Source organism: Bartonella bilalgolemi, assembly GCF_023500045.1.
GTDB classification, from domain to species: Bacteria; Pseudomonadota; Alphaproteobacteria; order Rhizobiales; family Rhizobiaceae; genus Bartonella; species Bartonella bilalgolemii.
Genome location: NZ_JAMCOF010000010.1, coordinates 1 through 57,671 on the forward strand (window position 1 = coordinate 1; position 57,671 = coordinate 57,671).

Genomic DNA, 57,671 nt, shown 5'->3' on the forward strand with positions numbered 1-57,671 from the left:
ATACTGTTGAAACTTTCTCTTGAGAATTAGGAGAAAAGCAGAGATGCATAAAAAATTTATAGGATATAAAAACAATAAGGATTGGGTGAATGCGATTTAAACCGATTATTATTGTCTACATTGTTTGATATGAATTTGAAACATAATTAGCATACAGATCATTTAAATTAATTATAAGCATTAGCTTATGTAATGGACTAGATATTGTATTTTAAATACTATTATTACTATGATGACGGATATGACAATACAGCTTTTTGCAACTATATGTGTTTCTGTTGGGGTTATTGGCTGGATGTTTGGTATTATTGATTACAGTGTAAAATATAAGTATATCAAGAAAATAAGCTGATCTATTTTCATCGTTCCAGATTAAAATAGCAAAAAATTTAAGATATTGAGACCTAGAAAAATAATGTAAGCATAAACGTAGAAATATTTTTAGTGTTTTTTATTTTTTATAATTTTCTCTTAGAGAGCTATCTTGTATTCTTTTTTCGTCATTTTATTGACTGCATATATTTCTTCACGTAACGTAAATCATCAAGGATAAATCTTGGCGCTTTTGATTTTTTAAACGGGTCTTTGGTAATGACTAATCTCATACAACTTGAAGAAATTATTGAAAAAGCTTTTAATAATCGAGATTTCATCAATTCTAATACAAAGGGTGAAATTCGTGAGAGTGTTGAGTACATATTGAATCTTCTCGATAAAGGTGAGATTCGTGTAGCTCAACGTCAAGATAATGGTCAATGGTATGTTCATCAATGGTTAAAAAAGGCTGTTCTTTTGTCTTTTCGACTTCATTCTATGTGTATCATTTCTGGTGGTGCAAATGAATCACATTGGTGGGATAAAATACCTTCAAAATTTTCTGGTTGGCAAGAAGTTGATTTTAAAGAAGCAAATTTTCGCTCAGTTCCAGGAGCAATTGTACGTCATTCCGCTTATATTGCTCCTCGTGTGATATTAATGCCTTCTTTTGTTAATATTGGTGCCTATGTGGGAGAAGGGACGATGGTTGATACATGGGCATCTGTTGGTTCATGCGCACAAATTGGTCAATATGTCCATCTGTCTGGTGGTGTAGGTATCGGAGGCGTTTTAGAACCACTACAAGAAGGTCCGACAATTATTGAAGATCATTGTTTTATTGGTGCACGCTCTGAAATTGTTGAGGGGTGTATTATACGTGAAGGTGCTGTTTTAGGCATGGGAGTTTTTATTGGAAAGTCCACTAAAATTATTGATCGTACAACAGGTGAAGTTTTTATCGGTGAAGTCCCTGCTTACTCAGTTGTTGTTCCAGGTTCGTATTGTGGGAAACCACTGCCAAATGGTGAAATGGGCCCCAATCTTTATTGTGCCGTAATCATTAAACGCGTTGATAAAAAAACACGAGAAAAAACATCAATTAATAATTTATTGCGTGATTAAAAGCATTTCTCAAAAATTATTTATTGATAATGAAATCAATAAAAAGAAAAAACAGAGTTATTTACTCATTTTAAGTGCTTGAATAAAGGCTGATTGGGGAATTTCTACTTTTCCAAATTGACGCATCCGTTTTTTACCTGCTTTTTGTTTTTCAAGCAGTTTACGTTTACGGGTAATATCACCACCATAACACTTCGCTGTGACGTCTTTTCGTAAAGCGCGAATTGTTTCACGAGCAATAATTTTCCCGCCAATTGCTGCTTGAATTGGAATCTGAAACATATGTTGAGGAATTAGATCTTTAAGTTTTTCACACATAGAACGCCCACGTTTTTCAGCTATGCTACGGTGCACAAGCATCGATAAGGCGTCAATAGATTCTCCATTGACCAAAATGGACATTTTAACCAAATCACCTTCAGAATAATCAGTTACTTGATAATCAAAAGAGGCATATCCTTTTGAGATGGATTTCAAACGATCATAAAAATCAAAAATCACTTCATTCAAAGGTAAATCATAAGTTACCATAGACCGTGTACCAACATAAGATAAACCCGTTTGCACTCCACGCCGTTCTTGACAAAGTTCTAAAATAGCTCCAAGATAATTATCAGGCGTCATGATTGTTGCCCGAATCCATGGTTCTTCAATAGAAATAACTTTAATAATGTCAGGCATATCCGCTGGATTATGTAATTCCTTAACAGAACCGTCAGTCATATTCATGCGATAAATAACAGAAGGTGCAGTTGCGATTAAATCTAAATTAAATTCGCGTTCTAGCCTTTCTTGAATAATTTCAAGATGCAGAAGTCCTAAAAAGCCACAACGAAAGCCAAAGCCTAAAGCAGCTGATGTTTCCATCTCAAAAGAAAAGCTTGCGTCATTTAAACGTAATTTACTCATAGCTGTGCGTAAATTTTCAAAATCGGCTGCATCAACTGGAAAAATACCACAAAAAACAACTGGTTGAGCAGGCTTAAAACCAGGCAGTACCTCTTCACAAGGTCGGCGATCTTCAGTAATAGTATCCCCTACTCGTGTATCCGCAACCTCTTTTATAGAAGCTGTTATAAAGCCAATTTCCCCTGGGCCTAACTCGTCAACTGGGACCATTTTGGGAGTAAACACTCCAACTCGTTCAACGGGATATTTTGCTCCTGTTCCCATCATACGAATGGTCTGACCTTTTTTTAAAACACCATCAATCACTCTCACCAGAACGATAACACCAAGATAAGCATCGTACCAACTGTCAACCAGCATTACTTTTAAAGGATCTATAACATTACCAGTATGTGGTGGTGGTAATTGCGTAATAATTTTTTCCAAAACGTCAGAAATGCCTAAACCTGTTTTCGCTGATATTTCCACTGCCATAGACGTATCAATACCAATCACATCTTCAATTTGCTCTTTCACACGTTCAGGCTCTGCGGCTGGAAGATCTACTTTATTAAGCACTACAACTAATTCATGAGAATTATCAATAGCTTGGTAAACATTTGCTAATGTTTGTGCTTCTACTCCTTGACTCGCATCTACCACTAAGAGCGATCCTTCACAAGCTGCCAATGAACGCGATACTTCGTAAGCAAAATCAACATGGCCAGGTGTATCAATAAGATTTAAAATATAAGTTTCACCATTTTTTGCTTTATAGCATAGACGTACCGTTTGAGCTTTAATAGTGATTCCACGTTCGCGCTCAATATCCATAGAATCAAGCACTTGTTCTTTCATTTCCCTTGTTTCAAGGCCACCTGTCATTTGGATTAAACGATCAGCCAAAGTCGATTTTCCGTGGTCGATATGAGCTACAATGGAGAAATTACGAATATAATTGCGATCTATTGTCATACAAGGCGATTTAGCAAAGAATAATACAAAACGCAAAGACCAATTACAGACTTTCAAAAACCTTTTAAAAAGATAAATAAAAATACTACTGGAGAAAAATGTTAGTTTTTTAAATTATGAATTTTCTTTTTATTATAATGTGATGGTTTCTCAACTCGTTACCTGATCTTCATTGATAACAATCTCTAAATTTTTTTATGAAGTTTCTAATTGTTAAGAATATTTTGTGAAAACAATTTTAACAGAGCAACTAATAGTCAACTTTTATCAGATAAAGGCCTGAGGGGGGTGCTACTACACCACAACGGGCGCGATTTTTCGCATGAAGAGCTGCTTCGAGATCTTCAGCTGTCCAGCGTCCAATACCAACTTCCATCAGGCTTCCTGCAAATGAACGGATTTGATGATGAAGAAAAGAACGAGCTTGTGCATAAAGGAAAATTTCTTCTCCTTCTCTTTGGATATCCAAGCGCTCAAGGGTACGGACAGGACTTTTGGCTTGGCAATGAGCCGATCGGAAAGTTGTAAAATCATGTTGTCCTACAAGTTTTTGAGCTGCTTTATGCATAGCATCAGCGTCTAGTGGTTTTGGCAACCACCAAACACGCTTAGCATTGAGAGCTGGTGGTGAACGGCGATTGAGAATTTTAAAAAGATAGTGCCGTTTAGTGGCACAAAATCGCGCATCAAAGTTATCAGGAACATTCTGAACATTTAGAACAACAATATCTTCGCCTTGTTTCCGCAAATGAGCATTGAGTGCATCACGTACAATATGCGTATTCCAATGTTTCTCAAAATCAATATGAGCAACTTGTCCCATAGCATGGACTCCAGCATCCGTTCTTCCAGCTGTAGTGATGGTTAGTTTTTGTCCGCTAAAGTGAAAAATAGCTTTTTCAATGGAACCTTGTATTGTGCGAAGACTTTTCTGGCGTTGCCAGCCAGCATAATTAGAGCCATCATATTCAAGAGTAAGTTTAAAACGTGGCATATTAGAAAACTGCAGAAATATTAGCTCCTCGCAAAAATGTTGCGCGATCAAGAAGTTTTCCACCGGATCTTTGGAGATGAGTTATTTCTATACATCCTTGTCCACAATGAACAATTAATTGCTCTGGTTCGATTCGCCTAATTTCTAGGGAACTCTTTTCTATTAAGTGACTTCCAAGAATTTTTACTCGTTCTTGTTTGCCATTGATATTCATGTTGCACCAACAACCAGGAGTAGGAGAAAGAGCGCAGATGTGTTTATGAATGGATTTGGCAGACTTCGTCCAATCAATTTGAGTTTCTTCTTTTCTGATTTTAACAGCATAGGTCGCTCCTTTTGACGATTGTGGAATAAGTTTCAGTTGATTTTTTTCGAGAGCTGATAAAGTTTCTACGATAAGTTTTGCTCCTACATGTGATAGTTTTTCTGAAAGTTCATAAGCTGTCATGTTATCAGTGATAGCAACTGAATGTGATAAGGCAATAGGTCCTGTGTCTAATCCTTCATCCATTTTCATAATCACTATTCCTGTTTCTTGGTCATCAGCCATAATTGCACGTTGAATAGGTGCAGCGCCACGCCAGCGTGGTAACAGTGAAGCATGAACATTAAAACAACCAAAGCGTGGTGATTCAAGAATGGGTTTGGGCAATAATAATCCATAAGCAACAACAACAGCAACATCAACAGAAAGTTCCGCAAATTGGATTTGCTCTTCAGCTGTTTTGAGAGTTTGAGGAGTAAAAACAGGAATCGATTTATTTTGTGCTGCAATTTGAACAGGAGAAGGGGACAATTTGAGACCACGCCGTCCTGCTGGACGAGGAGGTTGGCTATAAACTGCTACAATATCATGACCAGCTTCTAATAAAGCATGCAAGATGGGTACAGAAAAATTCGGTGTTCCCATAAAACTTAATCGTAATGCCATTATGAAGCTGCTTTCTATCTACTTTGCTTTTTTGCACGTTTTTTGAATTTTCGTATTACCATATTACGTTTGGTTTTTGAAATGTGGTCAATAAAAAGATAACCATTCAAGTGATCAATTTCATGTTGCAAGCAAGTAGCTAAAAGATCATTTGCTTCGATTTCTGTTTGTTCTCCTTCACGATTTTTATAGCAAATACGGAGGCATTTGGGACGTTCAACTTCTGCAAAATATTCAGGAATAGAAAGGCAACCTTCTTGATAAACGCTACGTTCATCTGATATCCATAAAATTTCTGGATTAATAACAACAAGCGGATTTTTAGAAGCATTTTTGGGGGAGATATCTACAACTAACATCCGCAATGGTATACCAACTTGAACAGCTGCAAGTCCAATACCTTGAGCATTATACATAGTTTCTAGCATATCATCAGCTAATTTTTGAATAATTGGATCAATATGTTCAACTGGTTTTGAAACTTCACGTAAAATAGGATCAGGTAAAATAACTAAAGGCTTTATTGACATAACGAATAGTTTTGTAAATCGATGCTTAATTTATAAAGGCAAGTATTGAAACTGAATAAGTGCATGTATTTTTTTGCGATAAAAACATTATATTATCCTTATGTTCGATTCGCTTTTTTTAATAATGCCCTTTGGTAGGCACTATAGTCAACTAGTGGTTTTCTTTGTTCTAGTTTGTGTAGTGCTTTTAATCATTATGCATAATAACCGGAAAAGAGCCATTTTGGAACGTGAAGTAGTTGAACGTGCTCGCGAGGCACAAATGCAGATGGCTACATTGTTGCAAACACAAGTTGAAATGCAAGGACGTATGCAAACAATGGCAGAAATTTTTGGTCAAAGGCAATTTGAATTGAATCAATCTATTTGTGAACAACTTAATGGGATGAGAACCAATTTAGGACAAACTCTTCAGGTGCAGACTAAGTCTACTTATGAAAACTTGACTCGTTTACAAGAGCGTTTGGCAGTGATAGATGCAGCACAAAATAATATTCAATCGCTTACTGGACAGGTTGTTCAATTACAAGCTATTTTAAACAATAAGCAAACACGAGGTATTTTTGGACAGGGACGGATGGAAGCAATTATTTCTGATGCTTTACCATCTAATGCTTACGTTTTTCAAGCTATTCTTTCAAATGGAAAACGACCAGATTGTATTATTTATATGCCTAATAAGGCACCATCTCTTGTTATTGATGCTAAATTTCCTTTAGAGGCTTGGAATGCAATGCGTGAGGCATCATCATCTAGAGAACGTCAGGAAGCTGAACGCCAATTTCATCATGATATGGATGTTCATATTCGCGATATTACGAAAAAATATTTAATTCCTGGAGAAACACATGATACAGCTTTTCTTTTTGTGCCATCAGAATCGATTTTTGCCACAATCTATGAGGAATTTGAGTCATTAGTGCAAAAAGCTAATCGAGCGCATGTGATTATTGTATCACCTTCTTTATTAATGTTATCTGTTCAAGTTGTGCAAACTATTATGAAAGACGCAAGGATGCGTGAACAAGCGCATTTAATCCAATCAGAAGTAGTAAAATTAATGGAAGATTTTGAACGAATGGATATACGTGTTCGCGCTTTACAGAAACATTTTTATAAAACGAGTGAAGATATCGAAGCAATTTTGACATCATCTTCTAAAATTATGAAGCGAGCTAATCGCATTGAAGCTTTTGAATTAAAAGAAAACGATTCTATATCGGAGCCAACAGCAATACATGCTCAGTCACAAACTCCGCCCCTAGATGATAAGGAGTAAAAGAAAGGTATCAAAATACCATATTGATTTTTTTTATTTATAAATTAATAAAAGTTTTTAATAATGTTCCATTTAATTTTTAGAGTTAGGAAGAACAAGTGATATGGCGCTTTTTTTTGTTAGGTGGGTGTGTATTTCTATTAGGAAGTTGTTCTACAAAACCTCCTGCGCATATTAATAACGCTTGTGCTATTTTAGCTCAAAAAGATAGTTTTTTTAATAATTGGAGAAAGGCTGCTAAAAATGCGGAATTACTTCACGGAATTCCTATGCCTATTATTCTTGCAACTATTCATGTAGAATCAGGTTTTCGTCATAATGCACGTCCTCCACGTAAAAAACTTCTCGGCTTTATTCCATGGAAGCGTCGTTCGACGGCCTATGGTTATTCTCAAGCGATTGATAGCACATGGGACAATTATGTTCGTTCTACAGGAAAAATTTTTGCGTGGCGTACCAATTTTGCGGATGCAGCGGATTTTATTGCTTGGTATCATCGTCAAAGTGTTCGACGTAATAGCGTTAGTCCAAATGATGCATATAATCTCTATTTAAATTACCATATGGGACATGGTGCTTATGCGCGTCACCAAGGTCCTTCGTCTGCTGATATTGCAAAAAAAGCACAACATGTGGAAGCGCTATCTAGACTTTATAATCAGCAATTAAAAGCATGCAGGCGGCGCTAAAAGCGCTATGAGATTCTGTTTATCAAACCTATTGTAGTAATTGGCTGAGAGTGTGGATATAAATTGCTTCTAATCCCTATTTCTAAGTTTTAGAATAATATTTCTTTGCTGTGTTTGCTTATATAAAATATATAGCACAATTTTACCAAATTTCGGCCTGTTTTTTAGGAATTATTCAGGATTTTTAACCGGTCTATTGAAGTGTCACAATTTGTAGTTCATGCTCATTAGCGCCTGCAAGGGCTATAGAACGTTCATCAGATAAAATAATTGGGTGACCTGTTTCTCCGAAGAGAGCCCATATTGTAATACCCGGGATCATGGGGGGAAGATCTGGAAAATTTTTGGCTAGATCATCCGTACAAACTTCTTTTAAATAGGCAATTTGTCGCGCATCAGGAAAGACCGTATTTTGTAACGATAAGATTTGTTTACGCTCTTTCATGGTATTGATCCTTTATTCGTTACCTTCTATTACTTTGATTACTATTGGTGTTGGTTTTAATTGCGATTGTTAAAGATTAATAGATAAAAGACAATTTTTCAACTCAGCATTTGTTATATGGATTATTCTTAGCTAAAAGAAGATATATTGAAATTGGACTAGAGACCATACTATAACATAAATACTGATATTTTTAATTCTTTTCGTATTTCACTGAGCGATCAGCTGATTGCCTTTAATTGAGATCACTGATCTTAAATTTAATAACAGACAAAAGACATGAAGCAGTGCAACCTCTATACAATTTTAAACTACTTTAATGAAAACAATCAACTTTACGGATATATTGTAATGTTTTTTTGATTATCTCAAATTTAAAAAGAAAAGAATATAATATATAATATATATCATTTTGGTAATTTTACAAAGTAGCCATTTAGCGAAATTAAACAAAAACTTCGAAAAAGAAGATCTAACAGAGTATAATGACTGAAAAAGTGATTAAATCATTAAAGGTGTGCAAAGATACCAAGATAATTTATGGAGTGGATGAAATTGCAGAAATATTTCGTCGTTTTTCCATTCAGCGTCCTACACCTAAGAGTGATCTTAATTATACCAATGTTTTCACTCTTTTGGTTGCGGTTGTTCTTTCTGCTCAAACTACGGATGCCAGCGTTAACAAAGTTACAAAAAAATTGTTTTGCCTTGCTGATCGACCAGAAAAAATGATTATATTAGGAAAAGAAGGAATTGCACATCATATCCGTGCGATTGGTCTTTGGCGTGCAAAAGCGCATAATGTTTATGCGCTTTGTTGTCGTTTGATTGATCAATATGGTGGACAAGTTCCTGATAGTCGTGAAGAACTTATGACGCTCCCTGGTGTAGGACGTAAAACTGCTAATGTTATTTTGAACATTGCTTTTGGACAGCCTACTATGGCAGTGGATACACATATTTTTCGTCTTGGAAATCGTCTTGGTTTCGCATCAGGAAAAACACCGGGAGAGGTCGAAGAAAAATTAGTAAAAATTATTCCAGATTGTTATCTACAGTATGCACATCATTGGCTTATTTTACATGGACGTTATATTTGCAAAGCGCGTAAAGTAGAATGCGTACAGTGTATCATTGCAGATCTCTGCAAAGCAACAATCAAAACGAATGCGGTTCCAGCGCCTTTAGTTGAAGTTAAAGGCAATGGGGCTCCAGTTTTTTTTTAACACGGACTTGCTATTTTATGTATACTGGCTTATGAAAATGTAATGTGAACTGCCCGGCAGGGCATGCCGTGGCTGTTCAAATGTTTACTCGAGCTTTGGTCAGCTTGATCGAATTTAACGTATAACGTATGGAGTAGCGAAATGCCCAAAATGAAGACAAAATCATCTGCTAAAAAGCGATTTAAAGTCACTGCAACAGGTAAAGTTAAAGCAGCTGCTGCAGGTAAACGGCATGGTATGATTAAACGTTCTAATAAGTTTATTCGTGATGCACGTGGAATGATGGTGTTAGCTGAACCAGATGCTAAAAAAGTTATTCAGTGTTATTTACCAAATGGCCTTTGAGCTTTGCTTTGATTTTGTAGGAGATTATTCATGGCACGTGTAAAAAGAGGTGTTGTAGCTCATGCTAAGCACAAGAAAGTTCTCAAACAGGCTGAAGGTTTTTATGGTCGTCGTAAAAATACTATTCGTGCAGCTAAAGCAGCAGTTGACCGTTCGAAGCAATATGCTTATCGTGATCGTAAAAACAGAAAACGTACTTTTCGTGCTTTGTGGATTCAAAGAATTAATGCTGCTGTTCGTATAGAGGGCTTGACTTATGGGCGTTTTATTGATGGTCTATCAAAGGCTGGTATTGAGATAGATCGTAAGATTCTCTCTGATATAGCTATTTATGATCCAGCAGTATTTACTTCTTTGGTGGCCTCTGCAAAGAAATCTTTAGAATATTTGAAAGATACAACACCTAATGCTTTTGAAAGAGCTGTCAAGTAGCCATCTACGTTCTCTTTAGGTATTCATTATTCGGGGTTCCGCGCTGGTTATTACTGGTGCGGTTTTTTTTATTGAAAAATAGGCAGAGATTATGAACAATAACGATATTGAGCATTTAGAACAAGAAATTTGTTTTGCTTTGAAAACAGCGAATGATGAACAAGCACTTGAGGCAGTGCGTATTGGGGCATTAGGGAAGAAGGGAAGCATTTCTGAAAAATTAAAAGCATTAGGCAAGATGAGTGCTGATGAACGGCGTAAAGTAGGTCCAGTACTTAATGGGTTAAAAAAACGCGTTTTAGAGTTATGGATGCAAAGACGTGATGCTCTCAAGCATCAAGCAATGACTATACGCCTGTCTAACGAAACCGTTGATGTAACTTTACCTGTTCGTTCATCACCCATAGAGCGGGGTCGTATTCATCCTATCTCGCAGGTGATTGATGAAATCGTAGCTATTTATATGGGTATGGGTTTTTCTATTGCAGAAGGGCCAGATATTGAAACCGATTATTATAATTTTACTGCGTTAAATTTTCCTGAAGGTCATCCAGCGCGTGAAATGCATGATACTTTCTTTTTTGATGTTGATGAAATGGGAAATCGAAAATTGTTACGCACACATACATCGCCGGTACAAATTCGTGTGATGGAAAAGAAACAAGCTCCGATACGTATCATTATTCCTGGAAAAACTTATCGTATGGATTCTGATGCAACTCACTCACCAATGTTTCATCAGGTGGAAGGATTAGTGATTGATAAAGTTTCTAATATTGCACATATGATGTGGCTTCATGAAACTTTTTGTAAATCTTTTTTTGAAGTACCTTCGGTAAAGATGCGTTTTCGTCCTTCTTTCTTTCCTTTTACTGAGCCTTCTATGGAAGTGGATATTCAGTGTGATCGTTCTGGTTTGGAAGTAAAATTTGGTGAGGGTCGTGATTGGTTAGAAATTTTAGGATGTGGAATGGTGCATCCTCATGTTTTGAAGAATGCTGGTTTTGATCCTGATGAATATCAAGGCTTTGCATGGGGAATGGGCATTGATCGTATTGCTATGTTAAAATATGGTATGCCTGATTTGCGAGCTTTTTTTGATGCTGATATTCGTTGGTTAAATCATTACGGTTTTCGCTGTTTTGACATTTCTCTTTTATTTTCTGGTTTGAACAATGTGTGATCTTATAACAGTTGTCATGTGAGGTTTGAAAATGAAATTTACGTTGTCCTGGTTAAAGGATCACTTAGAAACAAATGCGTCTTTGGATGAAATTTGTGATAAACTGACAGCTATTGGCCTTGAGGTTGATCATGTTGAAGATCGTTCTTGTTTAACTGGTTTTGTAATTGCAAAAATTTTAACCGCTATTAAACATCCTGATGCGGATAAATTACAGGTTTTGTCAGTAGATATAGGATCTGGTCCGCATATTCAGGTTGTCTGTGGTGCATCAAATGCACGTCCTGGACTTGTTGGTGTTCTTGCGTTGCCAGGCACTTATGTTCCTGGACTTGATGTGACGTTATCTGTAGGAAAAATTCGTGGTGTTGAAAGTTTTGGTATGATGTGCTCACAAGCAGAGCTTGGCTTATCCAATGAGGATTGTGGGATTATTGAACTTTCCAAAGATGCACCCATTGGAATGTCATTTGTAACTTATGCAGGATTAGATGATCCAGTGATTGATATTGGTTTAACACCTAATCGTTCTGATTGTACAGGTGTTAGAGGAATTGCACGTGATTTAGCTGCAACTGGAATTGGAAAATTAAAAAAATTATCTTTGCCACAATTATCTTCTTCTTTTGAAACGTTAGTCCAAGTTTCTTTGGATTATCCGCAGGACTTATCATTGTGCCTAGGTTTTTCTTGGTGTGAAGTTCGCAATGTACAAAATGGTATGTCGCCACAATGGATGCAACAGCGTTTGAATGCTATTGGTTTGCGATCAATGAATGTTCTGGTTGATGTAACAAATTATATTAGTTTTGATCTTGGTCGTCCCCTTCATGCTTTTGACGCGGATAAGGTGAAAGGGACATTGGTTGTACGTCGTGGTCGTGAGGGTGAACAATTTCAAGCATTAAATGGTAAAGTTTACAGTTTAGGTTTTGAAAATTGTGTTATTGCAGATGAAGAGGGTGTTATTGCCATCGCTGGTATTATGGGTGGAGAAAGAACAAGCTGTGATGAAAAGACACGTCGTGTTATTATTGAATCAGCGCTTTGGGATTCAAAGAATATTGCGCAAACTGGGCGTTCATTGGGACTTATTAGTGATGCACGTTACCGGTTTGAGCGGGGTGTTGATCCGGCTTTTATGGAATCAGGTCTTGAGATTGCTATAGAATTAGTTTTGCGTCTTTGTGGTGGTGAAGCATCAACGACACAAGTCATAGGATATAAAAAGCCAGAAATCAAAGAGATCGTTTTTCCATTTTCGGAAATTAAACGTTTAACCAATTTGGAGATAGAACCAGAGCAAGCTTTTACTCTTTTGATACAGCTTGGATTTGTCATTGAAGGACAAGAGAATGTAGTTACGGTTAAAGTACCAACCTGGCGCCCTGATATTGTTGGTAAGGCTGATTTAGTAGAAGAAATTATGCGGATTTATGGATTAGATAAGATTCAGCCTATACCGTTGGAAAATTTTGCTGAGGTTAAGCGGAAAACGTTTACATTTTTGCAGATTTGTTCATACGCTGCTCGTAGGATTTTAGCGTATCGAGGTATGATGGAAGCTGTAACTTGGTCATTTATTTCTGAAAATCAAGCATTAGCTTTTGGGGGTGGCCAGGAACAGCTTAAATTAGTGAATCCTATTGCTTCTGATATGTCAGTAATGCGTCCTTCTCTTTTACCCGGTTTACTTGTTGCTGCACAGCGAAATATTGATCGTGGTTTTTTAGATTTTGCTTTGTTTGAAGTTTCTAATATTTATCAAGGTGACACACCTGATAAGCAACAGAATGTTGCTAGTGGTATTCGTTGTGGTACGGAAAAATTTGAAGGAGCTGGACGCTTCTGGGCTGGAAATGCAAAGGCAGTGGATGTTTTTGATGCTAAAGCAGATGCATTCTCTGTTTTAGAAGCATGTGGTATGGATAACAGTAAAGTGCAAATTGAAGTTGGAGCACCTAATTGGTATCACCCTGGTTGTTCAGGTGTTATCAAACTTGGATCGAAGGTTATTCTTGGTTTTTTTGGTATTTTTCATCCTAGTACTTTGGAAAAGTTAGGTGTGAGTGGTCCTATATGTGGTTTTGAAATTTTCCTTGATCGAATTCCAGAACCCAAAAAAAAGACCACGAAGATCCGCCTTCCTTTAAATTTGTCACCTTTTCAAATAGTGCGACGTGATTTCGCATTTGTTGTTGATAAAGAAGTTGCATCTTCTCTTATTGTTCGTGCTGCGAGTGGAGCGGATAAAAAATTTATTTATTCAGTACAGGTTTTTGATCTTTTTGAAGATCCAAGTCTTGGTCAAGATAAAAAATCTGTTGCAATTGAAGTTGCTATTCAGCCTATTGAACGAACTTTGACTGATGAGGATCTTGAGAAATTAGCTTTAAAAATAATTGAGAATGTCACTAAAACAACCGGTGCATATTTGCGTTATTAATTATTATATTGTGCAAAGGTGGTTTTTGTTTTCTTGGATATGAAAAATATTTCAATATTTCCTTTCTTAAAGATATCTGGAAAAGTTGTTGTTTTAAAATTATTGCAAAGTTAGGAATTAACTGTTATGTTTATATGATAATGCAAATCATTAGCAATAGAGAGAAAATCAATGCAACTGAGAGCGTTTTTTATCACATGTTTTTTTGGTATAATTCTTTTCATTCCCGGTACAGTTTTGAGTGCTGGTAAATTTAAAGCTGTCACAACTTTCACTATCATTGCTGATATGGCTCGTAATGTTGCTGGTGATGTTGCCGATGTTGAATCAATTACCAAACCAGGTGCTGAAATTCATGAATATCAGCCTACACCACGCGATCTTATGCGTGCTCAAGGCGCTAATCTTATATTGTGGAATGGTTTGGGGTTAGAGCTTTGGTTTGAAAAATTTTTTCAAAATCTCAAAGATGTTCCAAGTGCAATCGTTTCAGAAGGTATTGTGACTATTAAAATTGGAGAGGGGCCTTTTAGTGGTAAACCGAATCCTCATGCGTGGATGTCGCCAATCTCGGCCTTGATTTATGTTGATAATATTCGTGATGCTTTTGTAAAATATGATCCTGAAAATACCGCTATTTATAATAAAAACGCTGAAGTTTATAAACAAAAGATTCGTTTGAGCATTGACCCAATTAAAGCTGAGTTGCAAACAATACCAGAAGATAAACGCTGGCTTGTAACAAGTGAAGGTGCATTTAGTTATTTAGCGCGTGATTTCGGTTTGAAAGAACTTTATTTGTGGCCTATTAATGCTGACCAGCAAGGGACACCACAGCAGATTAAGCATATCATCGATATGGTTCGGAAATATAATATTCCAGTTGTTTTTTCTGAAAGCACTGTTTCTGCTGCGCCTGCTAAGCAGGTAGCAAAGGAAACAGGTGCTAAATATGGGGGTGTGCTTTATGTAGATTCACTAAGTGATAAAGATGGTGAGGTTCCTACTTATATTGATTTATTACGTATTACAAGTGCCCGTATTACTAAAGCTTTGTCAGATGAGGTAAGGAGCTGATGATTGGGTGTGGAATATCTGCCCAAGATGTAACTGTGACTTATCGTAATGGTTATACAGCTTTGCGAGAAGTGAGTTTTGAAAGTCCTGTAGGTTCTATTTCGGCATTGATTGGGATTAACGGATCAGGAAAGTCTACATTATTTAAAGCTATTATGGGATTTGTAAAAACTTCAAAGGGCAAAATTTGCATTTTGGGTTTATCAGTTAAAAAGGCTTTAAAACAAAACCTTATTGCGTATGTTCCCCAAAATGAGGATGTTGATTGGAATTTTCCTGTTCTCGTTGAAGATGTTGTTTTGATGGGACGGTATGGTCATATGAATTTTTTTCGTTATGCTAGAGAGCAAGATCATGAAGCTGTTCGTGCTGCATTAGAACGCGTTGATATGTTGCCGTTTGCTAAACGCCAGATTGGTGAACTGTCTGGTGGACAAAAAAAACGCGTTTTTTTGGCACGTGCTCTTGCACAGAAAGCAAAAGTTATTTTACTAGACGAGCCCTTTACAGGAGTTGATGTCAAGACAGAAGATAAAATTACCGCTTTGTTGCAAGATCTGCGTAAAGAAGGCGCTGTCATATTAGTCTCTACTCACAATTTAAATTCCGTTGCTGAATTTTGTGATCGTACGATTTTAATCAAGGGAACAGTTGTCGCTTCTGGATTAACAGAAGTGGTGTTTACACAAAAAAATCTTGAACAAATTTTTGGTGGTTCTCTACGACATCATTATGTTGGTTTTCAATATGCAAAAAAAAATGATATTTTCACAGATGATGATGAGGCTTTATTTCATGATTGCAACTAGAAACTGGAGCATATTTTATGATTGCTTGGTTGCTTGAGCCTTTTACCTACCAATATATGATTAATGCAATGTGGGTTTCAGGGTTAGTTGGCTGTGTTTGTGCCTTTCTCTCTGCTTTTTTAATGTTAAAAGGTTGGTCATTGATTGGTGATGCGCTTTCCCATTCGATTGTACCTGGAGTTGCTGGGGCTTATCTTTTGGGATTACCTTTTTCATTTGGAGCTTTTTTTTCTGGTGGGCTTGCTGCTGCAGCAATGTTATTTTTAAATAATAGAACAAAACTAAAAGAAGATACAATCATTGGTTTAATTTTTTCTTCCTTTTTTGCCTTTGGATTATTTCTGAAATCGCTGAGGCCAATGTCTGTTAATATTGATACAATTGTTCTGGGAAATATTTTAGCAGTTAGTTCATCAGATATTATGCAGTTAGCTTGTATTGGTTTTGTTTCCCTTTTTATATTGTGTATGAAATGGAAAGATTTATTGGTTTTTTTATTTGATGAGAGTCATGCGCGCGCTATTGGATTAAATGTTACGCTATTAAAAATTCTCTTTTTTACACTTCTTGCTGCTTGTACTGTTGCGGCTATGCAGACAGTAGGAGCTTTTTTAGTGATTTGTCTTGTGATTACACCGGGAGCAACAGCTTATCTTTTAAGTGATCGTTTTGTAAATCTTTTAATTATTGCAGTTATGATTGGAACCCTTACAAGTATCTTGGGTGTTTATATGAGTTATTTTTTGAATGCACAAACCGGTGGTGTTGTTGTGCTTTTTCAAACGTTTTTATTTATAGTCGCCTTTATTTTTGCCCCTAAATACGGTTACATCGCTACACGCTTACGTGTGAGAGCAGCAAAAAGGTGTGGTGATATATGATTGATCAATTGCTGCTTCCTTTTCAGTTCTCTTTTATGATTAAAGGTATGATCATTACCATTATTTTGGCTGTTCCAATGGCTTTGCTTTCTTGTTTTCTTATTTTAAAGGGATGGGCCCTTTTAGGAGATGCAATTTCTCACGCAGTTTTTCCTGGGGTAGTTGTTGGATATATGGCGACCCCATGGGTGATAACATTTTTGTCTTCTATGCCGTTTCTTTGGTTTCATGATATACGTCCTGCTAATGTCACAATGACTTTGATTACTTGTGGTGCTTTTTTAGCAGGTATGATTTGTGCCATTGTAACAGGTTTCTTAGGGAATAACAGTCGCATTAAACAGGATACTGTTATGGGTGTTGTTTTTTCATCTATGTTTGGTTTAGGGCTTGTTTTAGCAACAGCAATATATAGTGATTTGGATTTAAATCATATTTTATTTGGTAATCTTTTAGGTGTTAATTGGCTTGATATTACACAAACAACAATAATTTCTGTTATTGTTACAACAATTTTGGGTATAAAATGGCGTGATTTTATGTTGTACATTTTTGATTCAATTCAAGGATGTGCAATAGGATTACAAATAGCGGTGCTCCATTATACTTTTTTAACAATGATTTCTCTGACAATTGTTTCTGCTTTGCAGGCAGTTGGAATTATCTTAGTTATTTCTCTGTTAATCGCACCAGGTGCTATTGCTTATCTTATCACTAAGCATTTTTTTTATATGCTGTTAATTGCTGTATTTATTGCAGTATGTTCGAGCTTTTTTGGAATTTATCTCAGCTTATTTATTGGTTCTGATTCTGCGGCTACAATTGTATTAATTTTAACACTCATTTTTATTGTTGTTTTTATATCAAATTCCTTTCGTCAGAGTACAGTTCAAGAAATGTAATGGAGCTCACGCATAGCAGCTATGCATTTTTGTATATTGTTTCTAAAGTGTGTTTTCATTAAATAAGAAGAAGCTAGGTCATTTTCCTCCTAATGTCTAGTGAATGAGTGCAGTATTCCTCCTCCCAACACTGCATTCGTAATTATAAGGCTGCATTGATTTATCATGCAGCCTTTTCATTTTGGAATTCTCTAAAAGAATTAATTTTTATTGTTTGAAAACTTTAAAATTGTCATCATATTGTATAGATTGTTCTTTGTTTTGGAAAACAATTACTACTAAGAATGTGTTGACTGATTTATTGTGTAGAGAAATGATAATGTATTAAATTTTCATAGTAACAATATTTTGCATAATAGTTATCTGAGCAAGAAAAAACAGCGACAAATAATGAAGAAAAATTTTAAGGTATCTCGTCCTCTCCGTATTTGCTATTCTATATTAGGATGGGTAATGATTGTATTAGGTTTTATTGGTATCATTCTACCTATTATGCCTACAGTGCCCTTTTTATTAGTCGCTTCATGGTGTTTTACGCGTTCATCACCACGTTTTCACCATTGGTTGTGTAATCACAGAATTTTTGGTTCTCCTATTAAACAATGGGAGGAAAAAAAAGCTATTCCAACATCTATCAAGATTTTTGCAGTGATAAGTATGCTGGGTGGTTTTTTATCATTTTTGGTGATGATCCATCCAGCTTTATGGCTTATTTTATTAGTTGCGGTTATTTTATTGCTGATTGCTCTTTATATTATAACACGTCCATCTTCTTAAATATGATCGAAATGAAAAATTTTACTGACAAGAAGTGTTTTTACTTTGAGTTATTTTATAAAAGTTCAGTATTTATGAATATCAAAATAGTACTTCACTTTATAAGATTTTTCAGAATATTATAAGACTGCTACGTTCATTAAAGATATTACTGTATCAGGGAGTGTGATTCCAATTAGGCAAGACTGGATCATGAAGATTATGATCTTATTTTATATTTAAAAAGCAATATTTTATTGGTTAAGTTTATTGTTCAGAAGTTATTTTTATACAAATGAGTTAATGGTTAAATTTTTACAGGTTTAGCAATGCGTTGTTCATTCCCAAAAAAATTTAAGTAACGTTGTATTTCTTTTGGATCGCCAATAGCTTTTTCGGGATTATCCGAAAGTTTTACAGCTGGTCGGCCATTAGCATGGGTGACTTTACAAACAAGAGAAATGGCTTCAAGGTTTGGAATATTTTTAGGCGCACAATTTTCAAAATCATTAGTAAGATTAGTTCCCCATCCAAAGTACATACGGACTTTGCCATGAAAGTGGTGATAAGTTTTTTCAATCGTGTCTATATCTAAAGCATCAGAAAAAATTAATAATTTTTCACGTGGGTTTTTTCCTTTTTCTTGCCACCATTTAATGATTCGCTCACCTCCTTCGATAGATGGAGCACTGTCGGGCCTGAAACCTGTCCAGTCTGCTACCCATTCTGGGGCATTTCGTAAAAAAGCTTCTGTGCCAAAAGCATCAGGCAATACAATTAAAAGGTTACCGCCATAATAACGATTCCAGTCTTGTAAGACTTTATAAGACGCTTTACGTAAATCATCGTCATTATTGCTAAGGGCAGAAATAACCATTGGTAATTCATGGGCATTGGTACCAAGAGCTTCTAAATCTGTATCCATGGCTAGAAGGACGTTAGAAGTACCTGTAAAAGAATTACCAATTCCTTCTTTTAAAGCTTCAACACACCAGCGTTGCCATAAAAATGAGTGCCGACGTCTAGTCCCAAAGTCAGATATTTTAATATCGGGCAGTTTTTTTAGTCGTTCAATTTTGCTCCACATTTTTGCTTTGGCACGAGCATAAAGCACATCAAGTGCAAAAAGACCAAGATTTTTCATAGCAGCACGTGAACGTAATTCACTAATGATAGCAAGAGCAGGAATTTCCCACATAGAACTATAAGCCCATGGTCCATCAAAACGGAGAATATATTGACCATCTTTGCGAGTTAATTCATATTCTGGAAGCTGAAATTTTTCAAGCCACTGTAGAAACTCTGGTTCAAAGATTCGTTTACGTCCATAAAATGTATTACCAGCAAGCCAAATCATTTCTTTTTTGGTAAAGCGCAAGCCAAGAGCATGATCAAGTTGAGCGCGCAACTCACTTTCATCAATATCATTAGCAAGGCGAATTGTTTTTGTGCGGTTTATGAGAGAGAAAGTGACATTAACATCTGGATACAATCCCCAGATCATCTGCACCATAAGAAGTTTATAAAAATCTGTATCAAGAAGAGAACGGATGATTGGATCAAGTTTCCACGTATGATTATAGACACGTCTAGCAATATCTGTACAATTCATGATCTTTTCTCTTATTTGTGGAGTAAAATTTAAAACTGTTGTCCATTCTGCACCATTACAAGAAATGCATAAACTATAACAATTTTATAGTTTTGAGCAATATAAAAAGCTTTTCATTTATTTATGATTCTAGAGTATATATAATTTCATGCTTGCCTATTTTTTTTAATTTTATGCCTTTATCAATTTTATTGTATTCTTTCCCGTTAATACTAATCATGCTTTTATTTGCTCGTCTAATTTTAATTTTATAAACAGCACTGTGAAATTTCATTTTTGCTTCATACTCAGGCCAGAAGGAGGGTAAATGTGGGCGTAAAAATAACTTTCCGGCTTGCAAGTGAAGTCCAAGAATAGTTTGTGTTGCTGCACGATAAAGCCATCCTGCTGAGCCTGTGTACCATGTCCAGCCACCTTGTCCAAGATATGGCTCAACGGTGTAAATATCTGCAGCCATGACATAAGGTTCAACACGATAAACTTCTGGATTTTGACCATGATTGATAGGATTTATCCTTGAAAACAGCGTGTAAGCTTTGTCTTCCTCTCCTATTTCAGCAAGTGCTAAAATACTCCAAATGGCACCGTGAGTATATTGTCCACCATTTTCTCGAACTCCTGGAGGATACCCTTTAATATAACCTGGTTCGAGAGCACTTTCGTTGAAAGGTGGCCAGAAAAGGCGTATGAGTCCAGTTTTTTCATCATAGAGGTGATCAAGCAGTGATGTCATTGCTTGTTTTTGACGGTTAGAAGCTGCCATTTTGGAAATTACAGCCCAAGATTGAGCAATAGCATCAATTTGACATTCATCATTTATTTTAGATCCAAAAGGAGTTGCATCATCAAAATAACCACGTCGATACCAAGCACCATCCCAACCCTTTTCTTCTAGAGCTTTAATGAGACGTTTTAAATATGCGCTCCAGGCTTTTGCACGGCTATGATCACTACGGTTTTTAGCAAGAGGAATGAATGCTTGTAAAGCAGTTCCAAGAAACCATCCCAGCCAGATACTTTCACCTTTTCCTTCAATACCCACCAAGTTCATACCGTCATTCCAATCACCACCTAGAATAAGAGGTAAATTATGTGGTCCACAGCGTTTGATGGCGAGATCTAAAGCTAAAGCACAATGTTCATAAAGTGTTGTAATGTTAGAGGATTGTGTAGGTTGGAAATAAGCATCTTGTTGCTCTGTGGTTAAGGGGGGGCCTTCGATGAAAGGAACTAGAGTATCAAGAAATTCAGTCTCGCCAGTGGTTTTAACATATAAGGCTGTTCCATAAGCAAGCCAAACGATGTCATCAGAAATAAGTGTGCGGACACCAGCATTTGTATTAGGAAGCCACCAATGCTGTACATCTCCTTCAGGAAATTGGTGTGCTGCTGCATTTAATAAATGCTCACGTGCTAATTGTGGTTCAAGTAATAATAAAGATAAACTATCTTGCAGTTGATCACGGAAACCAAATGCTCCACTAGATTGATAAAAAGCTGAACGTGCCATCAAGCGGCATGCATAAACTTGATAGGGTAACCAATGATTAACCATAATATCAAAAGAGGGATCAGGGGTTTTTACTTGTAGTGGAGAAACAAAATCATTCCATTTTTGTTTTTGTTGCGCAAGGAGAATCTTAAAATCATTTTTATGCACTTGGTCTAGTAGTTTTTTAGCTTTTTGAATATTTTCAGCATTGCCAAGATAGAAGATAATTTCTTTTGTTTGTCCTGGTTGTAAATCAATCTCATAGGCGAGTGCTGAACAAGGATCACGACCTGGTTCTACTGTATTTGAAAGTGCTTTAGCTTCACGGATAGCTTGTGGATGTTGAATTGTTCCTGTTATGCCGATAAACTCAGTACGATCAGTAGTAAAACTGGTTGGCATTTCGGATGCTGATAAGAAAGTAACTTGTTGAGATTTTTCAATATGATAAGGATTCTGGATAAAATGTGCACCACGTTTAGGATCGTAATGGGGAATAATAAAGGGTGCATATTGTGTACGAATGTTTCCTAAAACCCATTCAGCATAATTATAAAGACGTAAGCTACGTGGTTTTTTTCCTTCATTTTTAATGATGAGACGAGAAAAACGAATTGGCTTTTCTCCATTAAGAGTGTGGGTAAGTTCTAATGCAATATCTGAATGTGTAGACTTAAAAGTTGAAAATCCAAAGCCATGGCAAGCTTCATAAATGACATTGTCATCACATTCGACAGCAGAAACTGGAGAAAAACATTTTAAAGACAGACGGTCAACAAGATAGAGTGCTTCTCCTGGACGATTGGTAACGGGATCATTGCTCCAAGGCGTTAATTGGTAGTCACGGCTGTTATTAGCCCAGGTAAAGAGTGCTCCTTCAGCGGATACATGAAAGCCAAAACTATGGTTTGCAATTATGTTAATCCATGGATGTGGTGTTGTTTGACATCCATTTAAACGCACTACGTAATGGTTATCCTGATTAAAACCACCATAACCATTCCAATAGCGCAGATCTTCGCTTGGTATGGGAAAAGAAGAAGTTTTTTGTTGATCAATGAGAGCAATGGAAGCAAATAGGTTTGGTTTGGTTTGTGGTTTTTTTTGTGTTCTTTTATTATATTTTTTGTAGTTTAATTTATGATTAGATTCTTGACTATGATTGTGTATCACTAAATCGGAATCAATATTTTCTATACGTTTCAATTGTTCAGATAAAGATCCATTTTGGGCATGTAAGATAATACGGGCTGATGCGAGAAGTGTTTTAAAACTTTGTTCACTCATTTGATCGCGTTGGAGGGTGAAAATATGATGCTGTCCATTCATTTCTTTTGTACGGTGACGGTAAGATTCACATGTCCATTCAATGGCACGTTGTGTATCTTGTAGATAAGAAAATGTCTGTTCATTTAGAATAACTATATCAGCGATGAGACCTCGCATACGCCAATACTCATATGCTTTAAGAAGTTCGCTCAGTACAGTGATATCCGTTTCATTATCAATTCTGAGGAGGAAAATAGGATAATTTCCTGAAATAGACATTGGCCATAAATCAGATTGTTTTCCAAGAGTTTTTACTAATATTTCAGGAGGAAGACGCCATATTCGATCAGGATAGATAAGTGGTGTTATATATTTTTGATAAGTAATAGCTTCTTTAGGGCTGATATTGTTTTGATACAGTGAAACTTGTGAATGTATCCATGCCTTTGATAATTCTTGCTGGAACATATGAGGTTGTCGATAATGCTCAATATAGTTTTGTAGTGTTTTTTTTGAATCGGCAGCAAAAGTCCAAAAAATAAGTTCTGTTTTTTTATATGCTGGAATTTTTACACGACAACGGATTGAAATAATCGGATCAAGAACACACCCTTGACTACCCTTGAAACGAGTATTTTGGTCAAAGGCAATTGGGTGATGAATAGATCGACCACGGCCAATAAAAATGCGACGATCAGTTTCTGCTTCTGCTTCCGGAATAATTCCTGATGGATCAGTAACAAAATGGGCGACATGAATATTAGCATCATGAGGAGAACGTTTGCGTCTTTTAGCTAAAATTGTCCCACCTGAATCAAGAATTTCTGTTTCTATGAACATCCGCGAAAAAACAGGATGAGCATGATAATCGTCCATTGTTGCGAGTGCTAACTCACCATAAGAAGTGATTTCAATTATTCGGTCTTTGTTAGTTGTATTCATTAATTGTATACGTCGACCTTCACCATCACCTTCAGAAGCAACAAGGCATTCAAGTATTGATTTCAGGCCATCAACTGTTTTTGTATATTCAGCTTTTTCATCTGTAAAAATACTAACCGCTTCTTCTTCGGCTATACGTGTTGGTTCACTAGTGACAGACCACCAGGATTTATTATACGTATCTTGGACAAAGAACAAAGTTCCTTGTTGATCTTCTGATGCATCAGGAATAAAACGCGTGATAGCATAATTATGCCAACGGCTATAACCAGAACCATTTGCTGTCGTCATTATTGAATAACAACCATTCGATAAAAGTAAAGTTGCTCTAGGTTTAAAAAGAGGATTTGTAATAATGCTCACAGGGGTATTATCAAAACCTCTAGAGCTATTGTGTATAGGATTGTTTATTTTAGTATGAATGACAGGAATTTGCCGTGGCGCTCTTTCCTGTAATAAGAGCTGTACAGCTTTTATAATTGGATCACGATGAAAGCGATTGCGCATACGCCCTTCAAAAATGATATTATTAATGGCAAGAATTGACATGCCATGGTGATGTGCATAATAGTTACGCACGATAGCATATTTTTCTCCTTTTTGTAGACGTGAAGGAGTAAAATCAATGGCATCGTAATAACCGTATGTTCCTAAAGCACCAAGATTACGCAGGTGTTTTAGATTAGCGGTAGATTGAGTTGGCATATATTGTGCAGCTAAAATACTGGCATAAGGGGCAATGACAGCATTGCGTGATAAGCCACGTTGAAGCCCAAGATTTGGAACACCAAAATTAGAATATTGATAATTCATTAAGTGGTCACGAGTATTAAATGCGGCTTCTGAAATACCCCATGGTAATCCTCGTTTGCGCGCATATTGTATTTGATGGCGAATAATGAGCCGATTTGTTTGATCAAGTATAGATCCTAAGGGTTCACGCATAACGAGGGAAGGCATGAGATATTCAAACATGGATCCTGACCATGATAATAGAGCACTTTTCCAACCAATTGGGATAAGTAATCGGCCAAGACGAAACCAATGTTTGAATTTAATATCGCCCTTAGCGATAGCAAAGAAGCTTGAGAGACGTGCTTCTGAAGCTAGAAGATCATAGCAGCTTTCGTCAAGTTTATTTTCCTGTACGCGATAGCCAATAGATAAAAGTTGGCGTTCAGTCTGTTCTAAAAAATCAAATTTCATATCGAAAGCTATTTGTCGCGCTTTTTCAGATAAAGTATTTAATTCTTTGCATAATTCTTTAATATCATAGTTATTGGTAATATCATGGTTATGTGCTTCACAAGTTTCTACTAGGAGTTGAGCCCAAGATAGTATATGAGCAGATTCTTTTGTTTGGATTATTTTATCCAATCCATTGATTAAATGGACAATGTTACGAGCAGTAATCGAAAGACGAGAGATATTTATAACGGCTTCTGGTTTTGCTTTGAGTTCGCTAACAGAGTGATGAAAATTAGCAATATGCTCTTTGATTTGTTGGCGAAATGGATGAGGAAACTTGAGATTGTCAGGAATTTCTTTTAAGATTTCTTCAATAATATTACTGATATCGAATAAACCATCTAGATCGCTTTGTAAAAAAGTATCAGGTATTTCAGCCCATTCGCTTAAAGCAGAAGACAGAGTTATTAAATGGCCAGCAAGATTGCCTGAATCAACTGTTGAAATATAAGTTGGTAGAAGAGGCTTGAGTGTATCTGTTTCATACCAATTATAAAGATGACCTCGAAACTTTTCCATTTTTTCAAGGGTACTTAATGTGCACTTAATTCGCGTAATAGCATCTTCAAAGCTAATCCAACCAAAATCACGTGCAGCAATAACAGAAAGTAGGTACACTCCAATATTGGTAGGTGATGTGCGCTGTGCAACAAGAGGTTCAGGTTCTTCTTGAAAATTATCAGGTGGCAAATAATTATTTTGCGCATTAACAAAGGTTGTATAATAAAGCCATGTCCGTCGTGCAATGCACCTTAGTATTTTTTTATCTGTGGAGGATATATCAAGAACATCTTGAAATGTTGTTGGTTTGCTGACAATCCATGCAATAAGTGGTGAGAAAAACCATAGAAGCCCAAAGGGTAAAGCAATCAATATTGTTGAATTATGAAAAGATAGAGGTAATCCTATAGCAATAATACCAATGAATACTGCTGGCCACATAGTGATAATATAGAAGCTTAAACTGCTAGGAATTAATTTCGTTGCAGCTGAAGTTTTCCATTCAAGAAGATACCGTTTTGAGATCATCATGCGATAGAGTGCGCGGATGATTGCATCAGTCATAAAATAAGCTGAATGAGCTATAAATGTAATTTTAAGAAATATTTCTAATATCGTAGAGGAAATACTACTTGAAATTAATTGCAACTGTCCGCGTAAAGAATAATCATTATTGAAGGGAATAAACGTACGAAAGACACCTAAAATTTGCGCAATGAAAGGACTGAAAAGCAGAAATATTTGCCAAACAATTGCTATCTTTAACGGTAAAAAAGACCATCCTACTATTGCTGCAATAAGCCACATGAGTGGTGTGAGTGAACGACGCAAATTGTCTTGTATTTTCCAGCGCGTTGTGAGACTTATGGTATGGTGGTTTAAAAGATAAGGCAATAACTGCCAGTCACCACGGATCCAACGGTGATGGCGAGCGACATCAACGTTGTAGGCTGTTGGATAATCTTCAATAATTTCTACATCGCTTACAAGCGCGGTGCGTGCATAACTTCCTTCCAAAAGATCATGACTGAGGACAGTATTTTCTTTGATTTTGTTCTTCAGTGCTTGTTCAAAGGCATCGATATTATACAGCCCTTTTCCGGTAAAAGTTCCTTCTCCCAAAAGATCTTGATAGGTGTCAGATACAGCAAAGACATAAGGGTCAATTCCACGATTGGTAGAGAAAATTCGTTGCAAAATTGATGTTTCTTCTTCTGCTGTGAGAGGAGGTGTAATACGGGGTTGTAAAATACTGTAGCCTTTTACAACCATTCCATTTTTTTCAGAAAAAATGGGGCAATTAAGTGGATGGTTGAGCTTACCAACAAGTTTAGTAACACTTTCAGGAGTTAGACGTGTGTCTGAATCTAAAGTCATAACAAAACGACAATCCATAGGAAGGTGCGGATCTGGAGTATAAAAACTTGTATTTTCATTTCCTCGGAGTAAGAGATTAAGTTCATGAAGTTTCCCACGCTTGCGCTCCCATCCCATCCAGCATTTTTCATGAGTGTTATAAAGACGTTGACGGTGAAGAAGAAAAAATAGGGGGATGCTATCACACTGATAGCGTTGGTTCAGCTGAGCAATACTCTTTTGTGCATAGTGTAACAGATCAAGGTCATTTTGTGTTTCTTCAAATGGAGCATCTGCCCAGTCTGTGATAAGAGCAAAATGAATAGCACCTTGAGGATTAGAAAGGTAGTGCACTTCAAGATTACGTATTTGTTCATCGATATCACGATGTGATGTGATTAAAGTGGGGACAACAACCATCGTGCGCGCGTCTTCGGGAATGCCTTCTTTATATTCATAACCAATGAGCTGTTTTGATGGAGCAAACCATGAAACAACAGTGTTAAAAAAAGCAAAAGCAGCGTCCATAGTAGGAAAAAGTGCCAATGCAGTGAAAAGGAGTGTCATTAATGGTGTCAGACCAGATGTTTGTAATGAAGTGTAGATCGCGAACAAAAGAATGAGCATTAAAAGAGAGACAGGGATGGCAATGGTTCCTATTTTTAAACGGTAATAGGTTTGTATCCATTTTGTCAGAAATGATGATTTGTATCCGCAAGCTTCTTCAAAAATAGAACGTCCATCATCAACAAGGTACCATCCAACAGAAAAATTATTTTTACAAGCAATATCTTGAGAGCGAGTTTGTGCCATCTCTACAGCTTTACATGCAATTTCTAATTCACTAAGAGGTGAGCAATGGGCAATTTTTTCGATGACTTGTCGATAAGCATTACGTGAACGAGAATCAATTTCAGAAAAATCACTATTTTCACGCAGGATCGAGTCTACACAACTTACTGTTTCAAACCATTCCGTCCAATCAATATCATCGATAGTTTTGAGAGCACGAATAATATTGCTCATGGTTATACCATCTGTTGTTTGACGAGTATGTTCATCAGCTGTTATCATTTCTGGACTACTGCCATGAAGATACAACTGTTCTTGAAGCCAAGTTAATGCTATTGTTGAATCAACAGATGCACCTCGCAAACGGTAAAATAAATGAGCTGAAAAAATCGAATGAGAGGTTAGTTTTTCATAAAGGATGAGAATATTTAATTGAGCGTCATTTTTTGCAAGGGCAATTTTATCGGCTACTTGATTAGCAAGAGAACGCATATACCTTGCTTGTTCGATACGCAATGAAAGACGGCAGATATTTTCAATTAATATCATACGAACAACAAAAGGAAGAGCCCACAATTCACTAATTTTTAGAGTACAAACTTTTTGAAAACCATTAACCATTGCTGTCAGGGTTTCTTGTGAAAACCTGCTATCTGTATGGGCAACATAAAGCCAGGCTAAAGCAAAAATACGTGGAATTTCTTTTTTTTGTTCGTAAAGGGGGAGTTGCTTGATGAAAGATTTAGAAAAATTGCATCGTAGCTGCTGTATAGTTTTATCAATGGTATAATGATTATCAATAAGCCACTGAGCGGATGGTGCAATTGTTTCGTTATTACGTGCGGCAACATCGTTGATGTGAAAGACATGGAGAATGAGTTTAGCATTTTCAATTAATCGTTTGCGAAAATCATTTTCTTCTTTATATTCAGGAAGCAAGATTTCTTGGCCAGAGGCTATATTATAGCCTAACTTATAAAGCTCTTCTTGTGATTTATTAGTTGAGCGAATAGGGGAATTAGTTTCATCGAGATAGTGAATTTTTGTCTTTTGGGAAGAAAACCACTTCATGCGATGTAATCCGGTTACCATAGTGTTCTATTGCCATTCGATGATGTGTTATTTACTCAATAGACTATTGGTATTTTATCTCAATAAGTGAACACTTCATTTCATTACAAATAAGTTTTTAAATTTTTTGTAAAAAAAAATTAAAGGGTTAAGAGAGAACTCCTAATGGAGAATAAAAGACCACTATACAATTAGTGGCCTTTTGTTTTGTGATTAATCTTGTTCTTGCTTTTTTAAAGCTGCACCAAGAATATCACCAAGAGAAGCTCCTGAATCTGTAGAGCCATATTGAGCAACAGCTTCTTTTTCTTCTGCGATTTCTAAGGCTTTGATCGATACTGAAAGCTTACGGGTTTTTTTATCAAATGCGGTCACTTGAGCATCAACTTTTTGTCCAATAGCAAAACGCTCAGGACGTTGCTCATCACGATCACGTGCCAAATCAGTACGGCGGATGGTGATTTCAAGATCGTGTTCAATAAGTTTCACATCAATGCCATTTTCATTGATTCCTATTACTTCACATGTAACAATGGCACCTTTACGTAATTCGCCAGATGCTACTGCTTCTCTCATTTTGTCATTGGAAAGTTGTTTAATTCCTAAAGAAATGCGCTCTTTTTCAACATCGACATCAAGAACAACAGCTTGAACAGTATCACCTTTATTATAAATATCAATAACTTGTTCACCAGGACGATTCCAATCAAGATCAGAAAGATGAACCATACCATCGACATCACCTTCAAGACCAATGAAAAGACCAAATTCTGTTTTATTTTTAACTTCACCTGTAATTTGTGAATTCACAGGGAATTTATTCGCAAAAGCTACCCATGGATTTTCAGATGTTTGCTTTAAACCAAGAGAAATACGGCGTTTAGAAGAATCAATTTCAAGAATAACAACTTCTACTTCTTGTGATATAGAAAGAAGTTTTCCGGGATGTATATTCTTTTTTGTCCAACTCATTTCAGAAACATGGATTAACCCTTCAATTCCTGGTTCAATTTCAACAAAACCACCGTAATCAGTGATGTTTGTAACAGCGCCAGTAATTTTTTTACCGACTGGATATTTAATATTAATATTATCCCATGGATCGTTTTCAAGTTGTTTCATTCCAAGTGAAATACGATGCGTGTCTTGATTTATACGAATGATCTGGACTTTAATAGTCTGACCAATTGTTAAAATTTCAGATGGATGGTTAATACGTCGCCATGCAATATCAGTAACGTGTAAAAGGCCATCAATACCACCAAGATCAACAAAAGCTCCATAATCTGTTATATTTTTTACGATACCTTCAACAATTTGGTTTTCTTCAAGATTTTGAACAATTTCTGAACGCTGTTCAGCACGACTTTCTTCTAAGACAGCGCGACGTGAGACAACAATATTACCACGACGACGATCCATTTTTAAAATTTCAAAAAGTTGTGAATTGTGCATTAAAGGTGCAATATCGCGAATAGGCCGAATATCGACTTGACTGCGAGGCAAGAAAGCAACAGCACCGTCGAGATCGACCGTAAAACCACCTTTGACTTGACTAAAGATAATGCCTTCTACTCGTGTCCCAGCATTGAATTTTTCTTCAAGACGAATCCAGCTTTCTTCACGACGTGCTTTTTCGCGTGATAACACAATTTCACCTAGCGCATTTTCAATACGTTCAATGTAAACTTCAACTTCATCACCGATTTGCAAGGAACTGTCTTTACCTTTGCTACCAAATTCCTTAAGTGGAATACGTCCTTCTACTTTAAGACCAGCATCAATAATGGCCATATCTTTTTCGATTGCAATGATGCGGCCTTTAACAACAGATCCTTCATTAAGGTCATTCGTTTGAAATGATTCCATTAAAAGGGTTTCAAAATCTGCTGTTGTGGGATTGTATTGTGACATGAGAACTCCTGATATATACCTTATGTTGCATGTTGCCAAAGGTATAAGCGCTGGGTTAGTGTTGATATGAGGTAACTCCATACCTTCTCTCTTTTAATAAAAGAAAGATAAGCGCTAGGTTGGAAATCACCTTGATGATTTTATTTAACTGCATGGTTTTTTATAAGAGGATCAATAAAGGCGCAAGCAGCTTTCAATGCTTCTTTTATACTTAATTCTGATGTATCAAGCAAGTGGGCGTTTTTAGCTGGTTTTAAAGGATTATATTTTCGAGTCATATCACGTCTGTCACGTTGTTCAAGATTGGCCAAAATTTCATGATAACTTGCTTGTCCTCCTTTTTTTAGAATTTCTTGGCATCGGCGTTTTGCACGTGTTTGAGCATTTGCTAGGATATAAAATTTTATATCTGCATGAGGACAGACAACAGTACCAATATCACGGCCATCGAGCACACTCCCCGGTAATCTTTTAGAAAAATTACGTTGTTTAGCAACAAGAATTTCACGTACAGCTGGTATAGTCGCTATTTTTGATGCGGCTTCACTAATATCAAGCGAACTGAGAAGGATTGGATCTAATGCATTAAGATCAAGTTCTTTAGCATATGCAACAGCATTTATGTGATCATCTAGGGGCAAATTTCGTTTTAAAAGGGAATAACCGACACTGCGATAAGTTAGACCAGTATCCAGATGGTGAAGATGATAATAGGCAGCAATTTGGTTCGCTAAAGTTCCTTTTCCGGATGCTGCAGGGCCATCAATTGCAATAATAAAAGGTTTCAATAGATTCGACCTCCAAGTTGATGCATTAAGGGAATAAATTCTGGACAACTGGTAGCAATTATCCGTTTATTATCAATAATAACAGGTTTTTCTGAGATTAGTCCAAAAATAAGAAAACACATTGCAATTCGATGATCAAAGTATGTGGTAACGTGTCCACCTCCTGAACCTTTGATAGAATTTTTTCCATGAATAATAAGAAAATCCTTACCACTTTCACAATGAATATGATTGATTTTTAATCCTTCGGCAAGTGCAGAAAGCCGATTTAATGTTTTAAAACATGGTTCTTCAATTCCTGATATAATTGTTTTACCTTTCGCAAAGGCTGCTGCTATTGCTAAAGCAGGATATTCATCAATTATTGACGAGACTCGTTCTTTTGGTACAGTCACACCTTTTAACTCTGATGATTTAATTCGTATATCGACGATGTTTTCTAAACCTATTTTGCGTTGGTTTAAAAGTTCAATTTTAGCACCCATTTCCCATAATGTTTGGATGAATCCCATTCTAGAGTCGTTGATGAGAACATTTTCAAGTGTGATATCAGAATTTTCTACAAGAAGAGCTGCGATAATTGGAAAAGCTGCCAAGGATAGGTCACCTGGAACATTAATGATTTGTCCAATCAGATGTGGTTGACCCTTGAGAGAGGTGGAACGCACGCCTGTTTTATCTATTTTTATATCAAGTTCAGCACCAAATGCTTGTAGCATTTTTTCTGTATGATCTCGTGTAAGAGTTGGCTCAATAACAGTTGTAGTACCGGCAGTATTAAGACCGGCAAAAAGGATTGCTGATTTCACTTGAGTGGAAGCCAGAGGTATATGGTACCGAATCGGGTTAGCCATTTTGGGACCGTAAAGCGTTAAAGGTAAATGATTACCAAGAGTTGGTTTAGTTTCAACTCCCATTAAACGCAATGGATTAAGGATATGCTCCATTGGACATTTAGACAGTGAGGCATTGCCGAGAAAAGTCGTTTTTATATGATAAGAACTAACCAGTCCCATGATCAAGTGAGCACTTGTTCTAGAATTGCCGAAATTTAAAGGTGTTTGTGCTTGTAGTAAACAACCATTACCGGTTCCACGAATAATCCAAAGGTTATTTTTTTTGTAACATTGCGCTCCCATAGCTTGCATGATGGTGGCTGTACGCAAGACATTATCACTTTCAAGAAGTCCATGAATATGTGATTCTCCATGTGCTACTCCTCCTAATATAAGTGCTTTGTGGGAGATTGATTTGTCTCCTGGCATTTTGATTGTACCAGAAAGATTGGTTGATTTTTTAGCAGTTGCTGGTATTGCTTTATACATCGAATCTTTATTTAATGAGACATGAATTTTAAAAAATTAAATGCCCTTTATCATATGTTTTGATAAGCGTCATAAGAAAATTCGTGTGGAATTATGTATTTGCCTTTGACAAGTGCGTTGTTTTTCGCTTAAGCACCATGGGATTCGTTTTAATGCAACTTAACTAACCAAAGAGGCACGGTCTATGACAAAGCCAGAACTTGGAACCAAACGTGTTGACCCGGAAACGGGAAAGAAATTTTATGATCTTAATCGTGATCCTATCGTATCACCTTACACAGGGCTTTCTTATCCGCGTTCTTATTTTGAGGTTGCAGCGGCTGAAGCAAGTAATGAAGAAGAGGTTGATACTGAAGAACTTGATACGGCACTTGAGAAGTCTGCCTTTATGTTACTTGAAGAAGATGTCGATGTATCTAAAGATGATGAGCTTCCTGAATTGGATGATGATGTAGATCTTGTTGATGATGATACATTTTTGTCTCATGACGAAGGTGATGAAGATGATGATGTTACTGATATCCTTGGCAATGGGGTTTCTAACGATGATGATGTTTAAGAGAAGCGAGAAGAGATTATGTTCTATTTATTAATATAGATTTTTCTTGATCTTTAGTTTGTCTCGTTCTAAAAACTTTGTGGAGATTATTTATTGTCTTTTGTGGGGCTATAGCTCAGCTGGGAGAGCGCTTGCATGGCATGCAAGAGGTCAGCGGTTCGATCCCGCTTAGCTCCACCAAAAAGATTAAATATTTTTCTTAGTAAAATGAGATATTCAAATATAGAGTTTGTGTATTCATCGAAAAATGAGGCATGTGATCGTATTTTCTTTGTTGTCTCTATAAAAATCATTTCATTATTATTTGATACTCAAGAAGCTTTATGAAAGTAATCATGAAGTTTTGCTGTTATTTATAATGGGGAGGTATAATGCTAATAAGCTGAGAACTCTTTCATAAAAGGTATATTTACGATTGTAATATTCTATTTTTATATTTGAAATTGATAGAGAAAGAGTGTGGGTATTTCTTATGAAAATGCTTTATTGTCTTTAAACTATAGTTGTTGAGTGAGCTTTATTGTCATTTGTATTTTTTATAATGTTAGTGATTATGCTATTGTTCTTCAAGTTGTTTGAGACGGTAGAGCTCTTCTAAAGCAGCTTTAGGGGATAATTCATCAGGATGGATATTTTTTAAAGCATCTTTAATCGCGCAACATTTCTCATGTTTTTCATTTGTAAAAGGTGTTGCTTTAAGAGAAAATAGCGGCAAGTTATCAATTAATTTATGACCTTTCCCGGATATTTCACCTTGTTCTAATTGATGTAAAACATCTGTTGCGCGAGAAATAACTGTTGCAGGTAATCCAGCTAGCTTTGCTACTTGTACACCATAGGAGCGATCAGCTGTACCTTTAGTGATTTCATGAAGGAAAATAACATCATTATTCCAATTTTTAACTTTCATTGTTACATTATGAAGGCGATTGAGTTTTTTAGTTAACGCCGTCATTTCATGAAAATGTGTAGCGAGAATAGCACGACAGCGGTTTATTTCATGAAGATGTTCAACTGTTGCCCAAGCAATTGAAAGGCCGTCAAAAGTTGATGTTCCTCGTCCAATTTCATCAAGAATAACAAGAGAATGGCGACTGGCATGGTTAAGAATAGTTGCCGTTTCAACCATTTCCATCATAAAGGTTGAGCGTCCTCGAGCAAGATCATCAGAAGCACCAACACGACTAAATAAACGATCAACAATGCCAATATGAGCTGAAGTAGCTGGTACAAATGAGCCCATTTGCGCCATAATAGCAATGAGAGCATTTTGTCGTAAAAAAGTTGATTTTCCTCCCATATTAGGGCCTGTTAATAACCAAATGTCTGCATCTAAGTGTTGGTTTCGTGCTGAAAGATCACAGTTATTGGCAATAAATGGTTCTGCAACTTGTTTTCGTAATGCTTGTTCTACAACGGGATGACGTCCAGCAGTAATATGAAAGGCTAACGAATTATCAATTTGGGGACGACAATATCCTTGCTCTTCAGCTAAGTGGGCTAGAGCGATAGATACATCTAAAATAGCAAGAGCTTCAGAAGCTTGACGAATGAAATCAATCTGTTCAGTAATTTCATCGACAAGTTTATCAAAAATTTCTAATTCAAGTGTTAAAGCATGATTTGCTGCATGGGCAATACGACTTTCTAGTTCAGCAAGCTCTGTTGTGGTGAAGCGCATAGCATTTGCCATTGTTTGTCGATGGATAAAACGAGATTTTGCTTGTGGAGTATTTGTGAGAGCAGACGCTTGTAAGCTGGTAACTTCAATGAAGTAGCCTAAAATGTTGTTATGTTTGATTTTGAGTGTTTTAATATCTGTTTCTTGAGCATATTGTGCTTGGAGCTCAGCAATGACACATCGTGATTCATCCCGCAAACTACGCATTTCATCTAATTTTTGGTGATAATTAGGACGAATAAAACCTCCATCTCGCTTGAAAAGAGGGAGATCGTCAATTAGGGCTTGTTCTAGATGAAAATGTAGAGTGGTAGGTAAGAGTGAGAAAACGTTTCGTACATCATGGATTTCCTGAGGGAGTAATTCATTATTAAAAATCTGATTAATTTCATTGATGATGTTAAAACCGCGCTGGATTGTACCCATATCTCGCGGCCCTCCTCGACCAAGCGCTAAACGTGATACTGCACGTGGCATATCTGGTCCTCCTTTTAAAATAAGTTTAATAGCTTCTGCAAGAGGAGGATTGCGCAGAAAAAAATCTATTGAATCAAGACGTTTGTTGATAGCTATTGGAGTTGTTAGAGGAGAAATTAAGCGATCGACAAGAAGGCGTGAACCACCTCCCGTAACAGTGCGATCAATCGCTTTTAGGAGACTTCCATCGCGTTGACCGGATGTAGTTCGAATGAGTTCAAGACTGAATCTTGTTGCTGCATCAATGAAAAGAGTTGTGCTTTCATTTTGACGCTCAGGTCGCATGAGAGGGGGGCGGTGTGTGATTTGTGTTTTTTCGATATAGCGAATAGCAGCAGCGATGGCTGAAAGTTCCGGGCGAGAATAATCTGCAATGCCTTTAAGAGTTGAGAGTTTGAAGTAATGACAAATATCTCGTTCAGCAGTGGTGGTATCAAAAAGATTTTCTGGTTGAGGAGAGATAATATTATCGAGAACATTGAAAAGAGCTTTTTGAGATTTATCACGGAAAAGTGAATCAGTGACAATTACCTCTTGTGGATCCACACGCATAATATCTGTTAAAAGATTTTCTTGACGGCTTTCTGTAACTCGAAATATACCAGTAGAAATATCAATCCAAGAAAGGGCATATTCTTCTTTACTGCTAGTTATCGTGCGAGCAAGTGTCATGAGGTAATTTGCGCGCGCTGGATCAAGAAGTTTTTCTTCCGTTATCGTTCCGGGTGTTATAAGGCGGACCACATCACGCTGAACAACTGATTTTGAACCACGCTTTTTTGCTTCTGCAGGATCCTCTATTTGTTCGCACACGGCAACGCGATAACCGCAAGCAATAAGTTTTTGTAAATAATCATCTGCAGAATGAACAGGAACACCACACATTGGGATATCTTTACCTAAATGTTTACCACGTGTTGTAAGTGTAATCCCTAAGGCTTGAGCAGCTTCAATCGCGTCATTAAAAAATAGTTCATAAAAATCACCCATACGATAAAAAAGAAGAGAGTCGCTATTAACAGCTTTAATTTCTATATACTGTTCCATCATAGGGGTAAGGCGCTCTTGCTGTGTATTGGCTGGAATCGTAGGGCGTTGGAGTGAATCATTTTTATGTTCAGTCTCTTTTTCCATTTTAGTACGATTGTTCCCTTTAATATAGGTTTTATTGCCCTTTTTTATTTACTTTGAGGTATATCTTCATTACCTCTAGAATGAAGCGCATGATAAGATGCTTTTATAAAGTGAGCATAGCGATTTTTGGCATACGAATCAAATTTTAAAATTTAATCATTATATTTGTTGTTAATTAGAGTTTATGCTGTTTTTTAAGAAAGTAAGTGAAATGAAAAAAAATGGACAGGATCAAACAACGTATAAAAAATTTTATAGTGTATACGAGCAAGAAGCCCTTGATTTTCATAAGGGTGATCGTCCTGGTAAGCTTGAAATTGTTGCAACAAAACCTATGGCAACACAGCATGATCTAGCGCTTGCTTATTCGCCGGGTGTTTCTGTTCCAGTTAAAGCAATTGCTGAAAATCCTTTAATGGCTTATGATTATACGGCAAAAGGGAATCTTGTCGCTGTTATATCAAATGGGACAGCTATTTTGGGCTTAGGTAATTTGGGCGCCTTGGCATCTAAACCAGTGATGGAAGGAAAAGCAGTTCTCTTTAAACGCTTTTCAGATGTGGATTCAATTGATTTAGAAATTGATACGAGCGATCCGGAAAGCTTTATTAATCTGGTACGGCATTTAGAACCATCTTTTGGTGGTATTAATCTTGAAGATATTAAAGCGCCTGATTGTTTTATTATTGAGAGCCGTTTACGCGAACTCATGAATATTCCTGTTTTTCATGATGATCAACACGGTACCGCAATTATTGTGGCTGCGGGTGTCATAAACGCTTTGCATTTAACGGGGCGTACTATGCAAGATACACGGTTAGTCTGTAATGGTGCAGGTTCTGCAGGAATTGCTTGTATTGAGCTCATTAAGGCAATGGGTTTTCGATCTGAAAATATTTTGTTGTGTGATACAAAAGGTGTTGTTTATGAAGGTCGTGAAGAAGGAATGAACCAGTGGAAAGCTGCTCATGCCATTAAAACAGATAAGCGCACACTTTCTGAAGCGATCGAAGGTGCTGATATGTTTTTTGGAGTTTCGGCAAAAGGTGCACTAACCGCTAAAATGGTAAAATCAATGGCGCCACAACCAATTATTTTTGCTATGGCTAATCCTGATCCGGAAATTATACCTGAAGAAGTAGCAGAAATACGTGATGATGCTATTATAGCAACGGGTCGATCAGATTATCCTAATCAAATTAATAATGTTCTTTGTTTTCCGTATATATTTCGTGGTGCTCTTGATGTTCGTGCAACGGTTATCAATGAAAGCATGAAAATTGCTGCAGCCAAAGCTATTGCAAAATTAGCTCATGAGGAAGTTCCTGACGGTGTTGTAGAAGCTTATCATGGAAACCGTCTGAAATTTGGTCCCAATTATATTATTCCAGTTCCATTTGATCCACGTTTACTGACAGTTGTTTCAGTTGCGGTGGTAAAAGCAGCAATGGAAAGCGGTGTTGCTAGAAAGCATATTCATGATTTAAAAGCATACGAACGTGACTTGAATGCTCGACGTGATCCCATTGCATCTACGATGCGTGGTGTTTATGATTATGTTTGTCAAGCACCAAAGAAAATTGTTTTTGCAGAAGGAGAAGAAGAACCAGTCATGCGAGCGGCTGTATCTTACGTTCATCAAAAACTGGGGAAAGCAATTTTAATTGGTCGTGAAGAACAAATTAAAGATACTGCTACTAATGCAGGAATTGATCTTGAGCGTGAAGGAATTTCTATTCTGAATGCAAAGCTGTCTTGTCGCACGGATGCTTATGCTCAATATCTTTATAAAAAGATGCAGCGCCAAGGTTGGCTGTTGCGTGATTGTTATCATCTTGTCAATAATGATCGTAATTATTTTTCTGCTTGTATGTTAGCTTTGGATGATGTTGATGCAATGATTACAGGAGTAACACGCAATTATGAAACGGCTTTGATAAATATACGACGAGTAATTGATGAGAAACCACAAGAACGATTAATTGGTATTTCAATAGCTATTTGTCGCGGACGCACTGTGTTTATTGCTGATACAGCTGTTTATGAGCATCCTAATGCTGAGGAACTTGCTGATATAGCTGAACAAACAGCTTTTTTTGTTCGTGAATTTGGATATCAACCACGGATAGCGTTTTTAGCATTTTCTACTTTTGGTCATATAAAAGGTCAAGTTACACAACGTATTCAGAGAGCTGTTGATATTTTACATGAACGTAAAGTTGACTTTGAATTTGATGGAGAAATGAGTGCTGATGTAGCTCTTAATTCGAAATTGATGCAACAATATCCCTTTATGGAATTAACAGAACCAGCTAATATTTTAATAATGCCTGGATATCATTCATCTTCAATTTCTAGCAAAATATTGCAAGAACTTGGTGAAGCAACTATTATTGGTCCTATCTTAATTGGATTGAATAAGTCTGTGCAAATTGTGCCGTTTAGTGGACGCGACACAGATATTATTAATATCGCAACTTTGGCTGCCTATCATGCAGAAAAAATTGCTAAAAAAAAATAAAAGCCTTTGAAATTTCAAGGGCTTTTTATAATAAAAGCAATAAAATAGATTTTATATAATTTTACAAGATAGTCTTTAAGATGGCTGTGTTTGATTATTTTTTTGTTCTTCAGCAACACGTTTTTGAAACATGGTTGCAAAATCAATTGGATCAATCCACAAAGGTGGAAAACCACCATTTTGTGTAGCATCAGATATAATTTGCCGAGCAAAAGGAAACAAAAGACGCGGACATTCAATAAAAACGAGCGGCATTACATGTTCTTGTGGAATATTTTTAATGTGAAAAATACCGCCATAAATTAGCTCTACGTGAAATAGCATTTCGGTATCGTCTTTAGTTTTTACTGAAAGGGATAGTACGACATCATAATTATCATCGCCAATTGGATTGGCGTTGACATTAATGTTAACATCAATTTGTGGTGCTTTTTCTCGTGGACGTAATGAACGAGGTGCATTCGGATTTTCAAACGAAAAATCTTTTAAATATTGGGTCAAAACAGCAAATACTGGTTCTCCACTATTATTATGTATTTCACCTTCGGTCATACTGAAAACCTTTCATTATAATACGCGTATTTCTATCTTAAGTTTAAAATAAATTATCATGACTTGCAAAGGGTTGCAAGAAATGCTCTTCTTACCTTTAATTATTTTTTTGTATTTTAGTGATTACCATTATTTTTTTTCCAGGGAGACTTTGTGGCATTATAGCTCTGATAATCCTCTGCGTTAAGTTCAATTATTTTTTCAGATTCATTTTGAGTTTCAAAATTTATTGTAACATCAGTATTTGTTTTATTTATAAGAGATAAAGAAAAATTCCAGATAAAAGTACGAATTGGCTTTATAAGGAGTAATATTCCAGAGATATCACTTATAAAACCGGGAAGAATAAGGAGAATTGCACCAAGCAGAATAAGTGCATCATTGGCTATGTGAGACTCTAGTGTATGTCCTTGAATAAGCTTGCTTTGTATATTTTTTATAAGACTTATGCCTTTAATACGTAATAAAATAATTCCACTTATCATTGTTAGAAAAATTAAGCTCAAAGTTGCTAAAATTCCAATTTCTTTTCCGACAACGATAAAACCAGCGATTTCAAAAAAGAGAGCACTAAGAATTATAATTAAAAAAAATTGAGACCTTGTATGATAAAATTTTGTCAAATGAAGATACCTTTTTCAAGTTTTTTGTTGAGAAAATCATATTATTCTTTTCTCAATTTAAATTAGGAAGTCATAAACATTATTTAAATAATAGATTTACTTATTTTTTTTACATGTTTATTGATAAATGATATTGACTGCAATGTTTATTGCAAATCATTTAAGGTTTGGAGATTGACCACAATCATGGAATTTGACATTGTATTGATAATAGCTCTTGTTGTTATAGTTGTGGTTTTTGTACAACTACGAAATGTATTAGGAAAACGGATTGGTTTTGAAAAACCTCCCTTTGATTCTTATTCGAATCATTCTAAAAAGCAGATTGAAATAGAGACAAGCGATAATATTGTTTCGTTGTCTGATCAGTCTTCTTCAAAAAAGAATAATTTTAGTGAAATTGATACCATTGCGCCAGAAAAAAGTGCACTGAATATTGGTTTGCGTGCTATTTGCCAGGCTGATTCTTCTTTTTCTCCTCAATTTTTTATAAATGGTGTTCAAATTGTCTATGAAATAATTATGACAGCTTTTGCACAAGGTAATCGTAATCAGCTTAAAGAACATCTTTCATCGGATGTTTTTGAGAGTTTTTGTGAGGCTATAGAGCAACGCGAAAAAAATAATGAAAGAATTCAATTTACTTTTGTGGGGATTAATAAGATTGAATTTATTGCAGCAGAAATGCAGAAAGAAGAAGCATTTTTAACAGTACGTATTGTTAGTGAAATTATTTCTGCAACTTGTAATGAGCAAGAGGAATATATAGATGGTGATCCTGAAGCTATTATAGAAATCAGAGATATCTGGACTTTTGTTCGCAATACAACATCTAAAAATCCAAATTGGAAGCTTTTTGCAACGGAAGATGAAAATTAAAATTATTATTGGTTTATGGAAAATTTTTCATAAGATTACATGAGATTAAAGAGTTTAATGATTAAGGATGAAGGAAAAAAAAATCTACTGGTTTCACAAGATTATTTTTTATGGGAGCAGGTTTGTCGTACGACAACGCCACTTTGTGACCGTTTGAATTTTCTTATGCGAGAAAATGTTGAAAATACAAAAAATAAAAAACTACAAGCTATACAAATTTTCCCACTTTCTCAAAAAAGCCAACAGAAGCAGAAGCCAACGATAGTTAAAGGGCAAAAGAAAGAAATAATTAAAGCAAAGAAAATGCAGTGTTTTGATCGTACAGTGCATCGTAAAATCGCAAAAGGCTTCTGTCGTATAGAAGCACGTATCGACCTTCATGGTTTGATACAAGATGAAGCCTATTGTTGTTTAAAAGAATTTTTACAATCGTCTCATCAACGCGGATTACGTTATGTTCTAGTGATAACAGGAAAAGGTTATTCATACGGAAGCAATGGTGTTTTGCGCCAATTTGTTCCTTATTGGTTATCAACGCCTACTTTTCAATATTACATCCATGCTTTTGAGCAAGCAGCTTATAGTCATGGAGGTAGTGGTGCCCTTTATATTCAGTTACGTCGTTTTCCGTAAAGAAAAAAAACATAAAGCCAGTTAGTACATGCGTAAACAATTATTGTATTCTGATTTTCTCAAGTTTCGTTTATTATAAGCAATATGCAGTGGGTTTGAAACAAGGATTTCTTTAAATATAGATTGCATAGGCTCTAAATCGTTATCTCGAAGTGCACTTATAGAAGCACTTAGCATGCGATCTTCTTTTATAATTGAAAAATCAAGTGTATAACCTGAAGCTTGGGCAAGTCTTTGAAAAAAGAAACATTGTGTGCGTCTATTACCTTTTTTAAAAGGGCGTATATAGTTGAGAAAGGAAAACATTCTTGCTGCTTCATTGGCAAATTCTTCTGGCGATAAACCTTGTAAATTATTTTTCTCAGCGAGCATTTTGTCAAATTTTTTTAAATCTGTCTGGATTTGTTCACCAATTGCAAAAAAAGTATTCGAAATCACTTTTTTAACTTTTGGTTGGCAGGCGCATGTTCCATCTAAAAACATAAATGGAATATCACGAGTATATCCAGCCCATTCAAATGTTTTCATAAACAAACGTGTATGAATATATTTTAAATAAGAGGAATCAAATTGTTTTGGCAGAGGTTCTTTGCACATATTAATGATTTCTTGTGCCGAATTATGTATACATATTGTATCAAGTTTTTGATAATTTTTTATGTTATATTTATTTTTCAATATGAAACTATCTGGATATGGATAATTGTAGTGACGAAATGATACTAATGATTCTGATTCATTTTCCATTTATGACAAACCTCAGATAAAATTAGCTTGTAATAGATTTAGAAAAGAAATAACTTATTTAGCCGATATTAAATTTATGATTAAAATTTTTATCATCTTATTATAACACAATATTCATAAAAATTGCACGAAAGAAGTTCTTAAGCTTTGTAATAAATGATAGGTAATTTTTAGAATCTTAAATCTCATCATAAATAAAAGTCTTCCGAACTTATTTAAAAATAATAGATAAATCGATATATTATGTGCAATAAAATTTATAATAAATTTGCATACTTTATAGTATAAGATTTTTTAATAGAAAGAAAAATTTGTCTGTTACAGGAATAATTATTTTATGCTTTATACTTAAAAAGTTCTTCTGGTTTAAAACGATAAACCGTTGAGCAAAATTCACAGGTAACAGAAGTTTGTTGATTTTCTACTGTTTGAGCACGTTCTTCAACAGAAAAGCTTTTTAATATTTCTTTAATTTTTTTTCGTGAGCAAGAACACTGGTCTGTTATAGGAGAGGTTTGAAAAACTTTTACACCTCGTTCATGAAAGAGGCGGAAAAGTAATCGTTTAGTATCAACCTGAGGATCTGTAAGTTCTGCACTGTCAATAGTTGCCGTGAGCGCTTGTACTTCCTGCCATTGGTTTTCGAGTTGGATACGAGTTTTTTTATTTGTTTGGCATGGTGTATGATAAGGAGAAGCTTGGGGTAAGAGTTGAGTCAAAAGTCCTCCTGCTCTCCAATTTTTTTGTATTTCCCCCTGCTGATTACGGTTGATTAAGGTGGAAACTGCCAAACGGAGATCAGTAGGAATTTGTTCTGATTGATTAAAATAATTGCGAGCGACTTCTTGAAAATTTGAGCCATCTAAGGCGACGATTCCTTGATAGCGTTGTGTATAGGAGCTTTGGTCAATAGTGAAAGCCAAGGTCCCTTTTCCAAGAAGAATTTCTGAAGATGTCTGACCATTGGCTATGGCCTGTTTTAGTTTTTCTTTATCAAAACGAGCGTAACCACGTAAATTGGAGGGAGGAACAAAATCACATACTAACATATTGACTGGTCCTTCAGAATGAGTTTGTAAAATAAATTTCCCTTCAAATTTTAATGATGTTCCAAGTAAAACAGTTGTGACTAAAGCTTCTGCTAGAAGATAAGAAACAGGATCAGGATATTGATGCTTTGTGAGAATGGAGTTTAAGCTTTTTCCAAGTTGTACAGCGCGTCCACGAACATCTAATTCTTCGACTTGAAAGGGAGTAACGGTATCATCTTCATTTTGATAAAAATTATTTAAATAGATTTGATCTTTAGATTTTTTGTATTTGTTATTCATATTTTTGCTTTTTAATAGTTTATTTCATAAATGATTGGGTTAAAAAACACATCTTGTAAACATTAGGAAAGGATTGCTTTTTGGGCATGCAGGCGATTTCCAGCTTCATAAAAAACAACAGAATGCAGCCCGTTGATTACGTCGTCTAAAACTTCTTCATCGCGATGAGCAGGAAGGTAGTGCATGAAGAGAGAATCAGGTTTGGCACGTGCCATTAAAGCTTCATTGACTTGATAAGGTTGAAACATGGAATAACTTTTAGCACGAAATTCTTGTCTCGTAGAAACCCATGTGTCATTGATAATACCACGGTGTTCTTCATAGGTAAGGATATATGCTAAAATTTGGCAAGGATGCGTGTCGTCTGTAAGAGCGTTAATGACAGGAATTTGCACATATTGTACCAATTCAAGCATCCGATGATGTACTGTAGTCCGTATTATTATGATCTCTACAAAGCGTGATAATGCACGTGCTGTATTGGCGATTGTTTCACTATTACCAAGCTGTATTTCAGATCCCGTTAGCATAATTGTTTCTCCACCAAATTGACGTATGGTAAGATCAAATGAAAATCGAGTCCGTGTAGAGGGATTTTCAAAAATCATTGCTAGTGTTTTACCAACGAAAGGTTTTAAATTCTCTCCTGCTTTAAAGGCAGTTTTGAAGATTTTTGCATAATCGATAAAGAGCATGTGCTTTTTGTGGAGTTAAAATAGATAGATCGGTAAAGTGGCGAAGAGTATATGTCATAATATTATACTTATTTTTTTTTGTTTGTTTGCGAAAGATAAGCGATAGCTTTTTCAATACGATGCAAACCTTCATATATTTCTTCTTCAGTGATTATAAGGGGAGGCAAGAAGCGAACAACATTATGACCAGCCCCAACACTGAGAATATATTCGTTATCGAGTGCAGTGATGACTTCATTTTGGGGGATGGTACATTGCATACCCATCATAAGGCCTATACCTTGAATTGCGCAAATAATATCAGGATAAGTGTTTAAAATGCTTAAAAGTCCTTGTTGTAGCTTATTGCCCATATGTTGAACATGGTTAAGAAAGTCCGGTTCTAAGATAATATCAAGAACACTATTGCTTACAGCTATACCAAGGAGATTGCCTCCAAAGGTTGTACCGTGGGTTCCTGGTGTCATGGCTTTTGCAGCTTGTTCTGTTGCAAGACAAGCTCCTAACGGAAAACCACCACCCAGTCCCTTAGCAAGAGTAAGGATATCTGGCATGATGTCATTCCATTCATATGCAAAAAGTTTTCCTGTACGTCCGATTCCGGTTTGAACTTCATCTAAGATCAATAACAATTGATTTTCATCGCATAATTTGCGTAGCTTTTTTAAAGTTTCATAAGGAACTGTTCGCAATCCCCCTTCTCCTTGAATCGGTTCGATAAGGATAGCTGCAGTATTCTTATTGATGGCATGACGTAAAGCTTTTTCATCATCAAAGGGTACTTGAATAAAACCACAAACTTTTGGGCCAAAACCTTCAAGATATTTTTTTTGCCCACTAGCAGCAATCGTTGCAAGTGTACGACCATGAAATGCACCTTCAAAAGTAATGATTTCGAATCGTTTTGGTTGACCCAATGTATAATGATAGCGGCGAGCAGTCTTGAATGCACATTCCAATGCTTCAGCACCAGAATTGCAGAAAAATACTTTATCAGCAAAACTGTTAGCACAAAGACGTGCAGCAAGTGATTCTTGTTCAGGTGATTCAAAAAGATTAGAAATGTGCCAAAGTTTTTCAGCTTGTGTTTTAATGGCCTCAATAAGCTTTGGGTGTGTGTATCCTAAAACATTGACAGCAATGCCAGATGTGAAATCAAGATAATTTTGTCCTTTATCAGAGATAAGCCATACACCGTTTCCTTGTGTAAAATGCAAATTGCGTCGAGCAAAAGTATTATAAAGTGGTTGTGTATGGATGGTATTCATCGTTATACTCTTGATTGTTTAGACTCTGTAATACGACATTTGAAAGCTATGATCTGTTTCTTCACACATTGATAGTTTGCTTCATTATAATAGACTATCGTGCTAATTAATAAAAAATCAATTAAGGTTTCAAAAAGGTATCTTTATATGAAAAAGTTGGAGTTAAAATTTTTTTCTATGATTTGTTTGCAAGTTGGGGAAAACGTTTTAAAAGAACGTTATCAAAATATAATAACTCTTGTCATAGAGTCATTGCATATTATAGTTTGAGTAAATAAACGAAATTGGATTTCTATTTGTAAATTCTGCGATTGGTTAAGTTAAAAGGTTTTTATTGAGCTGTCGAATATATAAAATATGCGAAGATGCAGTTAAAAGCCTTTCGATGAGATAATTGGAATGGGGTTCTAGTATGGGTTGGACATGTGAACGCGTTGAACTTCTTAAGAGGCTTTGGAGTGAAGGTCTGAGTGCAAGTCAAATTGCAGTACAGTTGGGTGGAGTCAGTAGAAATGCTGTGATTGGTAAGGTACACCGGTTGAAATTACCAGGACGTGGTAAAACAACACAAGTAGTATCACGTGCACAAAAAGTATTAACAGGTATTAATTCATCAACATCGCGGATGCGTCGTGCAACATCATCTATGTTACAAGAAAACTGCTCTTCTGAAAATTCTAAAGCAACAAATTTAAGACAAGAGTTTGTTACTGAGAATGCAACAGAAGCAAATGCTCCTGAAAAATCAAATGTAGTTGTACCTATGTCGCGTAATCTTAATCTTTTACAATTGAATGAAAATACGTGTAGATGGCCTGTTGGAGATCCTTTATCATCCAACTTTCATTTCTGTGGTGCTGATTCTAGCGAAAGTAGTCCTTATTGTGATTTTCATGCTAAAATAGCATTTCAACCAGTATCAGAAAGACGAAGAGTAAGAATATGATATGTGTAAATAGACAAAGTCTTGCTTTATAATTTAAGCTATATCAATGGGAAAATTGCCTTAATATGAATGTGGAATGATCTTTTTTGTAGTTATATAGCTTCTTCGTGAGAGGGCCCGTGTGTTTGCCGATGATGATATTGTCTTTATTTAAGATAAAAGTTTTCGGTGATCTATGTATAGCTCAGTTAATAGCTGTAAGACCTGAAGCATCAAAACCAATTAATTTAAAAGGATTGCCAAAAGATTAAAGAAATGTCATGGGAATTTTTTCTTTCTGTAGAGTTAAAGAAGAATATAACCAGAAGAAGAAAAGAAAAATGGATACAAAGATTTCAATAAGATAAACAAAGATATGCTTTGTTTAGCTCTGAGAAGGATGATTTTCATTGTATTGTTTTTTCCAAATTTTTTCTTTTATTTGAAGCTGTTTCAGAATTTTTTTCTGGCGCGCACTTTTATGAAGGATACATCCAATAAAACAAAATAGAACACTTGCAGAGAGCATATAACTTAACGCAACAATTTGCCCATGATGTAGAGTTCCAAGAAAAAAATCAATTCGCTGGATAAAATTTCCAAAAGTTTCATTTTGAGCATGATTTAGTTGAAGCATGACGGAGAGTCCTGATGTTGAGGATGATAAGCTGCTTTGATTTGAAGTGTTTTAATACGGCGGTGGGTAATTTCATTTTGCATAGCCATTAAGTATAATACAATAAACATAAAGGTAAAACAAAACATCATTGTTATAAGAGGCCATAACATAGCATGATCAATAGTTGTACCATTCGCACGTAAAAGTGATGCTGGTTGATGAAGTGTATTCCACCAGTTGACAGAGAATTTGATAATAGGAATATTAACTAATCCAACTAATGTTAAAATTGCTGTAGCATACGCAGCTTTGATTTGGTTATCAAAAGAATAAGCAAGAGTAACAATCGCAAGGTAGATAAAAAACAAAATTAAAACCGATGTCAATCTGGCATCCCATTCCCACCATGTTCCCCACGTAGAACGCCCCCAAAGTGCTCCTGTTATGAGTGCTAAAGCTGTAAAGATCGTCCCAATGGATGCGCCACATTTTAGTGCTATATCAGCAAGACAATGGCTCCAGATCAGACTTCCTAATGCAGCAACACTCATTGTAATGTAACAAAAAGTAGATAACCAGGCAAACGGAACGTGAATATACATAATTTTGACAGTAACACCTTGTTGATAATCATCAGGAGAATATACAACCAAAACAAGACCTAATATAAGAAGAAATAATGTGATACTGGTTAACCAAGGTAAAATAGCACTACTTATTTCCATAAAGCGAGTTGGATTTGCGAGGAAAAAATTCGTTTTTTTTCGCGATAATTCATTCATAAATTTATAATAGGCAGATTTTTGCTTGGAAGCAATTATCTTTTATTATTCTGATAAGTACTTGAGTGTTATAGCTGTTACAAAAGAACTGAAAAGACCAAAAAAGAGTGAAAAAGCAAACAGAAAAGCTAGAGCAGTAAGGAAAGAAACTTTTGATGTTATTGGAGCTGTGGCAGCTGTAACGCCAAAAATTATAATTGGAATTGTCCATGGCAAAATAATAATAAAAATGAGCATTGTATTATGCGATAATGATGTGGCTAAAGCTGCTCCAATTGCACCAATGAAAATGAAAGCAGGTGTTCCACATACAAGGGTTAAAATTGTTGTAAAGGTTATTAGAGTATCTAAATGAAGCATAAATGCTGCGATAGGTGTGACAAAAATAAGAGGGAGCATAGTTCCTGCCCAATGCGCAAGACATTTGATAAAAACAATAAATGTTAAGCTTTTTCTTTGACCACAAAGAATAAGTTGATCGAGATTTCCATCATCGCAGTCGGTTTGAAAAAGTTTATTAAGATTGAGTAATCCTGCGAGAAGAGCGCTTAGCCATAATACGCCTGGGCCTATTCGCGTGAGAGTATTTGGATCTGTTCCGAGGGTAAAGGGAGTTATGATAATGATGGCGATGAAAAATAAAGGACCTGTTAATAAAGAAGTTTGTGATGCTAAAATTAATTTAAGGTCGCGCCAAAATAGTGCTTTCATTTTATTTTTTCCTAAGAGGATAAAAATGCTCTAAGGCAATGACATGGTGTTCTTTTAGACCGAGAGAAATATGGGTTGCTGCAATAATCATCCCTCCTTGATTGAGATGACGTTGAAACAATGTCGCAAAAATCTCTTGAGCATGGTGATCAAGGCCAGATATTGGTTCGTCTAGAACCCAAATAGGGCGATAAGAAAGGAGCAGGCGAGCGATGGCTATACGTCTTTTTTGTCCAGTTGATAGAATATTAAAAGGTAAATGCGCGAGATCAGAAAGACCAATATCTGCAAGAGCATCATGGGGATGGTAGAAATGTTGTCCGTAAAATTCCGCCCAAAATTTTAGATTATCAATAACGGATAAGGAGGATTTCATGGCATTTTGAGCACTGAGATAGTGGCATGCGATTGCCAAAGGATATATTTTTCCCTTGTTCTCTAACTTTAAGTCACCTTCAGTAGCTTTGAAAAGGCCGACAATGATTCGCAATAATGTAGATTTTCCAATACCATTTGGGCCTGTGATTGTCATGAGTTGTTGTGTGGATAAACAAAAAGAAAGATTTTGAAATAAAATTTTTTCATTTCTATGTACCGTTAGATTTTTACCCGATAACACCATAATAATAACCTGTTATTCTATTATTTTTTGATTTTTATTACATAATAAAAGTAAAAAAATACGTTTTTTTATGAAATTGTAACTAGAATAGTTCTAGAAATAGTTTTATAAGGCGCATATTACGCCAGCAGTCGGTTTGGGACGGGTTTGAGGCCACTCTCTAAATTTACCGATAAAAGAGCGGGGAGTGAATAGCGGAAATGGTTGTACCCGCATCAAGCTGCGATCTTGACCTGCAGTTTGCATTGTTCGTTCTGAGAAATGGGGTGGTTTGTAATACTTAAGGGTGAACAGTTATGTCTCAAATTGATAGTTTTAATTGTCGTAAAATTTTAAGTGTTGATGGCAAAGAATACATTTATTACAGCTTAATTGAAGCAGAAAAGAATGGGCTTGAAGGGATTTCTCATTTGCCATTTTCGATGAAAGTTCTTCTTGAAAATTTGTTGCGGTTTGAAGATGGTCGCATAGTCAAGAAAGAAGATATTCTGAATGTCGCTCAGTGGTTAAATGATAAAGGGCATTCTGGTGTGGAAATTGCTTATCGCCCTACACGTGTTCTAATGCAAGACTTTACAGGCGTTCCGGCTGTTGTTGACCTTTCTGCTATGCGAGATGCCATGGATAAGCTCGGAGGGGATGCTGAAAAAATCAATCCACTTATTCCTGTTGATCTTATTATTGATCACTCAATTATTGTTGATGATTTTGGTAATTCAGAGGCATTTAAGAGAAATGTTGAATATGAATATGAACGTAATGGTGAGCGCTATCGTTTTTTGAAGTGGGGACAGCAAGCATTTAAAAATTTTCGTGTTGTGCCTCCTGGTACAGGGATTTGCCATCAGGTGAATCTGGAATATTTAGCACAATGCGTGTGGATAAGAGGTGATAGTAGTTGTCAGACAGTTTATCCTGATACATGTGTAGGAACTGATTCCCATACAACCATGGTTAATGGTTTAGGTGTTTTGGGTTGGGGCGTTGGTGGTATTGAAGCAGAAGCCGCAATGTTGGGGCAACCAGTTTCAATGTTGCTCCCTGAAGTGATTGGTTTTCGTTTAACGGGCGAACTTAAAGAAGGCGTAACAGCGACTGATTTAGTACTTCTAATTACGCAAATGTTACGCCAAAAAGGTGTCGTCGGTAAATTTGTTGAATTTTTTGGTCCTGGACTAAAACATATGACACTTTCTGATCGTGCTACGATTGCAAATATGGCACCGGAATATGGCGCAACCTGCGGTTTCTTTCCCATCGATAAAGAGACAGTGCGTTATCTTAATATGACAGGACGTGATGAAAATCGCATTGCTTTGGTGGAAACTTATTCTAAGGCACAAGGAATGTGGCATGATGAAAGGGTTGGGGATCCTATCTTTAGTGATATAATTGAATTAGATATGGGAAATGTTGTACCTTCTATGGCTGGTCCAAAGCGTCCAGAAGGGCGTATTTCATTAGAAAATGTTGGACAAGATTTTGAGCAAGCACTGGTTGATGATTATAAAAAAATCAGTAAGCGAAATGATCGTTATAAGGTTGAGAATAAAGAGTATGAAATTGGTCATGGAGATGTAGTTATTGCTGCCATCACTTCTTGTACAAATACGTCAAATCCAAGTGTTCTTATTGCGGCTGGTCTTTTAGCGCGTAACGCTGTAGCAAAAGGTCTCAGGAGTAAACCATGGGTTAAAACCTCTCTTGCGCCGGGATCGCAGGTGGTTGAAGCTTATCTTCTTGATTCAGGTCTTCAAAAAGATTTAGATGTGTTAGGATTTAATTTAGTAGGATTTGGATGTACGACATGTATTGGGAATTCTGGTCCTTTGTTACCAGCTATTTCTAAAGTCATTAACGATAATGGTTTAATTACTGCAGCAGTTCTTTCAGGTAATCGTAACTTTGAAGGACGTATATCACCTGATGTGCAAGCAAATTATTTAGCTTCACCTCCATTGGTTGTTGCGCATGCGTTAGTAGGAACAGTGCGTAAAGATTTAACGAAGGAGCCTCTTGGTATAGGTTTAGATGGTCAACCTGTTTACTTAAAAGATATTTGGCCAACTTCTAAAGAAATAGGAGAATTTATTGAACAAAATGTCACCCGTAAGATTTTTATTGAGAAATATGCGGATGTATTTAAGGGAGATAAAAATTGGCAGAAAGTTCAGGTTCCAGCTGGTGTTACCTACTCTTGGGATGATCAGTCAACTTATGTGCGTAATCCTCCTTACTTTGCTAATATGCTTAAAGTTCCTAGTGCATTAGCAGATATTAAAAATGCAAGGATTTTAGGTTTATTTGGTGATAAAATCACAACTGATCATATTTCACCTGCCGGTTCTATTAAGCTTGATTCGCCTGCAGGAAGATATTTGACTGATCATGGTGTTAAAGTCGCTGATTTTAATCAGTATGGAACGCGTCGTGGAAATCATGAAGTTATGATGCGTGGGACTTTTGCAAATATCCGAATTCGTAATTTTATTCTTGGAGAAAATGGCCGTGAAGGGGGCTATACAGTTCATTATCCGTCAGAAAAGGAAGGATCTATTTACGATGTAGCAATGACATATAAACAAGAGGGAGTTCCCCTTGTTGTGTTTGCTGGTGTTGAATACGGTAATGGATCGTCTCGAGATTGGGCGGCTAAAGGTGCCTATCTTCTTGGTATAAAAGCAGTAATTGCTCAGTCTTTTGAGCGTATTCATCGTTCTAATCTTGTTGGTATGGGAATTATTCCTTTTGTTTTTGAATCAGGTACAAGTTGGCAATCGTTAGGATTAAAGGGAAGTGAGAAAATAACAATTGAAGGAATCAATGATTTGAAGCCTCGTCAAAAGATAACACTTACAATAACTTTTATTGATGGCACAGAGAAGAAAGTACGATTATTATGTCGTATTGATACTGAAGATGAATTAGATTATTTACGTCATGGTGGTATTTTGCAATACGTTTTACGTAATTTAGCAGTTTAAATAATTTAGCTAATATTGAACCAATTTACCTATATTGGGAGTATATATTTAAAAGTGAGAGATTGAGGAAGGGCTTTACTAATTTTATACTTATTTTTGAAAAATTAATTGACGTTAGCTTTAATGTTAAGTTATAAGTTCACGGGTAGTGAGCAGTTTATAGCTTGTAATTGTTTGTTTCAGTATCGGTATAGTTTAAACTATTTATACTGATCAGTTAAGAGAGATATATTTATGGCGAATACACCTTCAGCTAAAAAAGCTGTCCGTAAGATCGCAATGCGTACGCAGGTTAATAAGGCCCGTCGTTCGCGTGTCCGTACTTTTATGCGTAAATTGGATGATGCTTTAGCTTGTGGCGACAAGGCGTTTGCTGAGGTAGCATTTAAAAATTTTGAACCTGAGATTATGCGTGCGGTTTCTAAAGGTGTTTTTCATAAAAACACTGCTGCCCGAAAAGTTTCGCGTTTGGCCAAACGTTTAAAAGCTCTTAAGGCTTAATTACACTAAATTTATATAATCAAGCTCCGCTTATTAACCAGCATATAAATCGATGCTGGTTTTTTTGATTCATTTTTTTTCAGGAGGGCGATTTAGTGATTACTTCCCAAAAAGTATTATTATTTTTTTAGATTTGGATAGTTATCCACAAGTGTTGTGGATTTTGATAGAGTCGTTTTTTGTCAAGCTTTTTTTATTTTTTATTTTTAATACATGAAATCTTTAATTATCCGTAAATTTAAAAAAAAAAAGTTATTTGAATCAATAGTCTTTTTCATTTTCTTTTTGCAAATACAAATTTATAGTCGTTTTTTATGACCTTTTGATTTCATTTTAGCCTCTTGCATTTTACCTGTGCTGTTTTGTATGGTTCTTATGAAAATTGAAAATACGCAAGGTTTACATCAGGTAAGTATTCTATATTACGTTGTATAGAGAGTGCTTTATCTTATGCTCTCTGTACGTGAGCGAATGTTGAGCAGTCTTTTAGCGGGGTTTTTTAGTTTTCATTATTGATATGTTTTCAATTTCAGAAAGCATATCATGCAATCAAACAAGATAAATCTTATTGATCATCTTTGTTAGTGGGATTGTACTAGAGCTATCCTAAGGGGAGGATGAATAATCTTATTTGGGGAAGGGTGTGTCTCTGCCTTCGCTGAGCAGGTTTTGGCTGTTTGGTAGGGCAAGATTATAGTTTTTTTTGGGATGAAAAATGGTGAATAAATTGAATTCTAAATCTAGTTCCTTTAAAAAGGTTTCAGTGGATATCCTATCGACAGAGAGTATGATAAATGAAATGATGAAGACAAAAGGGGTAGTTAACTCTTTAGAACCTCTTGTTTTTTCAGAGGAAGAAGGTGCTGCTGCTTTTGCGCGTGTAATGGCACAGTTAAAAGCCAATATTGGCATTGAGGCTTATACGAGTTGGTTTGGCCGTTTAAAACTTGCTGAATATAATCGTAATCTTGTGAAACTTTCTGTTCCTACAGCATTTTTACGTTCGTGGATCAATAACCATTATAGCGCTCTTTTAACCACTTTATGGCAGCAGGAGAATTCAGCAATTCTTCGTGTTGAAGTTATTGTTAGAAGTATGGAACGTGTTTCAAAAGATCCTGTATGTAGATCTAATAAAAGCTCAGTTGTTATTGTTCCTGAAGAGCAGCCTTTTTCTCCTTTAGTTGATAGTTATGCTGAGCAATCAATTAAGAGCACTCAAGTGGGTATTTTTGGTTCTCCGCTTGATTCTCGCTATACTTTTGAAAATTTTGTTGAAGGTGCTTCGAATCGTGTTGCGTTGGCGGCAGCGCGCTCGATTGCAGAAGGACATAAAAGTTCTTTACGCTTTAATCCCCTTTTTATTTATGCATCTGTTGGTTTAGGAAAGACACATTTGCTTCAGGCTATCGCAGCAGCTGCACTCAAGCGCTTGACATCTGCGCGGGTTATTTATTTGACCGCTGAATATTTTATGTGGCGTTTTGCTATGGCCATTCGTGATAATGATGCTCTTTCATTTAAAGAGCAGTTACGTGACATTGATCTTTTAATTATTGATGATATGCAATTTTTACAAGGGAAGTCAATTCAACGTGAATTTTGCCATTTGCTTAATATGTTACTCGATAGTGCAAAACAAGTTATTGTGGCTGCTGATCGTCCGCCGGCAGAATTAGAATCACTTGATCTTCGTGTGCGTTCTCGTCTTCAAGGAGGTGTGGCCCTTGAAATTGAAACACCGGATTATGAGATGCGTTTGGAAATGTTGCGTCAACGGTTAAAAATTGCACAGCAAGATGATAATATGATTATGATTTCTGATGAGATTTTAGCATATATTGCTAAAATGGTTTTAGGATCAGGTCGTGATATTGAAGGAGCTTTTAACCAGTTGTTATTCCGTCAATCTTTTGAAATTGATTTATCTTTAGAACGGATTGATGAATTATTAGGTCATTTGACACGTTCAGGTGAATCGAAACGCATACGGATAGAGGAAATTCAGCGTACTGTTGCACGTCATTATAATGTTTCTAGGCAGGATTTATTGTCTAATCGTCGAACACGTACAATTGTTAAACCGCGGCAAGTTGCAATGTATTTGGCAAAAGTTTTGACACCTCGTTCATTACCTGAAATTGGACGCCGTTTTGGGGGGCGTGATCATACGACTGTTTTACATGCTGTACGTAAAATTGAAGATTTGGTTTGTGATGATCAGACTTTGGCTAAAGAGCTTGAGCTACTTAAGCGATTAATAGGAGAACATGCTGCGTAGTATTTATAGTCTTTTTCTTATTGTTAACGATATCAAAGAAGATTGACCAAAATAATAATTTGGTTTGTATTAAAATCTTGCTATTTTAAAAGAAGTTTATTAAAATTTGAGTATATAGCAATTGTAAGTTAATTGATTACTTTTGGTTTGTCGAATTCCTATAGTTATTTCGGGTAAAAATTATAAACAGGGATTTTTATGCGCATTACAATTGGTCGCAGTCAGCTACTTAAATCTCTTAGTCGTGTTCACCGTATTGTGGAGCGTCGTAATACTATCCCTATTTTGTCAAATGTATTGATAGATGCAAGTGGTGGAAGGATACAATTAAAAGCAACAGATCTCGATCTAGAAATTACAGAATCTTCTTCAGTCAATATTGAACAAGGCGGGGCAATAACTGTCCCAGCGCATTTGTTCTATGATATTGTTCGCAAACTTCCTGACGATAGTGAGGTTATTTTAGACGTTGATGAAAATCAGGCAAGTACTATGTCTGTTACCTCTGGTTGTACTAATTTTCAGCTTCAATGTCTTCCTAAGATAGATTTTCCGGAATCGCTTCCAGGTCAGTTTAGTTGTCGTTTTTCTTTGTTAGCGTCAAAATTGAAATATTTACTTGATTGTACGCAGTTTGCTATGTCTACTGAAGAGACGCGTTATTATCTGAATGGTATTTATTTTCATATCATTGTTGATGATATTTCGAAGTTGCGTTTAGTTTCGACTGATGGTCATCGTTTAGCACAGGTCGATATAGAAGCACCTTCGGGATCTGATGGTATGCCAGGTGTTATCATTCCTCGTAAAACCGTAGGAGAGTTGCAAAAACTTCTTGGGGAAGAAGCTGATAATGATGTGTGTATAGAGCTTTCAGATACAAAGATTCGTTTTTCTGTTGGGTCTGTAATTTTAACATCAAAACTAATTGATGGAGTATTTCCAGAGTATCAACGTGTTATTCCACTAAAAAATGATAAAAAATTGATTATCAATAGGCAAGATTTTTCTTCTGCAGTTGATCGTGTTTCAACAATTTCAAGCGATCGTGGGCGTGCAGTAAAATTGATGATCGAAAAAGGACTTGTAAAATTTGTGGTGAATAATCCTGATTCAGGAAGTGCAAAAGATCAGTTAGTTGCAGATTATGCATTTGATCCGCTTGAGATAGGTTTCAATTCACGATATCTTTTGGATATTGCAGCACAACTTTCAAGTGATGAAATGATTTTTACGTTTGCTGATTCTGGAGCGCCAACGTTGATTCGTGGAAATGGTGATACAGATGCACTTTATGTGCTGATGCCTATTCGTGTTTAAGGATGGTGCATTTTGCGATGTAGTGCTAGCCATATACATAAAGTGGCTGTCAGACAACTGAAATTAGAAAATTACCGTAATTATTGTTCTTTAGCTCTTCATTTATTAGGTCAACATGTCATTTTGACAGGTCGTAATGGCGTTGGCAAGACTAATCTTTTAGAAGCACTATCTTTTCTTTCTCCTGGTCGTGGTTTGCGACGTGCGGCTTATTCTGATATCCGTTGTTCTAAGGGAAGTGGTACAGGGTTTGTTGTATTTGCTCGTCTTCAGTGTGCGCTTTATGGTGAAGCAAATATTGGTACAGCTTTAGAAGTTAATGACGGTGGTAGGAAAGTACATATTAATGGTGTAAATGAGGCAAGCGATTGCTTAATGGACTATTGCCATATTAGTATATTGACACCTTCTATGGATGGACTTTTTACAGGACCTGCGCTTGATCGGCGCCGTTTTTTAGATCGTATGGTTTTATCTATTGATTCTTTGCATGGCCGTCGTATAGCAGATTATGATAGAGTTATGCGTGCGCGCAATCGTTTATTTTTAGATAGAAATGACGATCATGCTTGGTTAGATGCTTTAGAGGTGCAAATGGCTGAACTTGCAACAGCCATTGCAGCGGCACGGGTTGATGTTATTCAGCTTTTGAATGATATGTTTGCGCAAGTTTCTTCTTGTATACCTTTTCCAAGAGCTTTTTTACAAGTTAATGGTTTTTTGGAAAAAGCACTTAGGGAAACATCCGCTATTGAAGTTGAAGAACAATTTTTGTATCGGTTGCGCAACAACCGTGCGATAGACTGTGCTGCTGGGCGAACATTAGAAGGTCCACACCGTACAGATTTGCAAGTTTTTTATGCAGATAAAAATATGGATGCGACATTTTGTTCAACTGGTGAACAAAAAGCTTTATTAACAGGATTAGTTTTGTGTCATGCACGTTTAACAAGTACGATATCTAAGATGACGCCTATTCTCCTTCTCGATGAGATAGCTGCTCATTTTGATTCCCATCGGCGTGCTGCTTTATTTGATATTCTTGATGATTTAGGTGGGCAGGCATTTATGACAGGAACAGATCATATTTTGTTTGATTCTTTAAAGGGACGGGCAGAGTTTTTTGAAATTGAAAATGGCATTTTATTACAATAAACAATGTATCAATAATTGTAATAAAACGCAGCGCATCATGTTTATGATTATAACGGTTTTGTATGATTCTAATTTGAACTTTTTTGGTAAACATAAGCTAGAAATTTATAGCACTACGACTTTAGGAGATATT

General features: G+C 36.1%; 43 protein-coding genes, 1 tRNA gene and 2 pseudogenes (1 of these 46 running past the window's edge). 25 read left to right on the plus strand and 21 right to left on the minus strand.

What is annotated here, in order from left to right; translation table 11 throughout:
- The first annotated feature begins 591 nt into the window (after positions 1–591).
- Complete coding sequence (dapD, locus tag M4Z11_RS05755) at positions 592–1,440, plus strand: 2,3,4,5-tetrahydropyridine-2,6-dicarboxylate N-succinyltransferase (RefSeq protein WP_249677452.1); 849 nt, start codon at positions 592–594, stop codon at positions 1,438–1,440.
- 57 nt (positions 1,441–1,497) lie between these two features.
- Here the strand turns inward: dapD and lepA are convergent, their stop codons facing one another.
- The 4 genes from lepA to def form a co-directional block, all read right to left on the minus strand.
- Positions 1,498–3,303: a translation elongation factor 4 gene (gene lepA, locus M4Z11_RS05760; protein ID WP_249677454.1), complete on the minus strand. Its 1,806-nt coding sequence runs from the start codon at positions 3,301–3,303 to the stop codon at positions 1,498–1,500.
- Positions 3,304–3,553: 250 nt separating this feature from the next.
- A complete protein-coding gene (truA, locus tag M4Z11_RS05765; RefSeq protein ID WP_249677456.1) occupies positions 3,554–4,297 on the minus strand; it encodes a tRNA pseudouridine(38-40) synthase TruA in 744 nt (247 codons plus the stop codon).
- 1 nt (position 4,298) lies between these two features.
- Entirely contained in the window at positions 4,299–5,228 is a 930-nt protein-coding gene (gene fmt / locus M4Z11_RS05770; RefSeq protein ID WP_249677457.1) for a methionyl-tRNA formyltransferase, read from the minus strand.
- Positions 5,229–5,242: 14 nt separating this feature from the next.
- A complete protein-coding gene (gene def / locus M4Z11_RS05775) occupies positions 5,243–5,758 on the minus strand; it encodes a peptide deformylase (protein WP_249677459.1) in 516 nt (171 codons plus the stop codon).
- A 100-nt stretch (positions 5,759–5,858) separates the two neighbouring features.
- Between def and M4Z11_RS05780 the strand changes: the two genes are divergently transcribed.
- A complete protein-coding gene (locus tag M4Z11_RS05780) occupies positions 5,859–7,037 on the plus strand; it encodes a DNA recombination protein RmuC (RefSeq protein ID WP_249677461.1) in 1,179 nt (392 codons plus the stop codon).
- A gap of 101 nt (positions 7,038–7,138) precedes the next feature.
- Positions 7,139–7,726: a transglycosylase SLT domain-containing protein gene (locus M4Z11_RS05785; protein WP_409337887.1), complete on the plus strand. Its 588-nt coding sequence runs from the start codon at positions 7,139–7,141 to the stop codon at positions 7,724–7,726.
- 193 nt (positions 7,727–7,919) lie between these two features.
- On the opposite strand, the gene M4Z11_RS05790 is transcribed toward M4Z11_RS05785, so the two are convergent.
- Positions 7,920–8,171, minus strand: a complete 252-nt coding sequence (locus tag M4Z11_RS05790) for a BQ00720 family protein (protein ID WP_249677464.1) — start codon at positions 8,169–8,171, stop codon at positions 7,920–7,922.
- A 485-nt stretch (positions 8,172–8,656) separates the two neighbouring features.
- Between M4Z11_RS05790 and nth the strand changes: the two genes are divergently transcribed.
- The 10 genes from nth to M4Z11_RS05840 all read left to right on the plus strand — a co-directional run bounded on the left by nth (position 8,657) and on the right by M4Z11_RS05840 (position 18,249).
- The gene (nth, locus tag M4Z11_RS05795) at positions 8,657–9,397 is read left to right on the plus strand and encodes an endonuclease III (RefSeq protein WP_249677466.1); all 741 of its coding nucleotides are present in this window, start codon (positions 8,657–8,659) and stop codon (positions 9,395–9,397) included.
- Positions 9,398–9,538: 141 nt separating this feature from the next.
- Complete coding sequence (rpmI, locus tag M4Z11_RS05800; RefSeq protein ID WP_035005477.1) at positions 9,539–9,742, plus strand: 50S ribosomal protein L35; 204 nt, start codon at positions 9,539–9,541, stop codon at positions 9,740–9,742.
- Positions 9,743–9,772: 30 nt separating this feature from the next.
- The gene (gene rplT, locus M4Z11_RS05805) at positions 9,773–10,174 is read left to right on the plus strand and encodes a 50S ribosomal protein L20 (RefSeq protein WP_249677468.1); all 402 of its coding nucleotides are present in this window, start codon (positions 9,773–9,775) and stop codon (positions 10,172–10,174) included.
- A gap of 91 nt (positions 10,175–10,265) precedes the next feature.
- Positions 10,266–11,357, plus strand: a complete 1,092-nt coding sequence (gene pheS / locus M4Z11_RS05810) for a phenylalanine--tRNA ligase subunit alpha (RefSeq protein ID WP_249677470.1) — start codon at positions 10,266–10,268, stop codon at positions 11,355–11,357.
- A gap of 31 nt (positions 11,358–11,388) precedes the next feature.
- Positions 11,389–13,803 carry a phenylalanine--tRNA ligase subunit beta gene (pheT, locus tag M4Z11_RS05815; RefSeq protein ID WP_249677472.1) on the plus strand — a complete coding sequence of 805 codons (2,415 nt, stop codon included), beginning with the start codon at positions 11,389–11,391 and terminating at the stop codon, positions 13,801–13,803.
- Positions 13,804–13,974: 171 nt separating this feature from the next.
- Positions 13,975–14,880 (plus strand): metal ABC transporter substrate-binding protein, encoded by a 906-nt coding sequence (locus M4Z11_RS05820; protein ID WP_249677474.1) that lies wholly within the window; start codon positions 13,975–13,977, stop codon positions 14,878–14,880.
- Entirely contained in the window at positions 14,880–15,689 is an 810-nt protein-coding gene (locus M4Z11_RS05825; RefSeq protein ID WP_249677476.1) for a manganese/iron ABC transporter ATP-binding protein, read from the plus strand. Before M4Z11_RS05820 ends, M4Z11_RS05825 begins: the two co-directional genes overlap by 1 nt.
- A gap of 17 nt (positions 15,690–15,706) precedes the next feature.
- Positions 15,707–16,570: a metal ABC transporter permease gene (locus M4Z11_RS05830; RefSeq protein ID WP_249677478.1), complete on the plus strand. Its 864-nt coding sequence runs from the start codon at positions 15,707–15,709 to the stop codon at positions 16,568–16,570.
- A complete protein-coding gene (locus M4Z11_RS05835; RefSeq protein ID WP_249677480.1) occupies positions 16,567–17,472 on the plus strand; it encodes a metal ABC transporter permease in 906 nt (301 codons plus the stop codon). The genes M4Z11_RS05830 and M4Z11_RS05835 overlap by 4 nt, the downstream gene beginning before the upstream one ends.
- Before the next feature lie 390 nt (positions 17,473–17,862).
- Positions 17,863–18,249 carry a YbaN family protein gene (locus M4Z11_RS05840; RefSeq protein ID WP_249677481.1) on the plus strand — a complete coding sequence of 129 codons (387 nt, stop codon included), beginning with the start codon at positions 17,863–17,865 and terminating at the stop codon, positions 18,247–18,249.
- 286 nt (positions 18,250–18,535) lie between these two features.
- On the opposite strand, the gene pncB is transcribed toward M4Z11_RS05840, so the two are convergent.
- From pncB to aroA, 5 genes are all read right to left on the minus strand, one after another.
- Positions 18,536–19,840, minus strand: coding sequence for a nicotinate phosphoribosyltransferase (gene pncB / locus M4Z11_RS05845; protein WP_249677483.1), 1,305 nt, complete (start codon positions 19,838–19,840; stop codon positions 18,536–18,538).
- Between the two features lie 121 nt (positions 19,841–19,961).
- Positions 19,962–28,532 carry a glycoside hydrolase family 94 protein gene (locus tag M4Z11_RS05850; RefSeq protein WP_249677485.1) on the minus strand — a complete coding sequence of 2,857 codons (8,571 nt, stop codon included), beginning with the start codon at positions 28,530–28,532 and terminating at the stop codon, positions 19,962–19,964.
- Positions 28,533–28,724: 192 nt separating this feature from the next.
- Entirely contained in the window at positions 28,725–30,425 is a 1,701-nt protein-coding gene (rpsA, locus tag M4Z11_RS05855; RefSeq protein ID WP_249677488.1) for a 30S ribosomal protein S1, read from the minus strand.
- 140 nt (positions 30,426–30,565) lie between these two features.
- The gene (cmk, locus tag M4Z11_RS05860) at positions 30,566–31,213 is read right to left on the minus strand and encodes a (d)CMP kinase (protein ID WP_249677490.1); all 648 of its coding nucleotides are present in this window, start codon (positions 31,211–31,213) and stop codon (positions 30,566–30,568) included.
- Entirely contained in the window at positions 31,210–32,538 is a 1,329-nt protein-coding gene (gene aroA, locus M4Z11_RS05865; RefSeq protein WP_249677492.1) for a 3-phosphoshikimate 1-carboxyvinyltransferase, read from the minus strand. The genes cmk and aroA overlap by 4 nt, the downstream gene beginning before the upstream one ends.
- Before the next feature lie 184 nt (positions 32,539–32,722).
- On the opposite strand from aroA, the gene M4Z11_RS05870 reads away from it, so the two are divergent.
- Positions 32,723–33,097: a TIGR02300 family protein gene (locus tag M4Z11_RS05870; RefSeq protein ID WP_249677494.1), complete on the plus strand. Its 375-nt coding sequence runs from the start codon at positions 32,723–32,725 to the stop codon at positions 33,095–33,097.
- 104 nt (positions 33,098–33,201) lie between these two features.
- Positions 33,202–33,277, plus strand: a tRNA-Ala gene (locus tag M4Z11_RS05875).
- 376 nt (positions 33,278–33,653) lie between these two features.
- On the opposite strand, the gene mutS is transcribed toward M4Z11_RS05875, so the two are convergent.
- Complete coding sequence (mutS, locus tag M4Z11_RS05880) at positions 33,654–36,389, minus strand: DNA mismatch repair protein MutS (RefSeq protein WP_249677496.1); 2,736 nt, start codon at positions 36,387–36,389, stop codon at positions 33,654–33,656.
- A 211-nt stretch (positions 36,390–36,600) separates the two neighbouring features.
- Here mutS and M4Z11_RS05885 point away from each other — a divergent pair, with 211 nt between their 5' ends.
- Positions 36,601–38,910 carry an NADP-dependent malic enzyme gene (locus tag M4Z11_RS05885; protein WP_249677499.1) on the plus strand — a complete coding sequence of 770 codons (2,310 nt, stop codon included), beginning with the start codon at positions 36,601–36,603 and terminating at the stop codon, positions 38,908–38,910.
- A gap of 75 nt (positions 38,911–38,985) precedes the next feature.
- On the opposite strand, the gene secB is transcribed toward M4Z11_RS05885, so the two are convergent.
- Together secB and M4Z11_RS05895 are read right to left on the minus strand one after the other, a co-directional pair.
- The gene (secB, locus tag M4Z11_RS05890; protein ID WP_249677500.1) at positions 38,986–39,462 is read right to left on the minus strand and encodes a protein-export chaperone SecB; all 477 of its coding nucleotides are present in this window, start codon (positions 39,460–39,462) and stop codon (positions 38,986–38,988) included.
- A gap of 116 nt (positions 39,463–39,578) precedes the next feature.
- Positions 39,579–40,085 (minus strand): FxsA family protein, encoded by a 507-nt coding sequence (locus M4Z11_RS05895; RefSeq protein WP_249677502.1) that lies wholly within the window; start codon positions 40,083–40,085, stop codon positions 39,579–39,581.
- Between the two features lie 186 nt (positions 40,086–40,271).
- On the opposite strand from M4Z11_RS05895, the gene M4Z11_RS05900 reads away from it, so the two are divergent.
- Complete coding sequence (locus M4Z11_RS05900) at positions 40,272–40,964, plus strand: Tim44/TimA family putative adaptor protein (RefSeq protein ID WP_249677503.1); 693 nt, start codon at positions 40,272–40,274, stop codon at positions 40,962–40,964.
- A gap of 57 nt (positions 40,965–41,021) precedes the next feature.
- A complete protein-coding gene (locus M4Z11_RS05905; protein ID WP_249677505.1) occupies positions 41,022–41,597 on the plus strand; it encodes a Smr/MutS family protein in 576 nt (191 codons plus the stop codon).
- A 21-nt stretch (positions 41,598–41,618) separates the two neighbouring features.
- On the opposite strand, the gene M4Z11_RS05910 is transcribed toward M4Z11_RS05905, so the two are convergent.
- The 4 genes and pseudogenes from M4Z11_RS05910 to M4Z11_RS05925 all read right to left on the minus strand — a co-directional run bounded on the left by M4Z11_RS05910 (position 41,619) and on the right by M4Z11_RS05925 (position 45,638).
- Positions 41,619–42,344 (minus strand): Fic/DOC family protein, encoded by a 726-nt coding sequence (locus tag M4Z11_RS05910; protein WP_249677506.1) that lies wholly within the window; start codon positions 42,342–42,344, stop codon positions 41,619–41,621.
- Between the two features lie 335 nt (positions 42,345–42,679).
- Positions 42,680–43,675: an Hsp33 family molecular chaperone gene (locus M4Z11_RS05915; RefSeq protein ID WP_249677509.1), complete on the minus strand. Its 996-nt coding sequence runs from the start codon at positions 43,673–43,675 to the stop codon at positions 42,680–42,682.
- A 62-nt stretch (positions 43,676–43,737) separates the two neighbouring features.
- Positions 43,738–44,428: pseudogene (locus M4Z11_RS05920) on the minus strand (Rossmann-fold NAD(P)-binding domain-containing protein).
- A 10-nt stretch (positions 44,429–44,438) separates the two neighbouring features.
- On the minus strand, positions 44,439–45,638 hold the full coding sequence (locus tag M4Z11_RS05925; protein ID WP_249677511.1) for an aspartate aminotransferase family protein: 1,200 nt from the start codon (positions 45,636–45,638) through the stop codon (positions 44,439–44,441).
- A 412-nt stretch (positions 45,639–46,050) separates the two neighbouring features.
- Between M4Z11_RS05925 and M4Z11_RS05930 the strand changes: the two genes are divergently transcribed.
- The gene (locus tag M4Z11_RS05930) at positions 46,051–46,584 is read left to right on the plus strand and encodes a GcrA family cell cycle regulator (RefSeq protein WP_249677513.1); all 534 of its coding nucleotides are present in this window, start codon (positions 46,051–46,053) and stop codon (positions 46,582–46,584) included.
- A 364-nt stretch (positions 46,585–46,948) separates the two neighbouring features.
- Here M4Z11_RS05930 and M4Z11_RS05940 read toward each other — a convergent pair whose 3' ends face one another.
- The 4 genes from M4Z11_RS05940 to ccmA are packed head-to-tail and all read right to left on the minus strand — an operon-like array spanning position 46,949 to position 49,297.
- Positions 46,949–47,200, minus strand: coding sequence for a hypothetical protein (locus M4Z11_RS05940; protein ID WP_249677515.1), 252 nt, complete (start codon positions 47,198–47,200; stop codon positions 46,949–46,951).
- Positions 47,188–47,964, minus strand: a complete 777-nt coding sequence (locus M4Z11_RS05945) for a heme ABC transporter permease (protein WP_249677517.1) — start codon at positions 47,962–47,964, stop codon at positions 47,188–47,190. The genes M4Z11_RS05940 and M4Z11_RS05945 overlap by 13 nt, the downstream gene beginning before the upstream one ends.
- Before the next feature lie 45 nt (positions 47,965–48,009).
- Positions 48,010–48,675, minus strand: a complete 666-nt coding sequence (ccmB, locus tag M4Z11_RS05950; RefSeq protein ID WP_249677519.1) for a heme exporter protein CcmB — start codon at positions 48,673–48,675, stop codon at positions 48,010–48,012.
- 1 nt (position 48,676) lies between these two features.
- A complete protein-coding gene (ccmA, locus tag M4Z11_RS05955; RefSeq protein ID WP_249677521.1) occupies positions 48,677–49,297 on the minus strand; it encodes a heme ABC exporter ATP-binding protein CcmA in 621 nt (206 codons plus the stop codon).
- 296 nt (positions 49,298–49,593) lie between these two features.
- Between ccmA and acnA the strand changes: the two genes are divergently transcribed.
- The 6 genes and pseudogenes from acnA to M4Z11_RS05985 all read left to right on the plus strand — a co-directional run.
- A complete protein-coding gene (gene acnA / locus M4Z11_RS05960; RefSeq protein WP_249677523.1) occupies positions 49,594–52,281 on the plus strand; it encodes an aconitate hydratase AcnA in 2,688 nt (895 codons plus the stop codon).
- 234 nt (positions 52,282–52,515) lie between these two features.
- Complete coding sequence (gene rpsT / locus M4Z11_RS05965; RefSeq protein WP_249677525.1) at positions 52,516–52,782, plus strand: 30S ribosomal protein S20; 267 nt, start codon at positions 52,516–52,518, stop codon at positions 52,780–52,782.
- 715 nt (positions 52,783–53,497) lie between these two features.
- Complete coding sequence (gene dnaA, locus M4Z11_RS05970) at positions 53,498–55,063, plus strand: chromosomal replication initiator protein DnaA (RefSeq protein WP_249677526.1); 1,566 nt, start codon at positions 53,498–53,500, stop codon at positions 55,061–55,063.
- A 198-nt stretch (positions 55,064–55,261) separates the two neighbouring features.
- Positions 55,262–56,383: a DNA polymerase III subunit beta gene (gene dnaN, locus M4Z11_RS05975; protein WP_249677528.1), complete on the plus strand. Its 1,122-nt coding sequence runs from the start codon at positions 55,262–55,264 to the stop codon at positions 56,381–56,383.
- A gap of 12 nt (positions 56,384–56,395) precedes the next feature.
- On the plus strand, positions 56,396–57,538 hold the full coding sequence (recF, locus tag M4Z11_RS05980) for a DNA replication/repair protein RecF (protein WP_249677530.1): 1,143 nt from the start codon (positions 56,396–56,398) through the stop codon (positions 57,536–57,538).
- A 37-nt stretch (positions 57,539–57,575) separates the two neighbouring features.
- A pseudogene (locus M4Z11_RS05985) lies at positions 57,576–57,671 on the plus strand (type II 3-dehydroquinate dehydratase); it runs 363 nt beyond the window's last position.

Bases quoted from the DNA above. Each gene is read 5' to 3' on its own strand.
- dapD (WP_249677452.1), top strand. From the start codon at position 592: ATGACTAATCTCATACAACTTGAAGAAATTATTGAAAAAGCTTTTAAT.
- lepA (WP_249677454.1), bottom strand. From the start codon at position 3,303: ATGACAATAGATCGCAATTATATTCGTAATTTCTCCATTGTAGCTCAT.
- truA (WP_249677456.1), bottom strand. From the start codon at position 4,297: ATGCCACGTTTTAAACTTACTCTTGAATATGATGGCTCTAATTATGCT.
- fmt (WP_249677457.1), bottom strand. From the start codon at position 5,228: ATGGCATTACGATTAAGTTTTATGGGAACACCGAATTTTTCTGTACCC.
- def (WP_249677459.1), bottom strand. From the start codon at position 5,758: ATGTCAATAAAGCCTTTAGTTATTTTACCTGATCCTATTTTACGTGAA.
- M4Z11_RS05780 (WP_249677461.1), top strand. From the start codon at position 5,859: ATGTTCGATTCGCTTTTTTTAATAATGCCCTTTGGTAGGCACTATAGT.
- M4Z11_RS05790 (WP_249677464.1), bottom strand. From the start codon at position 8,171: ATGAAAGAGCGTAAACAAATCTTATCGTTACAAAATACGGTCTTTCCT.
- nth (WP_249677466.1), top strand. From the start codon at position 8,657: ATGACTGAAAAAGTGATTAAATCATTAAAGGTGTGCAAAGATACCAAG.
- rpmI (WP_035005477.1), top strand. From the start codon at position 9,539: ATGCCCAAAATGAAGACAAAATCATCTGCTAAAAAGCGATTTAAAGTC.
- rplT (WP_249677468.1), top strand. From the start codon at position 9,773: ATGGCACGTGTAAAAAGAGGTGTTGTAGCTCATGCTAAGCACAAGAAA.
- pheS (WP_249677470.1), top strand. From the start codon at position 10,266: ATGAACAATAACGATATTGAGCATTTAGAACAAGAAATTTGTTTTGCT.
- pheT (WP_249677472.1), top strand. From the start codon at position 11,389: ATGAAATTTACGTTGTCCTGGTTAAAGGATCACTTAGAAACAAATGCG.
- M4Z11_RS05820 (WP_249677474.1), top strand. From the start codon at position 13,975: ATGCAACTGAGAGCGTTTTTTATCACATGTTTTTTTGGTATAATTCTT.
- M4Z11_RS05825 (WP_249677476.1), top strand. From the start codon at position 14,880: ATGATTGGGTGTGGAATATCTGCCCAAGATGTAACTGTGACTTATCGT.
- M4Z11_RS05830 (WP_249677478.1), top strand. From the start codon at position 15,707: ATGATTGCTTGGTTGCTTGAGCCTTTTACCTACCAATATATGATTAAT.
- M4Z11_RS05835 (WP_249677480.1), top strand. From the start codon at position 16,567: ATGATTGATCAATTGCTGCTTCCTTTTCAGTTCTCTTTTATGATTAAA.
- M4Z11_RS05840 (WP_249677481.1), top strand. From the start codon at position 17,863: ATGAAGAAAAATTTTAAGGTATCTCGTCCTCTCCGTATTTGCTATTCT.
- pncB (WP_249677483.1), bottom strand. From the start codon at position 19,840: ATGAATTGTACAGATATTGCTAGACGTGTCTATAATCATACGTGGAAA.
- M4Z11_RS05850 (WP_249677485.1), bottom strand. From the start codon at position 28,532: ATGGTAACCGGATTACATCGCATGAAGTGGTTTTCTTCCCAAAAGACA.
- rpsA (WP_249677488.1), bottom strand. From the start codon at position 30,425: ATGTCACAATACAATCCCACAACAGCAGATTTTGAAACCCTTTTAATG.
- aroA (WP_249677492.1), bottom strand. From the start codon at position 32,538: ATGTATAAAGCAATACCAGCAACTGCTAAAAAATCAACCAATCTTTCT.
- M4Z11_RS05870 (WP_249677494.1), top strand. From the start codon at position 32,723: ATGACAAAGCCAGAACTTGGAACCAAACGTGTTGACCCGGAAACGGGA.
- mutS (WP_249677496.1), bottom strand. From the start codon at position 36,389: ATGGAAAAAGAGACTGAACATAAAAATGATTCACTCCAACGCCCTACG.
- M4Z11_RS05885 (WP_249677499.1), top strand. From the start codon at position 36,601: ATGAAAAAAAATGGACAGGATCAAACAACGTATAAAAAATTTTATAGT.
- secB (WP_249677500.1), bottom strand. From the start codon at position 39,462: ATGACCGAAGGTGAAATACATAATAATAGTGGAGAACCAGTATTTGCT.
- M4Z11_RS05900 (WP_249677503.1), top strand. From the start codon at position 40,272: ATGGAATTTGACATTGTATTGATAATAGCTCTTGTTGTTATAGTTGTG.
- M4Z11_RS05905 (WP_249677505.1), top strand. From the start codon at position 41,022: ATGATTAAGGATGAAGGAAAAAAAAATCTACTGGTTTCACAAGATTAT.
- M4Z11_RS05910 (WP_249677506.1), bottom strand. From the start codon at position 42,344: ATGGAAAATGAATCAGAATCATTAGTATCATTTCGTCACTACAATTAT.
- M4Z11_RS05915 (WP_249677509.1), bottom strand. From the start codon at position 43,675: ATGAATAACAAATACAAAAAATCTAAAGATCAAATCTATTTAAATAAT.
- M4Z11_RS05925 (WP_249677511.1), bottom strand. From the start codon at position 45,638: ATGAATACCATCCATACACAACCACTTTATAATACTTTTGCTCGACGC.
- M4Z11_RS05930 (WP_249677513.1), top strand. From the start codon at position 46,051: ATGGGTTGGACATGTGAACGCGTTGAACTTCTTAAGAGGCTTTGGAGT.
- M4Z11_RS05940 (WP_249677515.1), bottom strand. From the start codon at position 47,200: ATGCTTCAACTAAATCATGCTCAAAATGAAACTTTTGGAAATTTTATC.
- M4Z11_RS05945 (WP_249677517.1), bottom strand. From the start codon at position 47,964: ATGAATGAATTATCGCGAAAAAAAACGAATTTTTTCCTCGCAAATCCA.
- ccmB (WP_249677519.1), bottom strand. From the start codon at position 48,675: ATGAAAGCACTATTTTGGCGCGACCTTAAATTAATTTTAGCATCACAA.
- ccmA (WP_249677521.1), bottom strand. From the start codon at position 49,297: ATGGTGTTATCGGGTAAAAATCTAACGGTACATAGAAATGAAAAAATT.
- acnA (WP_249677523.1), top strand. From the start codon at position 49,594: ATGTCTCAAATTGATAGTTTTAATTGTCGTAAAATTTTAAGTGTTGAT.
- rpsT (WP_249677525.1), top strand. From the start codon at position 52,516: ATGGCGAATACACCTTCAGCTAAAAAAGCTGTCCGTAAGATCGCAATG.
- dnaA (WP_249677526.1), top strand. From the start codon at position 53,498: ATGGTGAATAAATTGAATTCTAAATCTAGTTCCTTTAAAAAGGTTTCA.
- dnaN (WP_249677528.1), top strand. From the start codon at position 55,262: ATGCGCATTACAATTGGTCGCAGTCAGCTACTTAAATCTCTTAGTCGT.